At 44.5% G+C, this 56,481-nt stretch carries 65 protein-coding genes and 1 tRNA gene (2 of these 66 running past the window's edge); 47 read left to right on the top strand and 19 right to left on the bottom strand.

What is annotated here, in order from left to right:
- From rseP to rimO, 7 genes are all read right to left on the bottom strand, one after another.
- Positions 1-1,100: the 5' portion of an RIP metalloprotease RseP gene (gene rseP, locus WAZ74_RS04910; RefSeq protein ID WP_422306381.1), read on the bottom strand. 295 nt of this gene lie to the left of the window's left edge; only the first 1,100 of its 1,395 coding nucleotides appear in the window; the start codon lies at positions 1,098-1,100; its stop codon lies off the left edge, out of view.
- Between the two features lie 74 nt (positions 1,101-1,174).
- Positions 1,175-2,392: a 1-deoxy-D-xylulose-5-phosphate reductoisomerase gene (ispC, locus tag WAZ74_RS04905; protein WP_422306379.1), complete on the bottom strand. Its 1,218-nt coding sequence runs from the start codon at positions 2,390-2,392 to the stop codon at positions 1,175-1,177.
- Between the two features lie 193 nt (positions 2,393-2,585).
- Complete coding sequence (locus WAZ74_RS04900) at positions 2,586-3,395, bottom strand: phosphatidate cytidylyltransferase (RefSeq protein WP_422306377.1); 810 nt, start codon at positions 3,393-3,395, stop codon at positions 2,586-2,588.
- A gap of 215 nt (positions 3,396-3,610) precedes the next feature.
- Entirely contained in the window at positions 3,611-4,357 is a 747-nt protein-coding gene (uppS, locus tag WAZ74_RS04895) for a polyprenyl diphosphate synthase (protein WP_422306375.1), read from the bottom strand.
- Between the two features lie 285 nt (positions 4,358-4,642).
- Complete coding sequence (gene frr / locus WAZ74_RS04890) at positions 4,643-5,197, bottom strand: ribosome recycling factor (RefSeq protein ID WP_422306373.1); 555 nt, start codon at positions 5,195-5,197, stop codon at positions 4,643-4,645.
- Positions 5,198-5,346: 149 nt separating this feature from the next.
- Positions 5,347-6,072 (bottom strand): UMP kinase, encoded by a 726-nt coding sequence (gene pyrH, locus WAZ74_RS04885; protein ID WP_079692227.1) that lies wholly within the window; start codon positions 6,070-6,072, stop codon positions 5,347-5,349.
- A gap of 183 nt (positions 6,073-6,255) precedes the next feature.
- Positions 6,256-7,851, bottom strand: a complete 1,596-nt coding sequence (rimO, locus tag WAZ74_RS04880) for a 30S ribosomal protein S12 methylthiotransferase RimO (protein WP_422306370.1) — start codon at positions 7,849-7,851, stop codon at positions 6,256-6,258.
- Between the two features lie 135 nt (positions 7,852-7,986).
- Here rimO and WAZ74_RS04875 point away from each other — a divergent pair, with 135 nt between their 5' ends.
- From WAZ74_RS04875 to WAZ74_RS04865, 3 genes are all read left to right on the top strand, one after another.
- Positions 7,987-9,423, top strand: a complete 1,437-nt coding sequence (locus tag WAZ74_RS04875) for a two-component system sensor histidine kinase NtrB (protein ID WP_422306368.1) — start codon at positions 7,987-7,989, stop codon at positions 9,421-9,423.
- 87 nt (positions 9,424-9,510) lie between these two features.
- Complete coding sequence (locus WAZ74_RS04870; RefSeq protein WP_422306366.1) at positions 9,511-11,295, top strand: sigma 54-interacting transcriptional regulator; 1,785 nt, start codon at positions 9,511-9,513, stop codon at positions 11,293-11,295.
- A 215-nt stretch (positions 11,296-11,510) separates the two neighbouring features.
- Positions 11,511-11,595 (top strand) — tRNA-Leu (locus WAZ74_RS04865).
- A 481-nt stretch (positions 11,596-12,076) separates the two neighbouring features.
- On the opposite strand, the gene WAZ74_RS04860 is transcribed toward WAZ74_RS04865, so the two are convergent.
- Positions 12,077-13,105, bottom strand: a complete 1,029-nt coding sequence (locus WAZ74_RS04860; protein ID WP_422306364.1) for a phage portal protein — start codon at positions 13,103-13,105, stop codon at positions 12,077-12,079.
- A gap of 13 nt (positions 13,106-13,118) precedes the next feature.
- The gene (locus tag WAZ74_RS04855; protein ID WP_422306362.1) at positions 13,119-14,918 is read right to left on the bottom strand and encodes a terminase large subunit domain-containing protein; all 1,800 of its coding nucleotides are present in this window, start codon (positions 14,916-14,918) and stop codon (positions 13,119-13,121) included.
- A 155-nt stretch (positions 14,919-15,073) separates the two neighbouring features.
- Between WAZ74_RS04855 and WAZ74_RS04850 the strand changes: the two genes are divergently transcribed.
- The 30 genes from WAZ74_RS04850 to WAZ74_RS04705 all read left to right on the top strand — a co-directional run bounded on the left by WAZ74_RS04850 (position 15,074) and on the right by WAZ74_RS04705 (position 36,862).
- Positions 15,074-15,862, top strand: coding sequence for a GPO family capsid scaffolding protein (locus WAZ74_RS04850; RefSeq protein WP_422306360.1), 789 nt, complete (start codon positions 15,074-15,076; stop codon positions 15,860-15,862).
- A 72-nt stretch (positions 15,863-15,934) separates the two neighbouring features.
- Positions 15,935-16,951, top strand: a complete 1,017-nt coding sequence (locus tag WAZ74_RS04845) for a phage major capsid protein, P2 family (RefSeq protein WP_422306358.1) — start codon at positions 15,935-15,937, stop codon at positions 16,949-16,951.
- A gap of 57 nt (positions 16,952-17,008) precedes the next feature.
- Complete coding sequence (gene gpM / locus WAZ74_RS04840; RefSeq protein ID WP_422306356.1) at positions 17,009-17,683, top strand: phage terminase small subunit; 675 nt, start codon at positions 17,009-17,011, stop codon at positions 17,681-17,683.
- A gap of 120 nt (positions 17,684-17,803) precedes the next feature.
- Positions 17,804-18,253, top strand: a complete 450-nt coding sequence (locus WAZ74_RS04835) for a head completion/stabilization protein (protein ID WP_422306354.1) — start codon at positions 17,804-17,806, stop codon at positions 18,251-18,253.
- 37 nt (positions 18,254-18,290) lie between these two features.
- Complete coding sequence (locus tag WAZ74_RS04830; RefSeq protein ID WP_422306352.1) at positions 18,291-18,491, top strand: tail protein X; 201 nt, start codon at positions 18,291-18,293, stop codon at positions 18,489-18,491.
- A 2-nt stretch (positions 18,492-18,493) separates the two neighbouring features.
- Positions 18,494-18,862 (top strand): hypothetical protein, encoded by a 369-nt coding sequence (locus WAZ74_RS04825; protein WP_422306350.1) that lies wholly within the window; start codon positions 18,494-18,496, stop codon positions 18,860-18,862.
- Positions 18,862-19,383, top strand: a complete 522-nt coding sequence (locus WAZ74_RS04820) for a lysozyme (protein ID WP_422306348.1) — start codon at positions 18,862-18,864, stop codon at positions 19,381-19,383. The genes WAZ74_RS04825 and WAZ74_RS04820 overlap by 1 nt, the downstream gene beginning before the upstream one ends.
- Entirely contained in the window at positions 19,371-19,730 is a 360-nt protein-coding gene (locus tag WAZ74_RS04815) for a hypothetical protein (protein WP_422306346.1), read from the top strand. Before WAZ74_RS04820 ends, WAZ74_RS04815 begins: the two co-directional genes overlap by 13 nt.
- A complete protein-coding gene (locus tag WAZ74_RS04810) occupies positions 19,714-19,908 on the top strand; it encodes a hypothetical protein (RefSeq protein ID WP_422306344.1) in 195 nt (64 codons plus the stop codon). The genes WAZ74_RS04815 and WAZ74_RS04810 overlap by 17 nt, the downstream gene beginning before the upstream one ends.
- A gap of 12 nt (positions 19,909-19,920) precedes the next feature.
- Complete coding sequence (locus WAZ74_RS04805; protein WP_422306342.1) at positions 19,921-20,370, top strand: phage tail protein; 450 nt, start codon at positions 19,921-19,923, stop codon at positions 20,368-20,370.
- Positions 20,363-20,797: a phage virion morphogenesis protein gene (locus WAZ74_RS04800; protein ID WP_422306340.1), complete on the top strand. Its 435-nt coding sequence runs from the start codon at positions 20,363-20,365 to the stop codon at positions 20,795-20,797. The genes WAZ74_RS04805 and WAZ74_RS04800 overlap by 8 nt, the downstream gene beginning before the upstream one ends.
- Before the next feature lie 16 nt (positions 20,798-20,813).
- Positions 20,814-21,422 (top strand): phage baseplate assembly protein V, encoded by a 609-nt coding sequence (locus WAZ74_RS04795; RefSeq protein ID WP_422306338.1) that lies wholly within the window; start codon positions 20,814-20,816, stop codon positions 21,420-21,422.
- On the top strand, positions 21,422-21,790 hold the full coding sequence (locus WAZ74_RS04790) for a GPW/gp25 family protein (protein WP_422306336.1): 369 nt from the start codon (positions 21,422-21,424) through the stop codon (positions 21,788-21,790). The genes WAZ74_RS04795 and WAZ74_RS04790 overlap by 1 nt, the downstream gene beginning before the upstream one ends.
- A gap of 128 nt (positions 21,791-21,918) precedes the next feature.
- Positions 21,919-22,251 (top strand): hypothetical protein, encoded by a 333-nt coding sequence (locus WAZ74_RS04785; RefSeq protein ID WP_422306334.1) that lies wholly within the window; start codon positions 21,919-21,921, stop codon positions 22,249-22,251.
- Between the two features lie 2 nt (positions 22,252-22,253).
- On the top strand, positions 22,254-23,105 hold the full coding sequence (locus WAZ74_RS04780; protein WP_422306332.1) for a baseplate assembly protein: 852 nt from the start codon (positions 22,254-22,256) through the stop codon (positions 23,103-23,105).
- Positions 23,105-24,010 (top strand): phage tail protein, encoded by a 906-nt coding sequence (locus WAZ74_RS04775; RefSeq protein WP_422306330.1) that lies wholly within the window; start codon positions 23,105-23,107, stop codon positions 24,008-24,010. Before WAZ74_RS04780 ends, WAZ74_RS04775 begins: the two co-directional genes overlap by 1 nt.
- Entirely contained in the window at positions 24,010-24,492 is a 483-nt protein-coding gene (locus WAZ74_RS04770; RefSeq protein WP_422306328.1) for a hypothetical protein, read from the top strand. Before WAZ74_RS04775 ends, WAZ74_RS04770 begins: the two co-directional genes overlap by 1 nt.
- A gap of 9 nt (positions 24,493-24,501) precedes the next feature.
- Positions 24,502-26,427 (top strand): DUF4815 domain-containing protein, encoded by a 1,926-nt coding sequence (locus WAZ74_RS04765; protein WP_422306326.1) that lies wholly within the window; start codon positions 24,502-24,504, stop codon positions 26,425-26,427.
- Positions 26,424-27,611, top strand: coding sequence for a hypothetical protein (locus tag WAZ74_RS04760; protein WP_422306324.1), 1,188 nt, complete (start codon positions 26,424-26,426; stop codon positions 27,609-27,611). The genes WAZ74_RS04765 and WAZ74_RS04760 overlap by 4 nt, the downstream gene beginning before the upstream one ends.
- 10 nt (positions 27,612-27,621) lie before the next feature.
- Positions 27,622-27,891: a hypothetical protein gene (locus WAZ74_RS04755; RefSeq protein ID WP_422306322.1), complete on the top strand. Its 270-nt coding sequence runs from the start codon at positions 27,622-27,624 to the stop codon at positions 27,889-27,891.
- A gap of 8 nt (positions 27,892-27,899) precedes the next feature.
- Positions 27,900-29,045 carry a hypothetical protein gene (locus WAZ74_RS04750; RefSeq protein ID WP_422306320.1) on the top strand — a complete coding sequence of 382 codons (1,146 nt, stop codon included), beginning with the start codon at positions 27,900-27,902 and terminating at the stop codon, positions 29,043-29,045.
- 9 nt (positions 29,046-29,054) lie between these two features.
- Positions 29,055-29,669: a hypothetical protein gene (locus tag WAZ74_RS04745; protein WP_422306318.1), complete on the top strand. Its 615-nt coding sequence runs from the start codon at positions 29,055-29,057 to the stop codon at positions 29,667-29,669.
- A 222-nt stretch (positions 29,670-29,891) separates the two neighbouring features.
- Entirely contained in the window at positions 29,892-31,067 is a 1,176-nt protein-coding gene (locus tag WAZ74_RS04740) for a phage tail sheath protein (protein ID WP_422306316.1), read from the top strand.
- Positions 31,068-31,069: 2 nt separating this feature from the next.
- Positions 31,070-31,579, top strand: a complete 510-nt coding sequence (locus WAZ74_RS04735) for a phage major tail tube protein (RefSeq protein WP_422306314.1) — start codon at positions 31,070-31,072, stop codon at positions 31,577-31,579.
- Positions 31,580-31,684: 105 nt separating this feature from the next.
- Entirely contained in the window at positions 31,685-31,978 is a 294-nt protein-coding gene (locus WAZ74_RS04730; protein ID WP_422306312.1) for a phage tail assembly protein, read from the top strand.
- The gene (locus tag WAZ74_RS04725) at positions 31,978-32,121 is read left to right on the top strand and encodes a GpE family phage tail protein (RefSeq protein ID WP_422306310.1); all 144 of its coding nucleotides are present in this window, start codon (positions 31,978-31,980) and stop codon (positions 32,119-32,121) included. Before WAZ74_RS04730 ends, WAZ74_RS04725 begins: the two co-directional genes overlap by 1 nt.
- Positions 32,122-32,131: 10 nt before the next feature.
- Entirely contained in the window at positions 32,132-34,882 is a 2,751-nt protein-coding gene (locus WAZ74_RS04720) for a phage tail tape measure protein (RefSeq protein ID WP_422306308.1), read from the top strand.
- 9 nt (positions 34,883-34,891) lie between these two features.
- Positions 34,892-35,323 (top strand): phage tail protein, encoded by a 432-nt coding sequence (locus tag WAZ74_RS04715; RefSeq protein WP_422306306.1) that lies wholly within the window; start codon positions 34,892-34,894, stop codon positions 35,321-35,323.
- Complete coding sequence (locus WAZ74_RS04710) at positions 35,323-36,291, top strand: contractile injection system protein, VgrG/Pvc8 family (protein WP_422306304.1); 969 nt, start codon at positions 35,323-35,325, stop codon at positions 36,289-36,291. Before WAZ74_RS04715 ends, WAZ74_RS04710 begins: the two co-directional genes overlap by 1 nt.
- A gap of 118 nt (positions 36,292-36,409) precedes the next feature.
- Positions 36,410-36,862: an ogr/Delta-like zinc finger family protein gene (locus tag WAZ74_RS04705; protein ID WP_422306302.1), complete on the top strand. Its 453-nt coding sequence runs from the start codon at positions 36,410-36,412 to the stop codon at positions 36,860-36,862.
- A 243-nt stretch (positions 36,863-37,105) separates the two neighbouring features.
- Here WAZ74_RS04705 and WAZ74_RS04700 read toward each other — a convergent pair whose 3' ends face one another.
- The 3 genes from WAZ74_RS04700 to WAZ74_RS04690 form a co-directional block, all read right to left on the bottom strand.
- Positions 37,106-37,282 (bottom strand): hypothetical protein, encoded by a 177-nt coding sequence (locus WAZ74_RS04700; RefSeq protein ID WP_422306300.1) that lies wholly within the window; start codon positions 37,280-37,282, stop codon positions 37,106-37,108.
- Between the two features lie 12 nt (positions 37,283-37,294).
- Positions 37,295-38,053 carry a hypothetical protein gene (locus tag WAZ74_RS04695; protein ID WP_422306298.1) on the bottom strand — a complete coding sequence of 253 codons (759 nt, stop codon included), beginning with the start codon at positions 38,051-38,053 and terminating at the stop codon, positions 37,295-37,297.
- A 195-nt stretch (positions 38,054-38,248) separates the two neighbouring features.
- Complete coding sequence (locus WAZ74_RS04690; protein WP_422306296.1) at positions 38,249-38,542, bottom strand: Arc family DNA-binding protein; 294 nt, start codon at positions 38,540-38,542, stop codon at positions 38,249-38,251.
- A gap of 118 nt (positions 38,543-38,660) precedes the next feature.
- Here WAZ74_RS04690 and WAZ74_RS04685 point away from each other — a divergent pair, with 118 nt between their 5' ends.
- From WAZ74_RS04685 to WAZ74_RS04675, 3 genes are all read left to right on the top strand, one after another.
- Positions 38,661-38,825 carry a hypothetical protein gene (locus WAZ74_RS04685; RefSeq protein ID WP_422306294.1) on the top strand — a complete coding sequence of 55 codons (165 nt, stop codon included), beginning with the start codon at positions 38,661-38,663 and terminating at the stop codon, positions 38,823-38,825.
- Positions 38,826-38,992: 167 nt separating this feature from the next.
- Positions 38,993-39,865, top strand: a complete 873-nt coding sequence (locus tag WAZ74_RS04680; RefSeq protein WP_422306292.1) for a Bro-N domain-containing protein — start codon at positions 38,993-38,995, stop codon at positions 39,863-39,865.
- Between the two features lie 2 nt (positions 39,866-39,867).
- Positions 39,868-40,524 carry a hypothetical protein gene (locus WAZ74_RS04675; RefSeq protein WP_422306290.1) on the top strand — a complete coding sequence of 219 codons (657 nt, stop codon included), beginning with the start codon at positions 39,868-39,870 and terminating at the stop codon, positions 40,522-40,524.
- A 66-nt stretch (positions 40,525-40,590) separates the two neighbouring features.
- On the opposite strand, the gene WAZ74_RS04670 is transcribed toward WAZ74_RS04675, so the two are convergent.
- Complete coding sequence (locus WAZ74_RS04670) at positions 40,591-41,031, bottom strand: hypothetical protein (protein ID WP_422306288.1); 441 nt, start codon at positions 41,029-41,031, stop codon at positions 40,591-40,593.
- Between the two features lie 108 nt (positions 41,032-41,139).
- Between WAZ74_RS04670 and WAZ74_RS04665 the strand changes: the two genes are divergently transcribed.
- The 10 genes from WAZ74_RS04665 to WAZ74_RS04620 all read left to right on the top strand — a co-directional run bounded on the left by WAZ74_RS04665 (position 41,140) and on the right by WAZ74_RS04620 (position 48,545).
- Positions 41,140-41,334: a hypothetical protein gene (locus tag WAZ74_RS04665; RefSeq protein WP_422306286.1), complete on the top strand. Its 195-nt coding sequence runs from the start codon at positions 41,140-41,142 to the stop codon at positions 41,332-41,334.
- A 44-nt stretch (positions 41,335-41,378) separates the two neighbouring features.
- A complete protein-coding gene (locus WAZ74_RS04660) occupies positions 41,379-41,666 on the top strand; it encodes a hypothetical protein (protein ID WP_422306284.1) in 288 nt (95 codons plus the stop codon).
- Positions 41,656-41,823, top strand: coding sequence for a hypothetical protein (locus tag WAZ74_RS04655; protein WP_422306282.1), 168 nt, complete (start codon positions 41,656-41,658; stop codon positions 41,821-41,823). Before WAZ74_RS04660 ends, WAZ74_RS04655 begins: the two co-directional genes overlap by 11 nt.
- A 32-nt stretch (positions 41,824-41,855) precedes the next feature.
- Positions 41,856-44,612 carry a toprim domain-containing protein gene (locus WAZ74_RS04650; protein ID WP_422306280.1) on the top strand — a complete coding sequence of 919 codons (2,757 nt, stop codon included), beginning with the start codon at positions 41,856-41,858 and terminating at the stop codon, positions 44,610-44,612.
- Positions 44,613-44,624: 12 nt separating this feature from the next.
- Complete coding sequence (locus WAZ74_RS04645; RefSeq protein WP_422306278.1) at positions 44,625-44,834, top strand: hypothetical protein; 210 nt, start codon at positions 44,625-44,627, stop codon at positions 44,832-44,834.
- Positions 44,835-45,084: 250 nt separating this feature from the next.
- Positions 45,085-45,330: a hypothetical protein gene (locus tag WAZ74_RS04640; RefSeq protein ID WP_422306276.1), complete on the top strand. Its 246-nt coding sequence runs from the start codon at positions 45,085-45,087 to the stop codon at positions 45,328-45,330.
- Positions 45,327-45,527 (top strand): TraR/DksA C4-type zinc finger protein, encoded by a 201-nt coding sequence (locus tag WAZ74_RS04635; RefSeq protein WP_422306274.1) that lies wholly within the window; start codon positions 45,327-45,329, stop codon positions 45,525-45,527. Before WAZ74_RS04640 ends, WAZ74_RS04635 begins: the two co-directional genes overlap by 4 nt.
- A complete protein-coding gene (locus WAZ74_RS04630) occupies positions 45,527-45,784 on the top strand; it encodes a hypothetical protein (RefSeq protein WP_422306272.1) in 258 nt (85 codons plus the stop codon). Before WAZ74_RS04635 ends, WAZ74_RS04630 begins: the two co-directional genes overlap by 1 nt.
- Before the next feature lie 202 nt (positions 45,785-45,986).
- Positions 45,987-47,168 (top strand): Arm DNA-binding domain-containing protein, encoded by a 1,182-nt coding sequence (locus WAZ74_RS04625; RefSeq protein WP_422306270.1) that lies wholly within the window; start codon positions 45,987-45,989, stop codon positions 47,166-47,168.
- 852 nt (positions 47,169-48,020) lie between these two features.
- Positions 48,021-48,545, top strand: a complete 525-nt coding sequence (locus WAZ74_RS04620) for a hypothetical protein (RefSeq protein WP_422306268.1) — start codon at positions 48,021-48,023, stop codon at positions 48,543-48,545.
- A gap of 34 nt (positions 48,546-48,579) precedes the next feature.
- Here WAZ74_RS04620 and WAZ74_RS04615 read toward each other — a convergent pair whose 3' ends face one another.
- Positions 48,580-49,617, bottom strand: coding sequence for a serine/threonine protein kinase (locus WAZ74_RS04615; RefSeq protein ID WP_422306266.1), 1,038 nt, complete (start codon positions 49,615-49,617; stop codon positions 48,580-48,582).
- 68 nt (positions 49,618-49,685) lie between these two features.
- On the opposite strand from WAZ74_RS04615, the gene WAZ74_RS04610 reads away from it, so the two are divergent.
- A complete protein-coding gene (locus WAZ74_RS04610; protein WP_422306264.1) occupies positions 49,686-50,735 on the top strand; it encodes an ATP-binding protein in 1,050 nt (349 codons plus the stop codon).
- Positions 50,736-50,765: 30 nt separating this feature from the next.
- Here WAZ74_RS04610 and WAZ74_RS04605 read toward each other — a convergent pair whose 3' ends face one another.
- From WAZ74_RS04605 to gyrA, 5 genes are all read right to left on the bottom strand, one after another.
- A complete protein-coding gene (locus tag WAZ74_RS04605; RefSeq protein WP_422306262.1) occupies positions 50,766-51,941 on the bottom strand; it encodes a ribonuclease Z in 1,176 nt (391 codons plus the stop codon).
- A 32-nt stretch (positions 51,942-51,973) separates the two neighbouring features.
- Positions 51,974-52,231, bottom strand: a complete 258-nt coding sequence (locus WAZ74_RS04600; RefSeq protein WP_422306260.1) for a hypothetical protein — start codon at positions 52,229-52,231, stop codon at positions 51,974-51,976.
- A 103-nt stretch (positions 52,232-52,334) separates the two neighbouring features.
- Positions 52,335-53,003: a glutathione S-transferase gene (locus tag WAZ74_RS04595; RefSeq protein WP_422306258.1), complete on the bottom strand. Its 669-nt coding sequence runs from the start codon at positions 53,001-53,003 to the stop codon at positions 52,335-52,337.
- Positions 53,004-53,277: 274 nt separating this feature from the next.
- Complete coding sequence (rarD, locus tag WAZ74_RS04590) at positions 53,278-54,357, bottom strand: EamA family transporter RarD (RefSeq protein WP_422306256.1); 1,080 nt, start codon at positions 54,355-54,357, stop codon at positions 53,278-53,280.
- Positions 54,358-54,465: 108 nt separating this feature from the next.
- Positions 54,466-56,481: the 3' portion of a DNA gyrase subunit A gene (gene gyrA / locus WAZ74_RS04585; protein WP_422306254.1), read on the bottom strand. 819 nt of this gene lie beyond the right edge of the window; the window shows 2,016 of its 2,835 coding nt (coding positions 820-2,835); its start codon lies beyond the right edge, outside the window — the gene reads right to left on this strand; its stop codon occupies positions 54,466-54,468.

Genomic DNA, 56,481 nt, shown 5'->3' with positions numbered 1-56,481 from the left:
CCGATCATACCTGATAGCATCTTACCCATTGAGCTGACCGTCATAACCGCTAACTGCTCAGTCTTCTGAAATGATTTGACTAACGACTCGCCAGGACCATAAACAACAGTAGTTTTATACTCATCGGGAATGACAATTTCAGATTGCGCCACCATAGCACCAATCTGCCCATAATCGTTACCTAAATTATCTTTTTTACCTTGTGGCATAATCTGTAACTGCACTGGTTTATCATTACGTAGCACAGTGAAGTTCAGTAAAACTTCGGGACTATCTCGGATAATACGGGTGGCACTAATCCAATCTTCAATTGCTGTACCATTAATCGCAGTGATGCGATCGCCAGCCTTTAAACCTTGACGGCTAGCAGCGCCATCAGGGGTCAAATCACCAACGATCGGTACAATATTCGGTTGCCAAGGTATCATACCAAAGCTCGACAAGGCATCTTTACCTTGCGCTGCGCCCTGCATAAACGCTTTAACGGGTGCCTGATACGTTTTGGTCAAAGCAGTTGAATCAGTCGCATCATTAGCTTTTGTATCCGATTGCAAAGTGACACTGACGTTATCTGTCTCACCCATGCGTCCAGCAAGGCGATAGTTAATGCCTTCCCACGTCTGCACCTCATGCCCATCAATGGCAACGATTTTATCGCCAATGGGTAGCTGAGCCATCGCAGCTGGGGTATCAGGTAATACTTGACCTATTCTGGTGGCCAGTTGCTCAGATGGGGTCATAAACAATACCCAAAATAAAGCAATAGCAATGACAAAGTTCATAATAGGACCAGCGGCAACAATCGCTATTTTCTTTAACGGATGCTGACGATTAAACGCCAAATGCAGCTCTTCCTTTGCCACCTCGCCTTCACGCTCATCGAGCATTTTGACATAACCACCAAGCGGTAATGCTGAAATACGATAATCAATGCCGCTTTTTTTGCTCGTCCAACCAAAGAGTTTAGGGCCGAAACCGATAGAATACGTGAGCACTTTAACGCCGCAGAGTCGCGCCACGATGTAATGACCCCACTCATGCAAAGCAATGAGCGGACCTAAGACAAATATTGCCGCAAGGAGCGTTAATAGAAACGTCATGATCTTTTCTCAGTATTGTTATCAGTATCTTTTATCAATATTTTTTAGAAATTGAATAATGGTACTTGATACGCTTATGCCATTTTTGCCACCAGCTCATTGGTATGACGACGCGCTATGTCATCAATGGCTAAAATCTCATCGATATCGGCAGTCTCATTTAATAGTGGCACCTGTATCTCATTCAATGCTTGCTCATTAATATCAGCAATATCAGTCAGACGAATCTGACCGTTTAAAAAGGCAGCAACGGCTATTTCATTAGCGGCATTCAATATAATTGTTGCTTGTGTCCCTGCTTGCATGGCTTGACGGGCAAGATGCAAGCAAGCAAATTTTTGCAAATCTGGTTTAATAAATTCCAAACCACTTAAAGCAAATAAGTCTAATGGCTGCGAGCCACTATCAATACGATTGGGATAGCTGAGCGCATGAGCAATGGGGGTTTTCATATCGGGACTACCCAGCTGCGCTAAAAAACTGCCGTCGCTATATTCTACCATTGAGTGAATGATACTTTGTGGATGAATCACCACATTTATCTTATTTTCAGGTAGATCAAATAAATGGCAAGCTTCAATCAGCTCAAGCCCCTTATTCATCATCGTTGCAGAGTCGACTGAGATTTTTTGTCCCATCGACCAGTTTGGATGTTTGACCGCTTCTGCGACGCTAGCTTGCTGCATCTGAGCAAACGACTGCTGCAAAAATGGCCCACCAGAGGCGGTTAACCATAGCTTGCGTACGCCATGACGTGGCTGATGAATCTGGGTATTGTCTTGTTGAATAGCAGACGGTAAACATTGGAAGATAGCATTGTGTTCTGAGTCAAGCGGCAATAAGGTAGCATGGTGCGTTTTAACCGCCTTAATCATTACTTGCCCGGCCATCACCAGCGCTTCTTTATTAGCTAACAAAATACGCTTGCCTGCACGTGCTGCAGCTAAAGTAGAAGGCAATCCTGCTGCGCCCACGATAGCCGCGACGACGGTATCGGTTTGCGAGTCGGTAGCAATATCTATTAACCCTCTAGCACCGCCTACCACCTCGATATTTAGACCTGCCGCACTAAGTCGCTGGGCAAAGTCATCGACTGCTGCTGTCGGTACACTGACACGCTTGGGCAAAAACTGCTGGCAGAGCGCAAAAAGTTTATCTAAACGATGGTAGCCTGATAAAGCATAAACGTCGTAATGCTGTGGTTGCGCCGCCAAGATTGCTAACGTGCTATCGCCAATCGAGCCTGTCGCGCCTAGTACGGCGATGCGTTGGATGCGCTGGGTCATAACCATCGGTGCCTATAAATGATACTGTGTAAAATTAAATAAGAAATCAAGAAGGCGCCTGACAAATAAGACGTCAAAGATATCAAGCGTATTAATTATAGATATTAACAAATAAGACTAAGACATTTACTCAGATCAATAGCTCAGCCTAATTGCTATAAGCTGCTATAAAATAAGCATCTGTTATACCTTGCCAGTCCTAAACTACTATCAAACCTAACTGCTGTATCGCCCAAAAACCAAGCGCAAATATCGGTGTGGCAGATAACAGCGAATCGATACGGTCGAGTACACCACCATGACCCGGTAAAATCGTTCCTGAGTCTTTAACATCAGCACGGCGCTTGAGCATCGACTCAAACAAGTCACCCAGTACTGACGCCAAAATCGTCAGCGCAGATAATGCCACAAATGCGATTAACGGCACGCCAGTTAATTGTAATTTAAAGACGCTGATTACAATCACGACTAGCAAACCAGTGATTAAACCGCCCGCCAGCCCTTCCATACTTTTATTGGGTGAGACATTCGGTGCCATTTTGCGGCGACCAAGCTTACGTCCAACAAAGTAAGCGCCGCTATCAGCACACCATACCAATAAAAAGACATAGAGTAACCACCATGCTGATAACTGCCATAAGTAGAACATAGCGGTAATCGATGCGGTCAATATCACTGCCCCCATCAATGCCAATTGCTTACCATACCAATTGGTTTTTGTTGGGAAAACCCTTACCCAAGACAGCGCCATTAACCATATAACAAGAGAGGCAGCCCACCAAAACAGCCAAGTGACTTTAAACATCAGCGACACTAATGTCAGCGCCAGCACCAATAGTACGAATAACGCAGGATGACGCCATTTTGGCATTAATTTAGTCCACTCATGCGCCGCGATAATCACGCCGATAGCCAATAGCGGTGCAAACAAAATAGGACTTTGGCTCGCAAACATTGCAATACCAACGATAATAACGAGAACAATTGCCGTCTTAATTCGTTGCCACATACGTATCGAGCCTTATAGTAATGAAGAGCATTTGATCAAAATTGCATGATAACCGCTCACTATAATAGCGCATTGACAGTGCTTAACGCTAATAATAGTGATTAACGCTAATAATAGTCATTAAAGCTGCTTAATATTCCCAAAACAACAAAAACTGAGTCTTTAATTTGATCTAATAAAACATCGTTAAGATAACTATTATTTTAAAAGCACCGTTATTCTGTCATTATTTGTTCGCTAGTTTTGCCAAAGCGCCGTTGACGCTGGGCGAACTCTTCTATCATGGCTGCAAGCTCGTTTACGGTAAAGTTTGGCCATAGGGTTTGGGTAAAGAAAAGCTCTGCATAGGCTGATTGCCACAATAAGAAATTAGAGAGACGGTATTCGCCGCCAGTACGTATCAACATATCTACCGCCGGCGCATCCGCCAATTGGACGTATTTTCCAAGACTCTCTTTATCAATATCTTCGGCTTTTAGTTCACCTGCCTGCACTTGTAGTACCAGCTGTTTAGCTGCATGAGCAATATCCCACTGTCCGCCATAGCTGATCGCAATGACTAATGTCATGGCTTCAAAATCCGCCGTTTCTGCTTCAGCATCTGCCATCAATACTTGTAAATCATCACTAAGCTGACTACGATCACCGATAAAACGCAAACGAATACGATACTTCACCATACGTGGCATTTGCTCATTGATGGTTAAGCTAAGCAGATGCATCAGTAATGCCACCTCAGTCGGTGGACGTTGCCAGTTTTCACTTGAAAAGGCAAATACCGTTAAAACCTCAATACCAGTACTAACACAATACTCGACAATAGGATCTAGCGCATCTTTACCAGCGACATGCCCTTGACCTTTACCCAAATTATTGACTTTACCATAACGGTTATTACCGTCCATGATGATGGCGATGTGTCTTGGAAGAAGGGCTGGAGCTAAAGTATCTGAAATAGACATAGGCTAACTTGTTTTTTATTGAGGTGAAATAATCATAACGCAGGTTCAAGCATATAAAAAACACACTGCATAAAATTCACATATTTATCATAAACCCGCTATAAAATAAGAAGAAAAAGGCATCTATAGTCATGTTAACGGCAACTATTAAAAATGCTTTCACTTACTTAATAATATCTCTGCCATCTATACGGCAATAAACAGCCAATAACAATGTAGCATTGGCTGTTTATTTAAGAGAGTGACTGCAATCGATTTATCTTAAGGCAAATAGACAAATAGCTGTTACACAGACATTAAATCGGTTTCTTTTTTACTCAAACGGCTATCAATCGTTTCAATATGCTTGTCAGTGATTTTTTGAATATCATCGCTGGCGCGGCGCTCGTCATCTTCTGAGATTTCTTTCTCTTTTGCCAAATCTTTAATATCATTCATCATATCGCGGCGGATATTACGAATAGATACGCGGCTATTCTCTGCTTCTCCGCGCGCAAGCTTTTGCATATCGCGACGTGTGTCTTCTGTCAACGCTGGCATCGGTACACGAATTACATCAGCGGTCATTGGGTTCAGACCCAAATCTGCTTCGCGAATCGCTTTGTCTATCGCTTGCACCATCGTACGTTCAAACGGCTGTACTAATAGCGTACGCGAATCTTCAACGTTAACACTCGCCACTTGATTCAAAGGTGTAGGCGACCCGTAGTAGCTCACCATCACCCCTGACAACATACCTGGATGCGCGCGTCCTGTACGGACTTTACTAAAGGTACTCTCAAGCGCTTCTAACGTTTTTTGCATGCGCGCTTCGCCGTCTTGCTTAATTTCATTAATCATCATGTATCCTTATTTATCGCTACCGATAAATCATTCATTATTGTTAATTATAGAGAACTACTAAGGTATTCATTACCAGATAAACTCATTGCCAGATAGATAGTTATTGATTCTCTACTCATCTTATTATCATGCCAACGACTACTATATTAATGATAAACACGTGTGCCTTCATTTTCGCCCATAATGACATTTAATAAAGCATTAGGCTTGGTCATATCAAATACTTGTAGCGGCACGTTATGCTCACGGCATAAAGCAATAGCGGTTAAATCCATCACGCCGAGTTTCTGCTCTAACACTTCATCAAAGGTTAAACCGTCATATTTAACCGCATCAGCATGTAAGCTTGGGTCTTTGTCATAAACACCATCAACTTTGGTCGCTTTTAAAATCAAGCCTGCTTCGATTTCGATACCACGTAAGCAAGCAGCGGTATCAGTCGTAAAGAAAGGATTGCCCGTACCAGCGACAAAGATACATACTTCGCCATTTTTAAGATAGCGAATGGCATTACGGCTGCTATAACTTTCGGTCACTTCGCCAATTGGCAATGCTGACATTAAGCGGGTTTTAATATTACGGCGCTCAAGGGCGTCACGCATCGCAAGGCCATTCATGACAGTCGCTAGCATACCCATTTGATCGCCAGTAACACGACCGACCAAGCCTTCTTTTTGCAATTGGGCACCGCGATATAAGTTACCACCGCCGACCACGATACCAACTTGTACACCAAGACCACGCAAATGGGCGATAGACAAGCTCATCTTATCGAGCACTTCGCTATCAATGCCCATTTCTTTACCACCGGCTAACGCTTCACCAGAGAGTTTAAGCAAGATACGAGAGTAACGCGGGTTTTTGTCAGACATGAGGTCACCTTGTTAGCATTAAATTATAATTAAAGTTAGCGGTAAAATACAAATAGAGTTTGGCTTTGGGCTTGTCTACAGCACCCGATATCGATGATAGGGGTGTAAAAGACTAAATTGCGCTAATTGTAGCAAAAACTGCCCACTGTTGGGCAATTTTCACGCGCCTATCGTCTTGGATAGTTAACCTTTATAACTGGCAAACAAATCATATTCGCTGGCATCGTCGATAGTCACGGTCAAGAACTGCCCGACTTTCACCGCAGCCGTGATGTCGTCAACATACACATGTCCATCAATTTCTGGTGCATCGGCATAGCTACGGCAAATCGCAACACCCTCTTCACTATCAATCTCATCGACCAATACCATCAAGGTTTTACCAATTTTTTCTTGCAGCTTTTGCGCAGAAATATCTTGCTGTAACGTCATCAAGCGCTCGTAACGTTGTTGTTTAACGTCTTCAGGTACGTGATTGGGTAAGTCATTAGCAACCGCGCCTTCCACTTCTGAATAAGTAAACGCACCAACGCGATCAAGGCGTGCTTCGACTAACCAATCAAGCAGACATTGGAAATCTTCTTCTGTCTCACCAGGGAAGCCAACGACGAACGTTGAGCGAATCACGATATCAGGGCAAATCTCACGCCATGCATGGATACGCGCTAAAGTGTTTTCACTATGTGCTGGGCGTTTCATCGCTTTTAGAATACTGTGGCTAGCATGCTGGAAAGGAATATCCAAATAAGGCAGCAGTTTCTTTTCACCCATTAATTCAACGACTTTATCGACATGCGGATACGGATAGACGTAATGCAGACGTACCCAAATGCCTAAATCGTTCAACGCTTGGCATAAGTCATAAAATTTAGACTTCAGCGGCATACCATTCCAAAAACTGGTCTTATATTTTAAATCTAAACCATAAGCGGAAGTATCTTGCGAGATAATAAGCAGCTCTTTCACGCCAGCATTTTTCAGTGCCATGGCTTCATTCATTACGCTATCAATCGGGCGCGAGACTAAATCACCACGTAAGCTTGGAATAATGCAAAACGTACAACGATGATTACAGCCTTCTGAGATTTTTAGATATGCATAATGGCTAGGCGTTAATTTGATACCCGCCTCATTAATCAAATTTATTTTTGGATCGTAGTTTGCGTCTAAACTGCGGTCAGGCTTAGGTACATGCAGCGCAACGGCTCTAATGACCTCATCATACGCATGCGCGCCAGTAACGGCTAATACAGCAGGATGCATTGCACGGATTTTATCCGCTTCTTTACCAAGACAACCGGTGACAATCACTTTGCCATTTTTACTAATGGCCTCACCAATCGCATCTAGTGACTCTTGGACTGCTGACTCAATAAAGCCGCAAGTATTAACGACAACTAAATCTGCGCCTTCATAATCGCTGGCAACCTGATAACCATCACGGCTAAGTTCGGTGATAATGCGCTCACTATCCACCAAGGCTTTTGGGCAACCTAGCGATACAAAACCAATCTTTGGTGCTGCGTTAACTGGTGCGTTTTCAGTCGATAAAGCACCTAAAGTCGCATCGCTACTTTGGGCAATACTGCGATTTTGATTGTGATTGGCTTTATGATGGTAAGGCTGACTGCTGTCTGACAATCTTTGCTCTGACACCATTGTCGGCTTAGCAGGATTAAAAATGGTGGCAGTGTCTTTTGGCATAGAAGCTGTTGGCGTAGAAACTGACGGTGAGGTAATAATAGTCGTTTTAACGGACTCGGTAGAAGTTTTGGGCATAGCTGACCTTGCTAGAGATAAATTGGCTGTGCGCATTGTACGTTTTTTTTGTGATAATCACCAGTTTTGCCGCCCTATAGTGTTGATTTATGGTTAAATATTATATCGAGTATCTCGCAATCCTAGGCATTACTAATGACCGCTAATTTTGTAAGCGCAAAACCGGCCCCTGACTTATCATTTATATCACAGCATTTGTTTACGGCTATCTTATGGGTCAATGACGAGCTGTCTATTACTTGGCTAAACGCCCAAGCTGAGCAACTACTCGCTATCAGTCGTGGACGATTACTCAATCAATCTATATTAACGCTGCTTGCACCAGCGGAATTAAAGTCAAAAGACAGCCCTATTATTAATAACGGCGATGGCGATGAGCAAATCTACTCTTTAACGGAACGATTTAATCAAGCGCAGCACTATCAACAACCTTTTATCGATCATGATCACCTCATAAGCACACCATTAAATGGTCACTCACCCCTCTCAGTCGACTATAGCGTGACGCCTGTCATTTATGAGCAGCAGAATTATTTTATCATCGAGATGTGGGGCAAAGATCGCCAAAGTCGTATCTCAGAGGAGCAGCGCCAACAGCAGCAATATAGCGTTGCCCGTCATATGCTGCGCTCAGTCGCCCATGAAATCAAAAATCCGCTTGCTGGTATTCGCGGTGCCGCACAATTATTACAGCGGCAATTTATAAAATTCAGTGACGCTTCTATTTTTAACAGCAACTCTTCTACTCTTAATACCAACGATCCTGCTGTTATTAACCATGCAGATTCTATTTTAAACCCCATTTCAAACCCTAACAACCACCTGCAAAAAACCGCTGACAAACTACGTATCTATACCGATATTATTATCTCGGAGACGGATCGCTTAACCCAGCTTATCGGGCAATTCCTTGGCTCCAGTCAACTGCCAAACTGGCAAATTCTTAATATCCATGAACCATTAGAGTATGTTTTAGCTTTGATAGTTCATCAATATCCACAAGTGGCATTACAGCGCGATTATGATTTATCGTTGCCTGAATTATGTGCTGATAAAGATCAGTTGATTCAAGTATTTTTAAACCTGATGAATAACGCTTGTGAATCGATGACCGAATTTGAACAAGCACTTCAGCATAATACATTTACTGAATTGCGCCGCGTACCATCAGATATCACGCCATTGAGTACTAACGGTAACTATAGTAAGTATGGGAACTATCAACCCAAACTAGATATTCAAACACGAGTTGCCTTTCAACATACGATCGGTGGGCAGCAGCACAAACAAGTGCTACAAGTGACTATCACTGATAACGGCTCAGGGATTGATTCAGATATTATCGGGCAAATATTTTTCCCTATGGTGACCAGCCGTGCTGCAGGCACTGGTCTTGGCTTGTCCATTGTGCAAGATATCATCAGCCTTCATCATGGTATGATTGATGTCAGCTCTAACCAATCCCCAAATCCTAACGACAGTCGTGAAAACAGCTATAGCAATTGTCAGAACAATAATCAGACGCGTTTTACACTATACCTGCCTTTTCGTCAGCCCGTAATTGATGCGTAAACCACAGTACTGCACTGCCTAACGCTGCTCACTCGCGAATTGCTGAATCATAAACTGAACCAATCTACTGCTCATTAGGCCTGATACATGACCAAATATAACGACAACCATAAACCTAAAAGCAATAATCAAATGTCAGACGATCAAATAATGACTGACCAAGCTGTTAATAATAAAACAATAAAAGTAACGGTCAATAATGCTCCTGATGATAATCCGGCGACTTTATGGCTGATCGATGACGATGCAGCACTGCGTTTGATATTGGCGGACACTTTTGAAGATGCTGGTCTTAGGGTTATTAGCTTTACCCAAGCGCAGGCAGCATGGACACGTCTCAACGATATATTGCAACAGCGAGAGTCAGCCGCGCAGTTACCAGATGTAATATTGACTGATATTCGTATGCCTCTAATGGATGGCTTGTCCTTTAGTGATTGGGTACATCAGCATTTTTCTAAGCTACCAATCGTGATTATGACGGCGCACTCAGACCTCACTTCTGCCATTAATAGCTATCAAACAGGCGCATTTGAATACCTGCCGAAGCCATTCGACTTAGATGATGCAGTTACTACGATTTATAAAGCGATTAATTATCAACCGAATATGGCAGTAACCAGCCATGCAACCGAGCCTGCTACCAACATAACCACTGCGATAGCATACGATACTCATTCAAAATCTGAGGCCAAAACCAATGCCAAAACCAAGCTTCAAAACCGCTCTAACAAAGAAGCCAAAAATAAACTTGAAGTTAAAACTGACACCAAAGCTAATAACAATCCCAGCGGGATCATTGGTCAATCACAAGCCATGCAGACGGTATTTCGCGCCATTGGCAGATTGGCGCACTCACCTATTACTGTCTTGATTACGGGTGAATCAGGTACCGGTAAAGAATTGGTCGCCAGCGCTTTACATCAACATTCACCGCGGCAGCAGCAGCCTTTTATTGCTCTCAATATGGCGGCTATTCCACATGATTTAATTGAATCTGAGCTTTTTGGTCACGAAAAAGGGGCGTTTACTGGCGCGACGACGATGCGCCAAGGCCGTTTTGAACAGGCGGATGGCGGGACGTTATTTTTGGATGAAATCGGCGACATGCCCTTTAGCACCCAAACACGCTTGCTACGCGTACTGGCCAATGGGGAGTTTTATCGCGTGGGTGGCCAGCAGCCTGTCAAAGTAAATGTACGTATCATCGCCGCTACTCACCAAAATTTAGAAGAGCTGGTCAAACAAGGCAGATTCCGTGAGGATTTATTTTATCGGCTGAATGTCATTCGTTTACCGCTGCCACCACTACGGACGCGGCGCGAAGATATTCCTGCATTAGCTATCTACTTTATGCAGCGCGCTGCTGAGCAAATGAATACAGCACCAAAGCAGCTACACCCTGCGGCGCTACAGATTATGCAGTCTTTTGAATGGCGCGGTAATGTCCGTCAACTTGAGAATGTCTGCCTATGGTTGACAGTGATGGCAACTGGGGATAGGGTCATGGTTGATGACTTACCACCAGAGCTGCTCGAAAATATCTCATCTACTCTCGAGCTGCATCAAGATCAAAGCTTAGCATCACTGGAACTTGCTCAAAACAACCAAATTCATAACCGTCCTAAAGCCCCAAGTTGGCAGCAAGCCTTGGCTGACTGGGCTGAGCAGTCGCTACAAGCTGGCGCAGTCGACATTTTGCAGACGGCAACGCCTGGGTTTGAACGTGTCTTACTTATGGCAGCGCTCAATCATAGTGGCGGTAAAAAGATAGCAGCCGCTAACTTACTTGGTTGGGGACGCAATACCCTGACACGTAAGTTACAGCAATTAGATATCTCTTCATTAGAAGAACAGATGAATAAAAATTAAAGACGCAAAAGCGTCAAATAAAAACTCTAGAAATATCAGCTATTTATAATAATCAGCAAAAATAATGATCAAATAATTCAAAATAATTGTAAATAGGGGTTGCCAAACTGTGCAAACTCTATATAATTGCCAACCACTGAGACGCACTACCGAATCAGTTAACTGTCTAGATAGCATTTGAATTTAATTGCTTTTGATGATAGAGTAACGAAAATGGGGCTGTGGCGGAATTGGTAGACGCACTAGATTTAGGTTCTAGCGCCGCAAGGTGTGAGAGTTCGAGTCTCTCCAGCCCCACCATTTTTCGATAGTGATTAGATTGTCTCAAACCTATACTGAACCTGCCATTGAGCAGGTTTTTTTATGTCTGCAATTTATAACCAATCCCACGCTGGGACGGCCCGTGGGATTGCCCAAACCTGACCTACCACCCGCAAACCTTGATTCTATGCGCGTACAGCACCTAAGTTTGCTTATCCCATATATTTTTGCGTGGGATTGAGCCGCCAATAAGACTGTCAAACCGCCCATTCCCCAGTTTTATCGAATCCTGCGATACGTTGTGATTTCACGTGATTATTTCAGCACCAAAAATGTCATGCACCGCTATATCCTGCCTTGCCCAGCCTCTCCCCAACGTTAACAAAAAAAGCGCGCGTTTTAGTCGCGGGTGGAGCGGGGAGTTGAGCGCGGAGCCTGGGGGCCGAGATGCCAAAAAAAATGATAAGCGATTTGGGTCGCTTATCATTTAGAATTTAATATAAAAAATATTTATATTTTATTATTTTGTTTTGTTTTCCTCATCGTCTGGCTCTACCTTGTATGGTACGAATGCTATGATCTGTTGGCCCAGCCATGAGTTGATGGCGGTGAATCTATTCTGTAGTGGTAGCACTTCGTTGCGAGCAAAGACTTTGGCTGCGTCAATGACGGGACCAAAGCCGCTGGTGTTGGTGGGCACGATGCCTAAGATGTTCGGTGGCACCCGCGCTGCTGCCAGTTGATCATCGCGGCTAACCGACTTGATGTTAAAGAACTCATCCTTTGCTGCGACCTCACTGATGGGTAGCAGCTTCAGGCCGTCCTTCTCCCCGTTCGGTGAGTACAGCATTAGGTTTCTAAAGTTGCCTGGGCCTTTGCTATTCTTCAGTGCTGTCTTTAATTCATCGATGTCATCTTCATTCATTTGCGGATCGGTAATATATAGTATATAACCGGCATGACTACCGTTATTATAGTAGCGTAACCTAAACTTAGTCGCTGCTTCATTGAGCTGGGCCGACTGCACCGCGGGTAGCCATTCAGGTACACCATATATCTCCTGGTTGACATCTGGTTGTAGTAGATGATGAATGCTGTCTTTACCAAAGTTGTGGATGGTTTCGCTTTGATCAAACTGATGCGGCTGCGTAATGAATTTATAATTACCATCTTTATCTGCTCTGGTATATTTAGCAGGGCTATGCTTGAGCTGTAGTAGTTTACCAGTACGTGATAGCACTCGCTCTGTATAAGCATTGCCGAACCAAAGATAATCAATGGCCAACTTTGCAAACTCTTGGCGATCTAGTAACGGATGCGGTATGTAGCAGCTGGTCAAGATGTCGGCCTTGAGCTGTAACGCACTGCGTAAATATAATAAGGTGTAGAAGTATTTTGCATGAGCATTAATAGAATATGGCAGCTCATAAAAGCTACCATTATGCACACATTGAAAGTGAGTTAGTAATTCATAGTAGCTATTAACTGATTCAGCTTCGCCAAACGAGAACGCTTGTGTCTTTGGTTGTGTATCGACCGTGTCTGTCATATTGAGTCCTTGATTAGAATAAAGAGATACTGCCTGATTTTTTGCCATGACCGGCTTCATCAATCATGCCAAGCGGGTCGTTAGATAGTGCGTTCATAATTGCCCACGCTACATCCGCGTGACCTGTGCTATTGGTACGGCTTGCTTTGTACGTTACTGAGCGACCGCTACCCGTTGTGGATTGATGTATGGTTAAAAATGCACTTGCTATTTCGGTGCATTCGCTATCGTACTCGAGGCGTTGATGATGGATAACTTGATAGGCTTTTAATACCATTTCGTTCTTTTCATCGACGTTATAGATGATGGCTCGCGCTCGCTTATAAAACTTAATAACCAAGTCATGCACGGCTTTACCCAGTCCAGTCGCATCGATGCCAATAAATTGGACGTTATACTTTTCGGTATATTCTTTGATTTTCTTGGCTTGGACTTCAAAGTCTAGCCCGTTATAAGATTGCGTCTCTATAATTCTAAACTTGCCACCCTCAACGCGCGGCGGTGCAATCACTGCTATCGATGCATCATCTTGTGTACGACTGGGATCATAACCAATCCAAACTGGGGCATCTCCAAGCGGACGTTTGCGCAATGGCTTCCAATCCTGCCACTCCACTCGTGCATCAATCATGCAGCGTGCTAAGTCTTTTAGCTTAAACAATGAATTCATATCATTGATAAACTGACACATAAACAAGTTGGCAAACTGAGCGGGGTTCGGGAATTTGCGCTCTAGCGTGCTGAGCGTGACACGATCAAAGCCACTGTCGATAGCATCTTTAATCGTGATAACTTGACGCCAATACCCATCATCACAGAGCACACCATCTTTAAGATGAGCGTGAGATAGATTGATTTTGACGTGGTCTTTTTTCGGACGTTCGGCGTTGTAATGTTCGCCATCCCACAGCTTGTATGCTTCGTGACCCATTGTTGAGGGCGTGGAAAAATAAGTAATGCGGCGGTCATCATGTACCGCCATACCAGATGCAACGTGCTGAATTTTATCAAAACGCGGTATCCAGAAATACTCATCAATATACAAATCACCTGAGTATGATTGCGCTGTATTGCTGTTTGTACCCAAAAAGTACAAGGTGGTACCAGCTGCTACACGCAGGTTTTCACCGCGTAAGGTTTTGCCCGTTGCTTGCTCGACAAAATCTATGATATTGGTTCTAAAAACTTTTGCCTGATTTTTTGATGCTGACAAGAATATCTGATTTTTGCCCGTCTCTAACGCTGTCAATAGCGCCTCAACTGCAAAATAGTAAGTAGCCCCGATCTGTCTTGATTTAACAATTTGACGCATGCTATAGCTGCGATTGTCCCACCACTTCATTTGGTGCGGATACATGATCAGTTTAAAATAATCTTTTAGGGATTCAATCTCTTCTTCTGTGAAGACCTCTTTGCCTTTTTGCTCTTCTATCTTTTTGCGTCTGCCCTCACCTCGTTTTTTGAGTTTTGGATTGAGGTCCGTTTCATTACCGCCATTTTTATATTTTTCAATACGCGCCATACGTTCGAGCTGTTTGCCCAACAGCTCAATCTCGTTTTCATCGCGTTCGCTTTTGTCTTCTTTTAATACTAATTGGCAGTATCTGTACTCGATACTCTCCGAACAGCGTTTAACAACACTATCTTCATCCCATTTGTCGTTTTTGTGCCAACTACGCACCGTCGAATCTGCGATATCTAATGTGCGGGCAATTTCTGCACACGTATAGCCGCGCCAATACATATGCTGAGCGTATTTGCGGACGGGAAGGTTTATTCCAGATTCAGGCGAAGTATTGTTGAATAGTGACATGACGCTATTGTGTCTATTGTCATTAGCAACCTAAACGGCACAAAGTCCGTCTGTATAACGGACGGACTGTTAGTTATTGCGACTATCTCTTAAACACGCAAAATACTAGACCTAACAACCTTATTATTACTATTAATCAATACCATGGAGCTCACATGAAGTTTTTTCGAGTCGCAACCGCAGGGGCTACTATTGATGGCCGCAAAATTAGCGTAAATGATTTAAAACAATGCGCGGCTAACTATGACCCTCAGAAATACGCGGCTCGTATTTGGCTTGAGCATTATCGTAGTGTTATGCCTGATGGCCCATTTTGCGCATACGGTGACGTTCTTGAGCTAAAAACAGAAGAGAATGAAGATGGTAATACGGTGCTATTGGCACGTATTGAGCCAACGGATGAGCTAAAAGCTATCAATAAGAAGTCACAAAAACTTTATACCTCTATTGAATTGGAATCCAACTTTGCTGACAGCGGTGAATGCTACTGCATCGGCTTGGCAGTGACTGACAGCCCAGCATCATTGGGTACTGAGCGTTTACTGTTTAGCGCCAAGCAAAAAGAGAAGGACCATGTATTTAGTGATTATTCCGAATCTGATTTGGATGTGACTGCTGAGCCTGATACTCAGACTAAAGAGCCTGAAAGTAAAGGTTTGTTATTCCGCGTTAAGCAGATGCTAGGCAAAAATACCGACGTACAAAATAACGATGCAGCTGCCGCTTTTGCTGCCTTTCATGAAGATGTTAATGCTTCATTTGAGCAGGTTATTAATGATACTTCAGAAAAAGACACTGCTCAGACAGAAGCGCTTACTGAATTACGCAAAGAATTCAATTCGCTAAAACAACAGTTAGACAGTACGCCTGACCCAAAAAACTATAGCCAACGCCCACCGGCGGATGGTACCAGTGACGCCAAGGCGAATGAAACTGACTGCTAACCTCTGAATGTTTACTAACTTTGATATAAATAGACTACTAAATTACTGATTGATTGCTACTGGAGCATCCTAATGCATAACCAAACACGACAACATTTTAACGGATTTTTAGCGCGTATCGCTGAGCTAAACGGCGTTGATAATGCCACTGAGCGTTTTAGCGTAACACCTAACGCTGAGCAAAAGCTGGTTGAGAAAATTCAAGATACACACCCGTTCTTAAAAGCTATTAACCATGAGATGGTCGATCACCTGGAAGGTGAAAAGATTTATGTTGGTACCAATACGACTATCGCTGGTCGTACTGATACAACAGGTACAGCTGAACGTGAGCCAAACGCGGTGCACTCTTTATCTAACGATAAATATCGCTGCGAACAGACTAACCAAGATACTTATATCCGTTACGCAACACTTGACGCTTGGCGTCATGACCCTGCTTTTCAGCAGCATTTGCGTAATGCGACCAGTAAACAAATTGGTCGTGATCATTTGATGATTGCATTTAACGGTACTAGCGCCGCGGCCAACACTAACCGTGTTGCTAATCCATTATTACAGGATGTCAATATTGGTCTGCTCGAGCGACTTCGTCGTGGTAAAGCTTCAGCCGTTATTAGTGCGATGAAGATTGGTGACCATGCTGGTGCTGACTATCGCAATCCAGATGCAGCCGTATTTGATGCTGTCAATGAGCTGATTGAGCCGTGGAATCGTGGTGATGATTTAGTGGTTCTCTGTGGTCGTAAAGTCGTCGCTGATAAATATTTTACTATGCTAAATGGTAATGATGTGCCATCTGAGCGATCAGCACTAGAGGGCATGTTGCTGAAAAAAGCATTGGGTACTTTGCCCACTATCACCGTGCCATTTTTCCCTGAAAACGCGTTTATGATTACGCCGCTGAAGAACTTGTCTAAATACACGCAGCGCGGTACCACTCGTTTAAATTATTTGGATAATCCAAAACGTGACCGTATCGAAGAATATCGCAGCGTAAACGAATGTTTTGTCATTGAAGATTATGATGCCTGCTGCATGTTCGAAGGTATTTTGCAGTATAACGAAGTCACCTCTACCTGGGAGTAATCCTAGGTTATTGAGGGCTTGAACTAAAAGAATAATTACTGATACGCGGAGTAAATAATGGCCAGTCCAGCACGGCAACATAAGCAAAAAATATTAGCAGCGCAAGCCGCTATGTCAATGTCTAGTGATGATGAGGTAGTACGTGGTAGCGCCTATGAGCTAATGCTAGAGCAAATGGGTCAGCAAAAACGCGACCTCAAGTCTATCAAGTCGATGGTCGCAAAGAATGAAGCCAAAGCCGCTATGCTGCCAGAATGGACAGGATATATTGATGGTGTTTTGACCGCCGATACAGGCGCATCAGATAGTATCATTGGTCAACTGCTCATTTGGTCGATTGATGTCGCTGAGTATGATCAAGCTATCAGCATTGGCGCTTATATGCTCAAACATGATATTGCCTTGCCTGAGCAGTTTGAACGCGACACCGTAGATGCGTTTGCTGAAGAGCTAGCGGACGCTTGGATTAAAAACGATGAGCCAAGTATTAAATTGGTTCATCTAAAACAAGCACATGAATTAGTCATTGATTATGAGCTGTTTGACGAAGTACGCGCCAAATTATTACGCGCGTTGGGTGAGGCGAGCTACGAAGCAGGCGCTAAATATGAGACCTCAATCAATTATTTAGATGCAGCGGTAACGCTTAATCCGCGCGTTGGCTGCAAGCCATTACTCACTAAATTGCAAAAATTACAGCTAGAAGCTGCAGACAATCAAGACAATGGCTAACGATTAGCTATTAAACATCTCAACCGCCAGCACGGGGGCAGCGATGACAACAAGGTTTTCCTTATTAATTTTGTTGTTATTTATCCCGTGCACCTAATTTGATAATCACCAGAGGTTTGTATGTCGCGCTCATCAACACTTATACCGCATGTGCAGCCTGATCCTATCGCTATCGATGATCTTATTGTTAATTACGATGCTTTCTATCCTGATATATCCATCGCTAAATATCGCCGCGAATATCGCAATGACGATACTGTCACTGATGAGCGCTTAAAAGAGAATATCGAAACGGCGTTAATCTTTATTAATGATGCGCTCAAAAAATGGCGAAAAGACAATCCTGAATTATTAGCATTGAGTGATATACAGCAGCAGTTATATGGCCGCGCGGTCTATCACCGAACCAAGCAGTACGTTATTAAGCAATACCCAGATATCGATACCACCGGTGACGGTGCTGATAAAGCTGAATCAATGCACTTGCGTATTAGAGATGAGCAACAAGGAGAGCGCGAAACCATTCGGTTGTTGACTGGACGTGCGCGAACTACCGTCACTCTAATATGAAAATATAAAGTATTTATCGAGTATAAAAATGACTTATATGACAGTTACAACTCAGCAAAACGATACTCTCGATGCGGTATGCTATCGAACGCTGGGCCGTACTGACATTATTGAAGACGTTATAAACGCAAACTCTCATGCTCTTGACAGTCCAGTACTGCCATCTGGATTAGAGATAAGAATACCTGATTTACCCAAGGTAAAACCAATTAAGACTACCATTAAATTATGGGATTGACTATGGCAGAACCTACATCCAGCACCGTCATAACCGGCGCTATAATTTATAAGATACTCGTTTACTTTTTTGGGCCATTGCTCGCTAGTATCGTTGTATTGATCATGACGCCACCGCCCAGCCGCAAAGAAGCCGTTGTTGGCATTATCAGCACCTTAATCTGCTCTATTGCCGGTGGCGCTTATATCGTCACTCGCATATTTGGCATACATGATATCGATAGCGAGCTGACCGCTATGTTTGTTGGCGGCATCTTTTTTGTCAGTGGCTTGCCAGGCTGGTTTGCTGTTCGCGCTATGTTTTACGCGATGGAGCAAAACCAAAACAGATCTATTGTAGATATCGTAAACGAGATAAGAGGACGAAGATAATGACTTGTAATTGTACTTGTAATTGCAATAAGCCAGACAGTAGTGCCAGTAGTGCTATGACGGTCTCGAAAAATGGCGTGCAATTTATCACTGAGCGTGAAGGCAGCCGCTCAAAAATGTATCTGGATAGCGCAGGGTTGCCTACCATCGGTGTTGGCCATCTACTGACCCAGTCAGAAAACAACAGTGGCAAAATTAACATTGCTGGCATTAATGTGATTTGGCGTAATGGCTTAAGTGCTAATCAGATCGCACAGCTGCTCGATCAAGATTTAGACAGGTTCGAGAACGCAGTAAATAAAAATGTACTAGTGCCCTTAACTCAAAATCAATTCGATGCTTTAGTGTCGTTTGCATTTAATGTCGGTGTTGGCGCGTTTAGCACCTCAACATTGTTAAAGCGTTTGAATGCAGGTAAATATGATGATGTGCCTAGTCAGTTAGAGCGCTGGAAGTTCTCGGCTGGTAAACCTGTACTTGTTAATCGTCGAGCTTTTGAGGTGGCACTATGGGCATCGTAATTAGCCGCATTAAACTCATTTTAATCATACTTTTGATAGCCGTGTGGCTATTATCGTGTGGTTTGTCTTATCGCTACGCCAAGCAGCAAGTCGAGCTGACTGCCTTGCGAGATTTTCAGACCGAAGTCGCTGAGGCTAGTATCAAACGTCGGCAAATGATTGCAGAGTTTGACGAGTTATCAAAAAAATACGCACTTGAACAAGAGCAGCGGATGCAAAGCACTGCGCAAATGGAGCATTACATTTATGAATATCTTGAAACTGCTGATGGCGGCTGTGATATTGACGACCGTGGGGTGCAGCTCATTAACAACCTCATCCAAGGAGCCAGTGTATCAACCCGTTGATAGCTCTGCCCTTATTAGCTGTCAGCCGCTACCACTACTAAAAAAGGGTGACCTTGAAACCTTGATTCCATGGGTTAAGCAAATTGGTGACACTTACAATGATTGTAGTATTAAGCAAGCCTACTTAGCGGACTGGGTGCAGATTGCCCGTAAAAACAACGTAGTCATAGATAAGTAAGCGGGGTCTGTTATGCACAGCTTACATAGTTTACGAGATACAGTACTTAAACAGCTACAGCTAGAGCCAGAGAACGTCTCTAGCTTTACCGAAGACGGTACTTTGCGTAGTCATTATGAGCGTAAGAATAGTGGTAGTAATAGTCATTTTCGGCTTGAATACACTGCAACTCTGTTATTGATCAACTGCACCAAACCAATTGAGCATGTGATGCACATTGTTGGACAATGGCTACACGATAATCAGCCCAGCCACGACCCAAAAGCGATCAGCTTTGAAGCTGAGATATTAGATAATAATAGTGCTGACTTAAAAATAAGTATCGAAGGTATCACTGACACTTATAAACCCAGTGTCACTGCTGATGGCACACTCATTATCGGCTGTAGCAATCAACCAGCTGACCCTATCATCAGAGCTGGTGGCTTGATGGTTATAGAAGGACATCCTGTACATGGCTAGTAGTGTCGATATGGGTGGATTTGATGCTTATTTTGAGCATGCTATTGCTCAGATGTCACCCTCTGGGCGTCGTAAGATGCAAAACGCTATCGGTAAGTATCTACGCACTGCTAACCGCAAGCGCATGACCGCGCAAACGGATCCCGATGGTGGCTCATGGGAAAAGCGTAAAGGTACTGGCGGCTCAAGCGGTAGAATGTTTAAAAAGTTACGGACCAATGGGCATTTGAAGCTACGTCATCAATCAAATGGCTTAAAAATAGGTTGGTTCGGTCGTGTTGGCTCTATCGCTCGCATCCATCATTTTGGTCTGAGCGAACGCCTACAATATGGTACGGCAAAGTATGCTGCACGTGAACTAATCGGTATCACCGCTGCAGACACTGAAGCTATCCGCTCAATCATCATCGAACATTTGGCATTGTAACTATTTGAGCAGAATTATGGATAATCAAAGTGAATTTAATAATTTAGAAGATAGGCGTCGCTTGCATAACAGCGTTTTGATTGCAACGGTTGAAAAACTTGATTGGGATAAGCGCAAGTTCCGCGCTAAACGTGGTGAGATACTCACTAACTGGCTGCCAATGCCTGCCTTTATGACTAATAATCTTAAATATTGGTATCCACTGCGCAAGGGCTGCCAAATTGTGATGAATGCAGTTAGCGGAGATCTCAATACCGCTAGTGTCGTTGGCATGCTGTGGAGTGATGACCATAAGGCGCCTGAAGTCCCTATCAGTGACCGCCCTACTACTGAGCTATTAGAGTTTGACGATGGCAGCGAGATACGCTATGACGCAAAAAAGCAAATCATGCTCATTGATACGCCCTGTGACGTGACTATTATAGCCAAAAATATAAACCTAGACGCTGATAACATCAGTATGGCGGCGGATAATATTAAAATGACTGCCAATAATATCAATATGAATGCTAGAAATATCGCTTTTAAATCATCCAGCCTAACCCACAACGGCGTTAATATAGGCTCTACGCATAAACATCCTGGTGTACTACCGGGCGGCTCATCGACTGCAGGACCAGTTTAATGATTACTAATAGTGCAAATCCTGCGCTCGCAAAAATGGGCATGGACAGGCATACCGGTCACACTCGCAGTCCACAGCTCGCACATATCCACCAGTCACTCACTGATATATTTACCACCCCGATCGGCTCTCGCATCCAGCGCCGCGATTATGGCAGTCATTTATTTGCGTTAATCGATAGTCCAATGAATGCAGCTGGGAGACTACGCCTTGCAGCTGCTCTTGTCGATGCCGCTTATCGATGGGAGCCGCGCGTGATCATTACTTACGCAAATATTGACGTTGGTATCAATGGCAAGATTACCCTTGACTATCAAGCTCGTACGCTAGATGGCGAAGAACTTCGCAATCACATCATCATTCGTTAATTCTACTTCCAAACCCTACTTAATTTTTAGTACATTCCGCTCGTTATTCGAGCGGACACCTTGTGCTGTTGTTTTTATTTAACATTGCGACAATAGCGACATAACTATATCAATGTCGCAGGTCTTTTATGAGTAAGCTTAAGTTGGTCGCTATTGCCGCGGCATTGACACTCGGTATATCCTCTTGTGTCCCTGCCAATGCAGGATTAAATGTTTTTACTGAGCATCAAGTAGTGCACATGGTTAGCCATGGTGTCAATAAATACGATGATGTTAGGTTTCCAAGCGGTAATTACCCTTACCTTGGACAAATCGGCATTGAGTATGAGCGCAAAAATATTAGCTATAGCATCAGCTATCTGCATCGCTCTAATGTCGATATCACACACGGTGATGAGTATAACTATAACGGTATTGCGCTAGGCATCAAACTAAAGCGCTGTATTTTTGCGTGTCGTTAATCATGACAAGCGATGTCAGCACTACTCTCACACCTAATATCATCGAAACCATTGATTTTGAACAAGCATTAACACATGCTAAATCAAAATTCGTTTCTCTGTATCCAATCGATGAGCAACAAGCATGGCGCGATGTTTTAGCGCTTGAGTCAGAGCCTGTCACCAAGCTGCTAGAGACTGCAACCTATCTTGAATTGCTTTTACGCGCACGTATTAACGATGCAGCTCGAGCAAACCTACTTATTTATGCAAAAGACAAAGACCTTGATCGCTTGGCAGATTTCTATGGCTTGGTACGATTGACTGCAGAAAAAGATGCGGCATTCCGTGAGCGTATCGTATTGCGTATCCGTGCCTCATCAACAGCTGGGCCTGCAGTACATTATCGTTATCACGCGCTGTCAGCATCTCAAGATGTGGCAGATGTTTTTGTCGATAGTCCACGTGCTGGACTGATAACTATTGCCGTGATTGGGAAAGATAGTGTTGCATCACCTGCGCTCATTGATACGGTCACTGACTATATCAATCGTCCGGATATCAAGGTGTTAACTGATACTGTCCAAGTAAAAGCAGCTACTATCAAAAATGTCACCGTAGACGCCACTATCTATATGTTGCCTGATGCTAGTACCGCAGTATTTGATGGCCTAGCGGCGCACTTACAGTCCGCTGTTGGTAGTCAGTTAGGACTGGGTCGAGATCTGACCCAGTCATGGCTTATACATACTTTGCATGTTAAGGGCGTTCAGCGCATCGTACTAAACAGCCCTAATACAGACATCATTATCAGCAATGATCAGGCTGCGCGTATTAATACGGTTAATTTAACCATGGGTGGTCGAGATTACTGATGACTCAATTAGCCAATTATTTATTACCACCTAACAGCACCTTACTTGAGCGTCAGCTTTTACAAACGATTGCGCACGGTATTGATTTGGATACTAACGCTATAACAGGCGTTAAGTTCGATGCACCTGATGATTGGCTCGATGCATTAATATTTGAGTATGGTCTAGCAGAGCTTAGCCCTTACCTACATGACAAGCGGCAACTAATAAAAGACGGCATCGCTTGGCAACGAATACGCGGTACGCCTCAGTCACTGCATAACGCACTGAGTTGGATCGATGTAACCGCCGATATAAAAGAACCTCCCCCATCGAATGAGTTTAATGCAGACCTAGCGGCTATTGACTACATACCTCATAAGCACTTTGCTGAGTATGATCTGCACCCTCATCAGCTGCCAAGTAACGCCCAAATTTGCCAGATAGTAGAACTTGCATCGCTTGCACAACCTAAACGCTCGCGGCTGTGGCGATTGATGTTTGACTACGACCGTAGTGTATTGCGACTCGATGAAGGCACTCTCGATGATGAGCTGCTCGATGACGACAGTGGTATTCGCCCTACTCGTACTCAGTTGCCATGTCTGCCAAGCTTAGATGTGCTTGATGTTATCCCAAAATTATCATTTAAGTTGCAATATGGCAGTCATATTATCCGTGATACCGCTGCTATTGATGCTGCAATCACTATTAATCATGCCACACAAACAAATTCGTGGACGGCTCACATGCCGTACCTTGATGATTTGCCGGACCCGTTTGAAGTATTGAGTATCTCGACCAGCTCTGCATCATCACAAGCAGCTGCTATCTATTACGGTCAGATTTGGGCAGATCAGCCGTGGTCATCTACTGATACTACGTGGAATAAAACCAATGTAATCGTCACAGGGAGTCATAACTAATGGCCATTTTAGCCACCAGCGGCCGCGCTGCAATTGCGACCGCTATTAAAAACAACGCACTATATCTGGCATGGGGAAAAGGGCTTGAGAGTTGGGATGATATTACAGTCCCTGAGTCAAGGTATTCAACAGCCTTAACCACTGAGATTGGCCGCCGCGCCATCACTGTCGCTGAATACTGCTTGCCCTCACCTGATGGCAACATTATCACTTTAGGGGGTCGCTTTAAAGCCAGCCCTACACCAACGGCTAACTTACATTTGCAAGCAGCATTTGATTTTGATGACGGACTTGGCGAGACCATTAGAGAGCTTGGCGTGTTTATTGGCACGGAAACTAAGCCAGGTTTGCCTGCCGGACAAATGTATTTTAAGCCTACCGATATTATTAACAAGGGCACATTACTGACTATTGACCATATCACAGGTATCGAACGAGGCGTCGGTTCGCGTATTTCCTTTGATGTTGTCGTTACTTTTTAGAGGTCTTTTATGACGATTAATTTATCAAATCATTACAACCGATTCAATCCTGCTGATGGTGATGAGTCAATCTTATTTCGTGCGGGTCGCGGCCTTCAGTCACCTGAACTTAATGAGATGCAGTCTATCCGTGAGCATCAGCTCAAACGCATCGCCGATCAATTTATGGTCGATGGTGGTATCCAGTCAGGCGGCGCCATCGTTATCGATCAAGAGACAGGTGCTACGACTTGCGCTACCGCAGAGATATATTTGCGTGGTCGCATTCGTGATGTTGCCGAGCGTCAAATGGTTATTCCTATTCTAGGCGATGTTCAAATAGGTGTCTGGCTAACTGAATCTGTAGTCACTGAGCTTGAAGACCCTACCCTACGCGACCCAGCCGAAGGAGCACGCAATTACGATGAACCTGGTGCCGCGCGTTTACGCATCTATGCAGAATGGGGCTTATCTACTGACGATCATACAGGCAACTTTTACCGCGTCTACGATATTGAAAATGCAGTATTAAAAATCAAGTCCGCACCGCCTGATATGACTGGCTTTAATAATGCCCTAGCTCGCTACGATCGTGACAATAACGGTGGCCACTACATCATTCACGGCTTGGACGTTATCTATAACAGCCATGATGACATCAATGAGACATACTCAATACGTGAGGGCAAGGCGCATGTATTCGGTTATGAAATTGAGCTGCCAACGTCGCTACGTTTGCGTTTTCCATTCGATCCTGATCTGCAGACTATTTTATCTGAGCCACATCAGTTTAACAATGCAGATGGCACAAAGCAGCGCGTCAATATTGACCGTACGCCCGTGCATGATATTCGCAAAGTCGATATCACTAAGCAGACCACGCAGACTATCATTCATGGTAGCTACTCTGGCGTTGCTGATGCGCTACCAGATGATGCGGTCATTGAAATCGTAAAGGTTCAGCAGTCAGCGAATACTTATAGCAAAAACACTGATTATATATTCAGCGGCGGCATGATTGACTGGTCGCCATCCGGTAATGAGCCTGCGCCTGGTAGTAGTTACGACGTCACTTATAAATACATCACGCAAGTCGTTCCTACTGACGTAGATGAACGCGGCTTTAGTGTAGAAGGCGCTGTCGAAGGCTCATTGATTTTAGTCGATTATCAATGGCGCTTGCCACGTACAGATACGATTACCATTGACCGTGAAGGTCGTATCACCCGTATCAAAGGTATGCCGCGCCGATTCAACCCAAAGCCTACACCTGCACCGACGGGACAGTTGGAGCTTGCACAGCTTTGGCATACATGGTTTGACGACGCGCCAACGAACGTCAATAACACAGCTATTGCAGCCGTAGCAATGGGAACGCTACAAGATATGCGCTCTGATATCTTTGATTTATACGACTTGGTCGCTATTGAGCGCTTGCGCTCTGAGGCGATTGCAACCGCACCTACAGCGACGCGTGGCGTATTCGTTGATCCATTTCAAAATGACAGTATGCGTGATCTTGGTCAATCCCAAACCGCCGCTATCGTCGATGGTGAGCTGATGTTACCTATCCATGCCGATGTGCACTCGCTTGATTCTGGAGACCTGACTAACCGCCCTGTCACCTTGCCTTATCGTGATGTGATGATTATTGAGCAGCTTGCGCGCACTGGGATTATGAAAATCAACCCTTACGCGGCGTTTGATCCAATCCCTGCGTCGGTGACTTTGATGCCACCGGTTGATATCTGGACTGAGACAGAAACAGTGAACGGTGCTGATATTACTCGTAGTTTTGGTAGTAGCGGTATTGAGCGGCGCACAATTGGTATAAAGCCTGCTGAACACCTACGTCCTATTACTATTAGGTTTAATATCGAAGGGTTTTTGGCTGATGAGCCATTACGCAATGTCATTTTTGACGGAATAGAATTAGCAGTGGAGGCGCAATCATGATTTCAGCCAATCATAGCGGCTTAGTAAATGGTCAATTTACTATTCCGTCTAATATCCCAGCAGGTGTTAAGAATGTTGAGTTTATCGGCGACCGTGGCACACGTGCAGTTACTCAGTTTATTGGACGCGGCGAAATTCGCATTGAGGAGCGTCGCCGCGTGCGAGTCGTTCAGCGTTATGACCCATTAGCACAGACATTTACTCTACTCAACGAGGGCCGTCACATCTCATCAATCGGCCTTTGGTTTGAAGATGTTGGTGTTAAGCCCATCACAATACAAATTCGTGAGACCTCAACGGGCATACCAACAGGTATTGTACTCACCGAAGCGCGTATCACTATTGATGATATCGCCGCACCCGGTGAAGAAACCATCATCTCGTTTGCTACGCCATTGTACTTAGATGCATTGACTGAATTTGCAATTGTGATACTGACAGATGACAACACACACAGCTTAGCTATCGCTGAAGTTGGTCAATACGATAAACGCGCGAAGACTTACGTTACTGAGCAGGGCTATACCGTTGGTGTATTGCTGTCGTCATCTAATGCGAGCACTTGGACCCCGCACAATAATGCTGATCTTGCATTTCGTATTTATGCCGCTGAATTTACCGCCACAACACATACGGTACCGCTTAAAACTATTACCGCCAACAATGCCAGTGACGCTTATATCATGGCTGATGTCGAGCGTACAGGCGTAGAGACTGATGCCTTTTTTACTTTGACAGATGCCGATTCAAGGCAGTATCGATTGCAAGATGGTCAAGCGACACGGCTTGATGTGCGTACTACGGGAGATATCACAACCAGCGCTACGCTGATGGGTAGTGCCAAACGCTCACCCGTACTCTATCCCGGTGTATTAGCGGCGATGGGTGATTTGCAAACCTCTGCAAACTACATTAGCCGTTATGTCACCGCAGGAGCAATCGATGCCATCGTTGTATTGGAGACTAACATTTCATCCGGTGCGTCTATCAAAGTTGAGATTGAGATCGATAGTGTTTGGCACGTTTGCAGTCCAGAGAACGGAGAGCCTATCGGTGATGGCTGGGTACGTAACGAGTATAAGAAGCCCATTACGGGTGGCGATGGTGTGCGTTGCCGTATAACCCTTACCGGCAGTATTAATGCCCGTCCTCGCGCGCGTCAACTGCGCATGATTACGACATAAGGAACCGATGATGATAGATGACCGCACGCCCAATTTTAATTTGCCGCTACCAAATTCCCAAAATCTACTGACAGATGATGTTGCACGGATTAGCGCAGGCATCACTGCTATAGATGCTGAGCTACACGCTCAAACAGTAGCAGCGTCGGATCTTAGCAATGCTGTCTCTAATCAATTAGAACAAGCAGCTACAGATACTGCTGAAGCTATCGGTAACGCAAATCAACAAACTACTGATGCGCTTAATAAAATCAAAATCCTAGCGCTTGCAGGGCTATAAGGAAAATTATGACTATTACACCGACCCAAATGACTGCAATATCCTCACAGCTGGCTGTAGATTTGAGCAGTCAATCAACGGACCGTCTGATTGAGCTGTGCTTATTACATCGCGCTGCGCCTGATGCTCTACCTTCGTTCGTTGTTGCATTAGAGACAGAGATTCAGCGCCGCTTTACCTCTGCTGAAATCGCCTCAAACGATGTAATGTTTTCTGTACTACAAAACTTTTTAAACCAATTTGCATCGCCGGTCCCGTATTTTCAGTTGAAAATGATACAAATGGCGGCAACGGTCAATCGCGATATTTGGTTTCAAAACAACGCTGACTTGTTTGCTACATCTATTAATGATGTCGATGTCATGACATGGCTGATTACACAGCCTGATATTTTAGATAAATGTTTAAACAACTCATTTGGCCTCACGATGCTAGCTCAGTCAACGACCGCCAGTACTGCGATATTGACACATGACCCTGCTGTGACGCTGTGGAAACAAGCGACTAACCTTTGGTCTATATGGCCAAACCATACAGCAGGTATGACAGTACTGGCAAAATCTAGCGAGCTAATGAGCTATGTAGCAGCATCAAGCACAGCGATGACAGCCGTTATAGCATCAAGCACAGCGATGACAGCCGTTATAGCATCAAGCACAGCGATGACAGCGGTAGCAGCATCAAGCACAGCGATGACAGCGGTAGCAGCATCAAGCACAGCGATGATAGCGGTAGCAGCATCAAGCACAGCTCTATCAAAAATTGTTGTCTCTACACCAGCACGTAATGCACTTATGACTAATAACGCAATATTGCAATCAGTAAGGCAGCAGATAAGATCTACTATAACTACCAACTGGGTAATGCAAAGAAGTGTATCAGGAGTAATGGATGTTAATACCCCAGCTTCAGCAGTAAATCCATCTGTAGCTAATCCGCCAGGATTTGTTTTAGCGTCACTAGGATTTTTTGCTGGTGCGTCAAACGGAAAGACAGAGGCAGCACATCCTAACGGCATTATTGCTGCGACAGGAGGTACAAGCCCATCACCCAATAACCTATCACAATTTGATGTCATTTCTTTTAACGGAGTAATTTTTACTGCACGGTCTAATCATGGCGCCGTATATGCGCAACTCTGGTCACCAAATTAGGGGTCAATTATGAAATTTAATATTGTAGATAAAGATAATAATCATATCGGGTGGACTCTCAGTAAATATGACGATGCAAATGTCACGTTTATCGACGACAGCAAGCCACTACCAGCTACCGATGTGGCGGCGCTTAAAATTAACAAAATCAGCGCCATCAAACTTGATGCGGCGCAGATGATTACCGATACCGATTGGCGCTTGCAGCGAGCAACGGAGCGCGAGCAAATTGGTGTAGCAATTAAAAACATTGAGACCGTCGCTGATGTATTGAGCGAGCGCGAGGCTATAAGAGCAGCGAGCAATCGAGCCGAAATGGAAATCAATAGATTACGGTCTGCCAAATCCATCAACAACTTTACATGGCAAGTCGAACCAAGCGACTACCCACCCACGGCGGCGCTTACTCATTTACAGTTCTTGCGCCGATTTACAAGTGACGAGCGTGCTGCTATCAATACAGCGGCAAAAGAAAATGCCAGCGTCAACGACTATATGTCAATGCTGCAGATGGCAAAGTTTATCAGCACCAAAGACGCTGATGTGATCTTAGGCGTCAACATGCTTGAGCAAAATAAAATCATTGGCAAAGGCCGCGCAGGCCAAATACTGGTAGGACTGTGAAAAACATCAAACCGATGCTGCAAAAATCCGTAGTCGCTTTGAGCGGACACGCGGCGCTAGGTACGATTATTGGGGCGTGTTTAGATTCTTATTACCGCGATGTATTCGCCAAGACCCTCAAAAATGGTTTTGTTCTGAGCTATGCGCGATGCTGCTAGATATACCCAAGCCCCACCAATACACCCCACAAGGTTTATACAACACACTGAAAGGATAGTTCACATGGCTGATTTTTTACACGGTGTCCGCGTCATCGAAGAGACGACAGGCGTACGCCCTATTCGCACGATTGCTACAGCGGTTATCGGTATTGTTGCCACTGCTGATGATGCTGATGCGACCCTGTTTCCGCTCGATGAGCCCGTATTGCTGACCAGCATTGTTGATGCGATTGGTAAAGCAGGCACTACAGGCACATTAGCCCGCTCACTGTACGCGATATCACGTCAAGCCAATGCCATGACTGTCGTTGTACGCGTTGCGGAAGATGTCGATGCTGTTGTACAGACTGCAAACGTCATCGGCAAGTACGAAAACGGCAAATACACCGGTACTAAGGCCCTACTGACTGCACAAACTAAATTACGCGTCACACCGCGTATCTTAGGCGTGCCAGAGCTTGATAGCCAAGAAGTTACCACTGAGATGGTTAGCATTGCACAAAAGCTACGCGGCTTTTTATATGCGCACACAGTCGGCGATACCAAAGAAGCCGCCGCGCTTTATGAGACTTCTTTCGCCGCGCGTGAAATCATGCTGATGTATGGTGATTGGGTTGGTTTTGACGAAGTGTCTGGCACGACAACTACTATTGACAGTGTCGCTACGGCATTAGGTCTACGCGCCAAGATTGATAATGATATCGGTTGGCATAAAACCTTATCAAACGTCGCGGTAAATGGCGTCATCGGTACTACTCACGACGTCAGCTTCAATCTATCTGACCCATCAAATGATGCCAACTATCTGAATGGCAATAATGTCACAGCATTGATTCACTCAGACGGCTATCGCTACTGGGGCAACCGCACGGCCAGTGATGAGCCTAAATTCATGTTTGAAAACTATACCCGTACTGCACAAGTACTGGCTGACACTATCGAGCGCGCGCATCAGTGGGCAATTGACAAGCCATTAAGCCCGGGCCTTGCAAGTGATATCGTCGATGGCGTAGATGTTAAGTTACGTGAGTTGACCACCTCAGGCTACTTGCTAGGCGGTGCCTCATGGTTTGATGCAAGTCTAAATACCAAAGAGACACTGTACAGCGGCAAGATGGTTGTGCCTTATGACTATACCCCAGTACCGCCGCTTGAGCAGTTAGAGTTTATTCAAAAAATCACCGACACTTATTTAATTGACTTCGCGCGTCGCGTTGAAGCCTCGCAAGGAGCGTAATCATGTTACCCAAAATTATTAAAGATGCCATTCTTTCAGTCGATGGCATTGGCTATGCCGGTCGTGTCGAAAACATCGACTGGCCAAAGCTTGCACGCAAAATGGAAGAGTATCGCGCAGGCGGTATGCATGGCCCAGTAGAAATTGATATGGGTGGCGAAAAGCTTGAGATGAGCTTTGAAACCCTAGAGCAAGATGCTGACCTCATCAGCCAGTACGGTGTGTGTAGTGTCAATGGTGTGCGCTTTCGTATCAACGCCAGTGCTGAGAGTGATAACCCCGACTGCGACAGCGATGGCATTGAGGTTATTTGTACAGGGCGTTTTAATGAGATTGAACTTGGCAGCTACAAAGGCGGTGATCCGCAAAAAACCAAGTACGCAGTGGCATTGGCTACGTTTAAGTATTCACGCAATGGCGAACCACTGCTTGATATTGACTATGCCAATAATATCTTTGTTGTTAATAAAGTCGACTTGCTTGAGAAGCGCCGCGAAAATCTACGCATGTAATTGTGCTTAAAATATTTATGCTGGTACCCTCATTCGTGAGGGTACCAGAAAACAAAACCAAACGTCTTACCCTTAATTATTACTACCTCGTAAACAGGAACAATCATGGAAAACCCAAACAGCGCAACAATTACTCTAAACGTGCCAATCAAGACCAGTGACAAACCTATTGGCAGCTTTACTATGCGAAAACCGAGCGCTGGTGAGCTTCGGGGGGTCAAGCTATTTGACATGATGCAAGGCGACACGGCGGCATATATCGAAGTATTACCACGCGTCACCAATCCAGCGTTGACTAAAGGTCAAGCCGCAAGCTTAGATCTCTCTGATATTTTGCAGGTCATGGAAAAGGTGGGAGATTGGTTCGCGGGAAAGAGCGAGAGTACCCCAGCTGCGTAATGTCGGCGTGGGTCGATATCAACATTGTCTTTGGCGGTGGCTGGCCCCCTAGCGAGATGGACAGCATGCCGATTGATGACTTAGCACAGTGGTGGCAATTAGCCCATCAGCAAAATCAGCGAGAGCAAGACGCTAACAGGTGAGTAAATAATAATGGCAAACTTAGATCTTAGCGTACAGCTCAAAGCGTTTGATAGCGTCAGCAAAAAGTTTGAGGCTATCAATCGAGCGGGCAAAAAGCTCGCTGAAGGCTTTGATAAAAACGTCAAAGCATTAGCCAAGCTCGATGGCCAGATGAAAAACATACGCTCTTACGAAAAGCTAAAGAAAGCCATGGACGATAATGGCCGTGCGATGACGGCTGCCCGTGAAAAAGCACGTGCGCTGCAGCAACAGCTACAAAACAGCGGTGCAGACAGAACCGCCGCACAGATGCGAGCGTTACGCGCTCAATACAATCAAGCGACAGCGGATGTGGGACGCTTAGAGAGCCGGCAAAACCGCTACCGGCAAAGCTTAGGACAGACCCGAAATGCCTTACGTGATGCGGGTATCAATACTCGCTCACTATCGACAGAGCAAGCAAGACTACAAGATCATGCAGCCAACCTCAATCGAACACTCACTGAACAGTCACAACGGCTAGAGCGGCTATCGCAAGCACAGCAGCAACAGCAAGCGGCGACTGGACAATACCAAAAAACAATGGGTATGCGCAATCAGGCCATTGGTTTGGCTATGGGGGGTGCAGCGGCAACGTATGCAGGCGCTAGATTTCTAAAACCTGGTTTAGAGTTTGAAAAAGAGATGTCACGGCTGCAGGCATTAACACGATTAGATAAGACTAGTGCGCAGCTCGAAGCTCTAAAGACACAAGCCAAAATGCTAGGCGCGACCACCTCATTTACTCAAGCCGACGCTGCACGCGGTCAGGCATTTTTAGCAATGGCTGGTTTTACTCCTGAGTCCATTAAAGCCGCTATGCCAGGTATGTTAGATTTAGCATTAGCTGGCAATATGGAGCTGCCACAGGTTGCAGATATTGCCAGCAATATTCTAACTGGTATGAAACTTGACCCAACCAAGATGACTAAAGTGGCGGACGTACTATCAGCTGCCTTTACCCGTGCCAATCTGGACGTGGGAATGTTGGGCGAAACCATGAAGTATGCCGCGCCTGGCGCTGCTGGATTGGGCGTATCGTTAGAAGAAGTCGCAGCAATGGCTGGTAAGTTAGGCGACGCAGGTATTCAGGGCGCGATGGGTGGTACGGCTTTACGCTCTATTATGTCACGACTAGCAGCGCCACCAAAAATGGCCGCCAAGGCTATGGATGAGCTGAACCTAAAAACAACAGATGCAAATGGTAATTTGCGCAAGATGCCTGACATCTTGAACGAATTAAACGAAAAAACCAAAAACATGGGGAATGCTGAACGTGCTGGATTCCTAAAAGCGATCGGCGGTGAAGAGGCTATGAACGCCCTAGCTGTATTAGTAGATCAAGCAGGTAATGGTGGGCTACAAAAACTAACGGCTACATTAAGCGGTGCTAATGGCGAAGCCTCTAAGCTTGCTAAAACCATGGCAGATAACACTATGGGTGACTGGACTACGATGATGAGTGGTTTTGACGCCCTGCGTAGCACCATTTATGAAGCTAATAGCGGTGCTATCAGAGAGTTTATGCAGAATCTAACAGCTATGGCAGAAAGAATGACGACGTGGGCAAAGGCCAATCCAGAGCTGGTCGCTACGATGGGTAAGGTTTTGGGAGTACTGGCCATTGGTGCTATCGTCATCGGCTCAATCGGTGCAATATTATTGACAATATTAGGCCCCATGGCACTGGTAAAAGCATCATTTGCTACTCTTGGTGGCGTGGCAGGTATCTTTGGTAGCATCATGGCACCACTTAAGATGCTGTGGTCATTTTTTGGCTTGATAGGTCAATCAGTGGTCTCTGCTGTAGCACTTATCGGTAAGTCGCTGATGTTCTTAGTTAATATTATCAGAGTCGTAGGCGCGGCAATGATGGCCAACCCTATCTTAATAGCAATAACATTAATCGCAGTGGCTGCTTATTTGATTTGGCAAAACTGGGGGCCGATTAAAGAGTTCTTCATTGGACTATGGGCGTCGATATCTGCAGGAGCTCAGTCATTATGGGCGTCTATCACAGCTATTTGGCAGAGTATTGTGGCGACAGTCACTGCATTATCACAAAACTTTTGGGCGACAGTCACTGCATTGTTTAGCGCAGGCGTACAGGCGCTCATATCAGTCATTATGAACTTCACCCCAGTTGGCTTATTTATCCAAGCGTTTGCGGCTGTCTGGACGTATCTATCAGGTCTGGGTGCGACGTTTTTCAGTTATGGTGCAAACATACTCGAAGGCCTCAAAAACGGAATTATGAGCCGCGCCGCTGCAGTGGTTGAGGGTATAAAAAGCGTAGCAAGCCAAGCAAAGTCAGCATTTACAGGGCTGCTGGGCATCCGCTCCCCTAGCCGTGTCTTCATGGGCTACGGTGGCTTTATGATGCAGGGCTTATCAGGTGGCATCTTATCTAATGCTGACCGTGCGATTAAGGCGACTCAATGGGTCAGCGACAAGATTAAGCAGCACGCGCCAGACAGCTTTGGCGCTCGTGTTATTGACACGGTACAGAGTGCCACGACGCGTATTCGCGACCGTGACCCTATCCGATTTGGCAGTTATCCGCCTTTAGTCGGTGCCAGTAGCAGCATGGGCGGCGCTGGTATGAGCCAAGCACCGAGCAGTATCACGATTCAGATTAATGGCGCAGCCGACCCGCACGCGGTAGCGATGGAGGTCAAGCGCGTATTGGCAGACCAGCAGCGCAATCAGCAAGCACGCAACCGTCGTCGCCTTACTGATTAAGGAGTCATTATGTTATTAACATTAGGATTGTTTGTATTTGGCGTACAGTCCGCGCCATTTGACACTATCAGCCGTAGCAACGGGTGGCGGTGGCCAAGCAATGACAGGACAGGCGCGGATCAGGTCTATCAGTACACGGGGCGTGATGAGGAAACCATCGCATTAGCAGGCACACTGATGCCAGAGTTCAGCGGCGGCCCTGTCAATATCGATATATTACGTACGATGGCAGATGCGGGTGAGCCGTATCTCATGATGTCAGGTGCGGGTCAGATTTACGGCTACTACATCATTACTGATTTGACGGAAAACGGCTCTTATCTCATGGCCGATGGCACCCCGCAAAAGATAGAATTTAGTATGACGCTCAAGCGCTATGCGTCAAATGTTGCGAGTAGCAACCGCTCACCGCTCATGCCGTTATCGAATAGGTGGTTTTAATGCGTCCATTTTACACCTTAGCGATAGATGGCAATGCTATCGAACTACATAACCGCTCAATTAATATGCAAGTTATTGATAAGAACGGTATGGAAGCAGATGAATTATCCTTAGATATTGATGACCATGATGGCGCGGTTGCCATGCCCACCAAGGGCCAACTCATTGAGATCAGCTTTGGTTATGACAACAGCGCAACGTATGTCGGCTCCTTTGTTGTCGATGAGATGAGCCATAAAGGGCCGCCCGATGTGATTACGATTAGGGCCAGTAGCGCAGATTTTCGCCAGTCGCTATTGCAAGAGCGCGAAGAGAGCCACCACGACACCACCGTAGGCGGTATCTTATCGACTATCGCAGGCAGACAAGGGCTAGAGACCGCATTTGACGGCGGATTAGCAGGTATTGCCGTTGAGCATCTGGACCAGACCAACGAATGTGACGCCAACCTTATCACCAGGCTCGCTCAAGAGTATGACGCGCTAGGCACGATTAAGGACGGCAAGCTGATATTTGTCCCCCGTGCCACAGGCAATACCGCAAGCGGTCGCGCGCTTAGCAGTATCACCATTGAGCGTAGCGAGGGCGACACTCACGACTATAACGACGCTGACCGTGACGATCAAGTGACGGGCGTAGCAGGATACTATCAAGACAAAGACGAAGGCAAGCGCAAAAAGGCCACTGTAGGCGGCGGTGCCAATACGCATCACCTCAAGCGCACCTATAACACAGAAGCAGAAGCGACCAACGCGGCCGCTGGAAAGATGAAAAAGATAAAGACCGCCGCGCGGAAGCTGACACTGAACCTCGCAATGGGCCGACCAGAGATATATTCAGAGATGCCTATCACGGTTAGAGGGTTCAAAGACGTTATCGATGCGGTCAGTTGGATTGCTACCGAAGTCACGCATACACTAAACAATAGCGGCTTATCTACTGCAGTCAATTGTGAAGAAAAAGCCTAAAAAAGTAACTTAAATACAGTCATATGACTACATTCTGTAACGCAAAGTGATAGAATGCATTCAAACGATTGTCTGCTATCGCTGAGTCAATGACCTTCTCACCTGAACAGGATACGATATGTATATAAAACGCTTTTATTGTCCCACTTGTGGTAGCTTGACAACGACCAATGGCAGTCGTGAGCTTCACAAGCTATTGCGTCGCTCTTATGCTCAGTGCAGCAACCATTTGTGCTCTGCATCGTGGCAGCTATCGATAGAGGTCACTGCGAGTATGTCACCGACATCCTCGTTATATGCAGCAGATGCTCCAGTGCTACCTGATGCTGTGACGAGTGATGATATCGCTCATGAGTTGGCGCTACAGTTTTTGCATAGTCATGATGCGGATGATATCGATAGCATACTGGGTCAGTGCCCCATTTTTTTACAGTCGCATACGGATATAGATGCAGCGATGGCTGATGTAATCACGCGTCAAGTGCTGGTTAGTCGTGATAGCAGCGGCTATAGTTCGTGGTTGGCATTAGGTAGTATGGGCAGTTCGATAGCGCCCGTGGTGGTAGAATGATGTTTGTCACGATTAATACAGAGACGATCAATCTGGCACACGTCAAGCGATTTAAGCAGATGGGATCTCATATTCTAGTTTGGTTCAGTGATGGCAAAGACTTAACAAATTATAAGCTGTCAAGCCAAGTAGCAGCTGAGCAAATGGAGACTAAGATTATAGAGGGTTTAAGAGAACGACATCTAATGATATAAAAGGCCCCGCATCATGCGGGGTTTTTATCGTCTACGTATAAATATACCACTACCCACTACAGACCTTTTTAGACTGACTGATTTTACCGTTTTTGCAGACAAACTTGCCGTCTTTGCAATGAGAGACACCGCCCATTTTCCCAGAGCATGGCGTGTTTTGGGCGTTGGCTTGTATTACTGGAGCAAACATCAAGACAGAGATAAAAAAAGCTGACCAATATTTCATGTTAGTAATCCTTTAACTCTTTAAGTCTATATGAATAAAGCAAGCACCTTCGTTACACTGCCCTGTAGTAGGATAACCACCTACAGGTTTGCTACGATATATACCACCGTTAGATAAATACATAACAGCATCATAGCCTTCCATTCCTGCCATAGCCCTAGCCAACTTATAAGCGTCTTTTAAACTCTGCTGGCTAATCTCAAGAGTTTCAGGTTCGTCCGAGTATTGATACCAGTTCAAGGAGATGCTATTTGGACTATGAGAAAACCAAGCAGATATAGGTGTATCGTCATTAATAATATAGAGTTTTTTAGGTTCACCCATGTGGTCAGCCGACTCTTCTGTCTCGTCTGGATCTAACCCAGCACTATTTAAAATATCTTCCCCATTCAGCATACCTACATTTTCAACAGGTTCACTTAGGTCGTCTTGATACCATAATATATTACCTTCAGTCTTTATAGACTCATCAGGAGCCTTAATCTCAATCGCCCCATTATCATGCACTTCATAGTTATCTGTAGTCAGCCCAGCATCAGCTGCAACCTCAGCAACATCTATCGTGGTACTTTGCTCAGGGGTGATAGCTACGCCTATAGCTATTGCGGCAATCCACGCTGCTAGAACTCCAAGTGAAAACTTGCCTCTCGACCACTTTCCATTTGGATTCTTTTTAGTGCGAATATGTAATTTGGTAGGCCTAACCAATGAATAAACTAACAAAGCTGGCAGCAATAGAAATGCTACTAGACCAATGATGACTGCGCCCATACCACATTCCTTACAATTGTGTAATGTAGTAGCAATCTATCAAACCGTATCGACAATCACAATCACTATTTAACTTTCGTCAGTCCCAATCCAGCGCTTCACGATATATGCACCAGCCGTGTGGTAAAGTTTCAACTGGCACAGCATGCTTAAAGAAATGCTCAAGCCATACAATCATATAATCCTTAGACACAATTATTTACTCCCTTTGTCGCCTGATAATCCATTTAGCATAGATAGACGCACGTAGTGTGCAAACTCATCTGCTGTCAGTCCAGTCTTTTCAAACCACTCAGAATCGAGCTCTAAGCGAATGCCATTATCGTAGCCCGGTATATAGCCAGGTGGATAAATATGATCTTTAGCAAAACTCTGCTCAAGTCTATATGCAGCCTCAGCATTTATTGAACGACCGCTGATTTGCGCAGCTTCATTTACTTGCTTTTTAAGCTCTTCAGGTACTCTTAGATTGAACTGGACAACAGCCATAAAACACCTACCTATAACAATAATAGCATTATGCTAGTATTTAGCGTTGCTTTCAATGTTAGCAAAATGCTATGATAGCAAAATGCTAACAAGGCATAACCATTAACAAGGAATCCGTATGGCAGATAAAAAAAGACAATTCAACGTAAGGATTGATGGTGAATTAGTTGAATGGCTTAAAAATTATTCAAAAGACAGTCACCGCAAAGTTCCAGATCAATTAACTTATATTTTAGAACAGGAGAAAGCCCGTGCTGAAGCAGAACAGAACCCAACAGATTAATAGTTACTTACGCAGCCAACAGCTATTAAATCGTCAACTGCAATTATTGCAGCGCATAAAAAAGGCAAACTGCATCCGCCAAGATAACCAGTCTGCCTTTAACAACCAAGCAATCAACCTAACTAAAGTTGATCACAATAACCAATTAACTCAGGGAGTTAATCAGTATGCAACAGTATAACACAGCAAGTAATCAGGGTAATAATACAGTGATGGCATTATGTTTTGAAAACAAACGACTAGATACTAAAGTTATCGATGACGAATTATGGATAGCTGCCACCAACCTAGCACAAATATTAGGCTTCGCTAATCCTCGCCAAGCTATAGCAACTCATGTCGAAGTATGTGACGTCCAGAAATTGGACGTCACATCATCAGACCTCCAGAATGTGGAGGTCACATCAAAAGCACGTAAAACACAGAAGCTTAATTTCGTCAATGAAAGTGGCATGTACGCCCTAATATTTGGTAGCACCAAACCCGAAGCGAAAAGGTTCAAACATTGGGTAACATCGCAAGTACTACCTCGACTCCGAAAAACGGGAAGTTACAAGGCTGCACCTATCGCCAAACAATACAGCGATAACGATATTCAGCGCTTAAAAGACAGCCTGACCCTGCCAGAGCTAGCCAAGCTATTGCAGACTAGCGAAACCGAAGCCGCCGCGCGTCTAGCGGATAGCTTCCCCAACACGCGCAAACGCTATCAGCGCACAAAACCCGTACTCACCCCAGAGCTACAGTACGCCCTTGACCAGTTTTGGGGTTTTGTCGCAACTCAAGACATCAAAGCGCTCAATCACAGTCAAAAATCTCACGAGCTGGCCATCAGCATCCCAGAAGTTTATGCCCTAGCAGATAAAGGACAGCTGCCAGATACCAGCCTGATATATAAAGCGCTACGCCTCAGCGACACGCCGGACTTTCATCGTGCCAATACCGTCATAGCGAGCGCCATTTATCACAAGTCGCGCCGCGTTTGGGTATTTATCAAATCATTTAACCAACCTGCTATCACCAATCAAGCCGGAGCGTAATCATGACAACAAAAATCAAAAACCTACGTGAGTACACGATGAAAGGCGACATCAGTGAGCATCATGAACGCATCATTAGGGACCTATTTAACGCATTGTTTGTCACGGTTCAATCTGGGCTGCAAGTAGATCATACGCCCAATATCATCGATATTATGACGCTCGATATCTGTCAAGTTCAGCACTTGATGATACAACGCCGAGAGGGCGATTATGATCAGTATGACATTGTTAGTGCATTGCGTAACTTAGAGTATCCAAAAATTATCATTGAGCGTGATATTGGAATCACTTATATCTATTCAGGCTTTAACGGCAAACAGATTGCGGCTATACGCTTAGACTATGGCCCGCCACCTTCATTTAAGGCAGCGCCCACAGAAGACATTGCAGCAGAGCTGGCTCAAGTCGACCTTGTAGAAGCACCAGTAGATGAAATTGACAAATGCGACGCCAGTCGCCGCTGGATAGATTATGCGATGACGCTCGAACAGCAGTATGCCGTAGATCAGAAAACCATCGCAAACCTACGCGCGGTTATCACAGAGCTATCAAGTGTGCTATATGAAGTAGACGCTGATGCACGTATCAGTATAACCAGTATCGAGCTATTGGATCTGATCCAAAGCAATCGTGATATCGCTGACACACCTTTTTAATTATTTTTAATCAGCTATAAGAACCAGTCCTAGTGGCTGGTTTTTTTATATCCAGCTTTTATACATTCATTTGACAATATCCAGAAGACCCAAACCCAATGAGGCAAGCGTTTTATAATCATAGTCTTCATTGGCAGTTGCCCCTGCTTGTACCATCGACTCCTCAGCATGATACATCGCTGCCAGCAGCTTATCAGATGGATTGCTGATATCCATAATCTCTGGCAGGTGGATTAAGCGCTGATGATAGCTTGGCACGCCGCCACGAGCTTGTACATCGACGGCAATATCTTCAAGCCTTTGCCCTGTTAGCACATACATCACATCAAACCCCATATCCCACAGCTTAATAAGTAAGGATGACGGGATATCACGCTTGCCACTCTCATAGTTTTTATACGTTGTCTGCGCGATTTTGACCGTCTTATCCTCATAAACTTCGACTGCCATCAAGCCAAGTCGCTGACGCTCAGCCTCTAGTCGCGTGCCCACCTCAGTTAAATCCATAAAATTCCCCAATAATTTCATTTGAATGGTTGTAAATAAGTTCATTTGACTGTATTATAAAACCGTACCACATCAACACGCTTTTAATTAGCTATAGGATACCACCAAATGACAAAAACCACAGTAGAAGCCGCAACACCAAAGGGTGAGCTGCCTCACCTCAAAGGCAGTAAGCGTAAGCCGGTGCAAATCAGACTGACTCCAAGCGAGCATAAAGAACTAATCCAAACGGCCAGAAAAGAACAGCGCTCAATGAGCTTTGTCGCATTGCGGCGTTACCGATTGGGCAAAGTCGCAGAATAAAACCAAACCCTGATACAAACCAAACCAGAAAGGAAACCAAACCAATGAAACCTAATACCAAAAAGCTACGTGACAACCCAATCAAGATTAGCGTTGATTATTACGATCATCAGATCCTATTGGCTCATGCCGAAAAATCAGGTGTCGAACTTGCCACGCTGGTTAGACAGCTTGCCATGGCGCAATTGCATCACCTAATGTTCGATGAACAACCTATCGCCATGTTACTGCCATCGACCAATACAGTCGAGTTACCCATGACGCACTTCCTAGGGATGTTCCAAGGACTGCAAAGTACCTCAATGGCAAAGGGAGGGATTCATGCCGCATAAAATCGACATTGAGATGACACCCTCTACCGCTGAAGCTCATCTGCTGACTCAAAAAGCAGCAGAGCGCGGTATGGATGTCGACACGTTTACGACTTGGCTTATTGAGCAGTCGTTAGCGCGTACGAATGCTGACATCAGCCACATTATCAAGCAGTGATTCAAACCACCAAACCAAACTACGAGTCCATTATGTCAACCCAAACCATGAGTAACGAGACGCGCGATGAACTTATCCCGCGCCTCATCCAAGATTACGCCCTAAAATTATCTAGCGACCGTCAGTTTTTACGTTATGGTCGCTGCCCATCATGCGGCAAAAAAGAGCTATTCACTGGTGCCGACAGCCCGTGGACGATTCAGTGTGGTCGCGCCAATAAGTGCAGTTACCAAGCATCGACCCGTGATATATACCCTGATATCTTTGCCAACTGGACTGAGCGAAATCCGCCCACACCTACCAACCCCAACGCCACCGCTGACGCTTACCTTCAGGCAGGTCGCGGCTTCGATATCGTCAAATGGCAAGGCAGTTATAGCCAAGAGGTCTATAAAGACTATCAGTCAAACTTCACCTGTCCCACGGTCCGCTTTAATATCACCAGCGATGGCCAAACCATTGGCCACTGGGAACGCCTTATCGAACCAGCACAAGGCATTGCCAAAGCCAAAGTACAGACAGGCTTTAAGTTTAAGGGTCATGCATGGCTACCGCCAAAGCTGCATTTGCAGCACGGCGTTTGGTCGTATGTTAAAGAGCTTTGGATAGTAGAGGGTATCTTTGACGCGATGGCACTGACCGAAAACGGCCTGCATGCCATTAGTAACATCACCGCTGGTAACTTTCCAGCGCACACCTTAGTGCAAATACGCACACGTATGACTGAACTTGGCAAGCCGCTACCAAAGCTGGTTATTGCACTAGATAGTGATAACGCGGGGCGTAAAGCCACAGATAAGCTAGTCGCCACGGCTCGACAAAACGGCTGGGAAGTCGCTGCTGCTCAGTCAAGCGAATACAGCGACGGCGCGGATTGGAACGACTTACACAAGGCGGGCAAACTCACCAAGACAGACATTGAACGCTATCGTTTCTATGGCGAACTGCTGATTGCTGATACCGCCAAAGACAAGGCACTACTGACTTATAACCAGTACGGCTCGACCAGCTTTTATATGTTTTTTAATCACTGCACCTATTGGGTCAAAGTTGATACAGAGAGCTTTGACAAAGCCAAGCAAATGGACGCTGACAGCGAACCGACCGAGGATTTATTTAACACTGAAGAGGAGCTAAAAGAAGCGCTACAGCTGTGGCATGACGATCTAATGCAGTCCTGCATGAGCGTCACGCAGATTATGAACTGTCAGCCGCAAGCGCTGTATTATCAGTCTAATTTAGTGACAGACGAAAGCTGGTACTTTTTTCGGATCCGTACCCCGCAAGGCGATACCAAAAACACCTTTACTGGCAGTCAGTTATCCGCCGCTGGTGAGTTCAAAAAGCGTCTGCTATCGGTTGCGCCTGGCGTCATCTATCAGGGCAACTCCAAGCAATTAGATATCATGCTAGGCCGTATGATTAACGGCATCAAAACCGTTGAGACCATTGATTTTATAGGCTACAGCAAAGACCATCAAACCTATATTTTCAATGATACCGCCGTCCGCCATGGCGTGGCTTATGCACTCAATAAAGATGACTATTTTGACCTGCCAAATAATAAGAGCCTCAAAACGCTGGCGGCAAGTCCAAGCATCAACATTGGCAGCCGCCCCAGTCAGCCGGTCAATTGGATAGCAGACATCATCAGCGGTTGGGGAGTACAAGGCGTTATTAGTCTAGTGGGCTTTATGGGCAGCTTATTTGCCCAGCAGATCCGTGATCGTCAAAAGTCTTTCCCATTTTTAGAGATTGTTGGTGAGCCTGGTACTGGTAAATCAACGCTATTAAGCTTTTTTTGGCGCTTGATAGGCCGTGACAGCTACGAGGGTATAGACCCCAACAAAACCACCAAGGCAGGGCGCTTGCGGTCACTCTCGCAAACCTCAAACATGCCCAGCGTCTTTATCGAGTCCGACCGTGATGGCGCTGGTACCGGTCGCAACTCTCAATTCAACTGGGACGAGTTAAAAAACCTCTACGACGGCGGCACTATCGGCACACGCGGCGTCAAATCAGCGGGCAATGAAGTTTACGAGCCGCCGTTCCGCGGCACGATTGTCATCAGCCAGAATCTGCCCGTTGTTGCCTCCAAAGCCGTGCTCAGCCGTATCTGCCATCTGTTTTTTACCGTTGAGCGTCAGACCCGTGATTCAGAAGCAGCAGCGCGACGTATAGAGGGGCTACAGACTGAAGACATCAGCCACTTTTTAGTCGATGTACTCAAGCTTGAAGACAAGTTTTTGCAGACTTTTTTTGATACCAAGATGCAGCATGAGAACTGGCTAAAAGACAGCGGAATTAAAGCGTTTCGCGTTGCGCACTGTCACGCGCAGTTGCTTGCCTTATTTGATGCCATGAAATTGATATTGCCCGATTTGCAGCGTTTGGACGGCGCATTCAAGCAAGAAGTGTTCAACATGGCCACCGAACGCGATCAGACGCTTGATACTGAGCATCCGCTAAATATCCAATTCTTTGATGTGCTTGAGCGCTTAAATGCGCCAGCCAATGAGACCGCTGAAAAAAGCAATCATCATATCCGCCGCAATCACATCAACCACAGCAAAGACCCACGGCTCTTGGCCATCAGCATGTCAGAGGTTTATCAGTTAGCGAACGAGTACCGCTATGACCTACCCCCGCAGGCCGATATGCACAACGCATTACGCCAGTCTAAGCAGTTTAAGTTTGTCGCCGCCAACAAGGTTGTGGCATCCAAAATCACAGGACGCTCAATACGCTGCTGGGTGTTTGAGCAATCTAACAATCAAGATTTAACGTAAGGAGCCAGCATCATGAGCGGCCCAGTAGACAATATGTTTTGTGTTATGCGCGTCATCAATGCCAGCAATGAGCCGATGACACCGAGGCAAATTGCAGACAAGACTTTTTTAAATGTCCGTACCGTCCAGCGCCACGCGATACGACTGGCATCAGAAGGGTTGATTGAGTTTAAGCATAGAAAGAATGGTTTTTTATTTATGAGAAGAGGATTAAGAGTATGACTTGCAAATGTTTAGCAGAATTGCCAGAAAAGATTGTAGCTCACTGCAACCTACTACAAGTACCTAAGCAACCGCCGGTGCTAAGAGCAAGATTTAAGGACGTGGTTTTTCCAATGCATAACGGCGAGATAACTACGGCATTAAAAGCAGATGTTCTTTTAGCGGTTGAAGGCCGTAAAACTCCAAAGAAAACAACTATGACGTTCGTTTACTGCCCTTTCTGTGGTGTGAAGTATAGAGAGGACAATCCATGAAACTAATCCGCGCCCTATTCCCCTACAACCGCGAAAGCCCCTTGCATTGGCTGACTTTTGATACTGATAGCGGTCAGATGGTTGACTGCTCAATGCACCCAACCCACAAGCAGCGCGAACTGTACCAAGGTAAGCATTATGAAATCAAAGGCGACAAAATCAGCATGCGCTGTGAGCATGAAGTCTATCAAGAACGTAAGTTTGAATCATTAACTGAAATCAAAATAGGGGCAATACAATGAGCGACATTATCGATCGCGCCAATGACCAGGCGCAAGAAGAGTTAGAACGTAACTTGGCCAAGGCTGCACGTTTTGACACCCCTTCACTGACAGAATGTATCGAATGTGGAGAAGATATCCCAGAGCGACGGCAGCGACTGGGCGGCGTCACACGCTGCATTGACTGCCAATCTCACTTAGAAAATCGGAGGCACTAATGAAGTTTGGCCTATATCGCTGTCGAAACAATGTACTTCTGGCCACAGATGCAACCATAGTCAGCGAACACATCAACCGTGGCTACACGCGCAAAGCGCCAGTTAACAAGATGCCAGAGGGTAGTGTTATATTAATACATAATAAGCCCTACAATGTCGATGAGCTGCTAACCATCAGTAAGCAAAAGACAAAGGGGCAAAAGCTAGATTACAACAAACCCTTATCTATCATGGTAGACCAGCTAATCCCCCAATAAAAAACAGCCCTCATCATCATGAGGGCTGTTTGTATAAACGAATGACCAAATTAACGAGTCAGAAGCCCCAAACCAAGAACTTATTAGTGACTCATAGGTTACCAAACCAGAACTTTATTATAGCGTGATAATGCTGTAAAAGCTAGGTAAATCAGGTGTTTAAGCCTAGTTCATAGACATTAGCGCAAGGATTGACAACATAATGGCAAGTATTGAACCTCTCAAAACCAGCATACGCATTATCTGGTACATCGATGGCAAAAAAGACAGCGAAACCCTCGCTGATACACCGCCCACCCCCGCGAACAAAGCCCACGCTCAGCGCATCGCTGACATGGTGGAGCAGCAAATCAGTATGGGGATATTCAACCGTGATCAAACGTTTCCTGAATCTCTCAAACGCCAAGCCGCATTTTTTGGTCATTATATCCCAGTTTGGCAGACTGCTGAGCAAACCACGGTATCACCCAGCACATGGAAGACTTATACCAGCAAGGTAGCTAACCATATAACGCCTTACTGGGAGCACAAGCAGATAAGCAAGATCAGCGCTGAAGACATTGAGCATTGGGTTTATCAAGTCCTCAAAACCAAACTATCACCTAAAACCATCATCGACGTGCTTAATCTATGGCGTAGCATTTGGCGCTACTGGGCACGGCACCAAAAGCATCCAAACGACCCAAGCCAGTATATTAAACTGACCACTAAAGACCCCGAAGATATCAACCCATTCACCCGCGATGAGATAAACACTATCATCAACAGCGAGACCGACCTCACGCTTCGCAACCTCTGGACTGTCATGCTCTGGTCTGGACTATCTAGCCATGAGCTGATGCCACTAGCAGTCGAAGACATCGATACCGCAAACGCTATCGCCCATATCAAACGTGGCTTTGTTAAAGGTCAGCACCGCGTCACCAAAAACCGTCGCAGAAACAGACAGATAGAATTATTGCCCATCGTTACTGAATCATTGGCCAAGCAATCCATGCTAATAGCCAACAATTCAGTTCAAACGATAAACATACTTGACCGAGACAACCATACTTATCAGACTCATAATCTAACTTGGCTTTGGTACAATCCGCGCACCGACATGCACTACACCTATCCGCAACTCGAAAAACGCTGGAAGCGACATCTAAAACTATGCAACATTGACTATCGCCCGCTCAATAATGGCCGCCACACCTACGCCAGCCAAGTCCTATCGACAGGCGCAGTCAGCGCCGAATGGTTGGCCAATCAGTTAGGTCATGCAAATACCGACATGATCCACAAACATTATGGCAAGTTTATACCCAATGATTCCCGTCATATCATCCAAAACTTAGCAATCGCCCTTAATAATTCAACATTGTCAAGCAAAGACAGCTAATAGCCACAATAAACCATCAAAAAGGGCAAATATGCAGATATTTAGCCCTTTTCCGCCTCAAAACGACCAAAATAAAAATAAAAATCAGGTAGGGGTGTGATAAATAAGTAATATCAGTAATTGTTAAGATTACAAGACCTAACCCATTGATTTATATACCATTATCAATTACATAGATATAGTAATAAAAAGTAATTATAATTACATATTATAGCTAAGTATATGATACATATACCTTTTATGGTTTCTTATTTATTACAAATACGATTGTAACCAATTACCTAATAATTACCTATTTATTACTAAAAAAAGTCAATTAAATCAATATGATTACCTATATTACCTAGTTTGCATACCCCCCCCTAATATTTTAAAACTCTAAAAATAAGGCCCCCACCACCACGCATCTGATCATCTGTCTATATTAGCGTGGGATTAGCATGGGACGCTGATTATCAGCCATGCAGCCTTCTGACTAAACTAAAAACCTTGTATAACAAAACCTTAGCACTTGAACAGCTGCAGCGATTAACCCTAGTAGTGAATTCGAGTCTCTCCAGCCCCACCATTTTCGGATAGTACATCTTAGATCAAATATCAAAGCCTGCTTTTTAGCAGGTTTTTTTGTGTCTGGGGTTTAAGTGTCAGTCAACACCATAAGGCAATTAAGCAAATATATTATTAAGAATAAATTGTGCCATACTAATCACATTCTCAAAAATTAGAATAGCAAAGAAAACGAATGTAAGTACGACGTCTTGTAGGCTTAGCAAGTTTGACATCGCTAGGCCTATTTTTGGGTTTTGATATAATAGCTATCTATTAGAGGCATAAAATGACTGGTTTAAAACGATGAATAAAGGATTTTGGCTAACGGTAGGTCTACTGGTGCTATTAGCAGGCAGTCTCTTTGGGCTTCGCAGCCTATATAAACCCTCTATTTCAGCTGGCATTTCATCTGGTATAGATACAGACTCAAATACCAAGATTATGATGAGCTTAGATAAGTTTAGCGGCTTTCACCATGATGCAGAGATACTTTTAGAAAAGTTAACCGTTTTAAAAGCGGGGATGGAAAGCGCGATTGCTACCCAAGACAGCAAACTATTAGCAAGCACTATCAGCAACACCTATAGAATCATAGACAATGTGAATGTCAATCGTCTGCCAACGATTGCACCTTTTGAAGTTTGCGATGAGGCGTTAAACACATTAAGCCGCTATGCTATTAGCGCTAAGACTTATTACTCTAATACTGAAAAAATAAATATAGATCAGGTTAATGAATTGAGAGATACATTCAATACTCAGTTTGCTCAGTGTCAAAGCATCGTTAATGACAAGTCTGTTGAGGCACTCTATCAGGACTATCAGTAGTACGTTTTACCTACAGCAGCACGATTTGCCTATTTTACAACAATGTTAAATCGCTCAAAACCTCTTCCATACTTTGATAGCGCTTCGCCGTCCGCTTCGCCAATGCCTTTTCAACGATACATTGATAACGACTATATGCTAACGGCAATTTTGGCACAGGCTGTTGGCAATGTTGAATCGCCCAATCCATCATTGGATCGCTACTTTCAATATTTACCTTAAAGGGTTTCTTACCTATTAATATCTCAACCATCATTATTCCAAACGCATAGATATCGCTTTGCACCGTTGCACTCTGCCCTTGCCAGCGCTCAGGGGCAAGATAGGCAGGCGTACCGGCAGGATTTGATTTGTTAAATGTACCAACACTCTCCGCTAAAGCAAAATCAATTAATAATAACTTAGTTGTTACGCTGCTACTATTAGCATCATTCGTCAAGAAACTATCTAGTAAAATATTACTCGGTTTAATATCATTATGTAGCCAGCCAGCTTTATGCAGATTGGCTATCAGATATGCGCTCTGCACGATGAAATGATGTTTTTGTTTATCGGTCAATATTAAATACTTTTGAGCGCTAAGCTGATTCACCAAGCTACCATGTGGATAATCAGGCATGATAACCATAGTTAGCTGCTGCGACTGCTCTAATATTTGAACTGTTAAGCTTTCATAGGCTAGTATTGGCGGTACGATAGCAGTAGGGTTATTTTGATTTTGTGATAAAGTATTTATAGATGTTAAAACATCGGCCTCGTGAGCTAAATGAGATGGGGCTTGACTGTCATCATCAGCACTCAACTGCCACTTAATCATCACACAACCAAGCTGCGGATGCTGAGCGCGCGTTAAACCCTGATAAACGATTGATATATCAGCGTCAATTTGGCGTTTTTTATTACTATCTTGCTGAGCAATACGCTGATGCGTTATTCCACGATACTGCAATGCTGACAACGCCTGAGTAATGGTTGGCAATAGCAGCTGCGATTGCGCCTGCAATGCTTTTATCATAGACGGATTACTGCTGTTGTTTTTCATGGTGCCGTTTTTAATGGTACTATTTTTCATGATACAGTGAAGAACTTATTAAACGGCTATCGCCCAACTTAAACACAACCTTAACTGCTAGAGTCATTATGTCGCAACCATCTAATTCATCAAATTTATCTGAGCCACCTGCTAACTATGCACTACCCGCGCCCTTATTGGAGTTGCTCAGTCAATATTTGCAAGAGCAAGTCACACCCAAGATTGAGATTGACCCTGCACAGCTCGCTTATCGCTGGGTCGGTGGTCACAATGGACATTTGGAGCCACTGGCGGTCAACTTGTTTTTAAGTTTAGATGACTTGCATGGTATCGATATCCAAAAGTCAAAACTAATACAAAATACACGCCAATTTCTAAAAGGCTATCCAGCCAATCACGTCCTAATGACAGGAACACGTGGCGCTGGTAAATCATCACTGATCCGAGCCTTACTACAAGCCTATCATAGTGAGGGTTTACGCATTATTGAAATTGCGCGTGATGATCTAAAAGTGCTTGATAAGATACGTGCAGCGATAAAGGCGCTACCAGCTGATTGTGATTGCCGTTACGTGGTGTATTGTGACGATTTGGCATTTAATGGTCAAGATGAAAGCTACCGTACGCTAAAAAGTGTCTTGGATGGTGCCCTTGATTCAGAGCAAGACAAGCTATTGGTCTATGCCACTAGTAACCGCCGCCACTTATTGCCACAGTTGATGAAAGACAATGTCAATATTTATAATGGTCAGACCGATGAGGTTAACCCTTACGAAACCATCGATGAGACGGTGTCGCTATCTGATCGCTTTGGTTTATGGCTATCATTTCATCCAATGGATCAAACGACTTATTTACAAATCGTGCAGCATTATTTATTTATTGCTCATAAACACACTAAAGATGCCGTGAATAACAATGCGAATGATAGTAGCAATTTTGAAGCACAAGACTTTGGGAAAAATGGCATTGAAATAAATGATATTGAAACAAATGGCATTGAAGTAACTCATAAAGCATTACCTGATAACATTAGATCAGCAGCACTACGCTGGGCAGCAGAGCGTGGTGGTCGCTCTGGTCGAGTGGCTTATCAGTTCAGCCGTTACTGGATAGGACAATCAAAGCTCGCTGCTGAAGACAGTCTTAACGTTTAATTACTTCTCATTCAACTATTTCTTATTCAATTATTTATCGTCGCGTGCAGAGCCTAAATACTGCACCCGGTTATTGTCTTTATCGTCTATCAAGTCAGCGGTACCATCAACCATATATTGCGCAAAATCTGCCGCTAGCCATAAATTACCTTGATAAGCACTTTCAGCATCTAACCGAATATCCGCCATGTTTGGTGTGCGACTGTTTGGATTGTCAAAGCTCTGATAACGAGCGCTAAAATGGGTCAGGATCAAATTTTTCAGTCCGATATTCTGAGCGAATTTCCCAACCAATTGTGCACTACTATGCATAGGATCAAAGTCTGGATTTTTAGCTTGAATCTTAATTAGTATTTCATGAGTATAAGTAGCTTCATGTATTAATAAATCAGCACATTTGACAGCGTCGGATAGTAAATTTGGACGGTCATTATCTCCAGCGACAACGATTCTAGTACGCTGCTGCTCATTCTGAACATAATCTACTGAAAGCAATTGCTGCCCATCTTCTGTACAGACATCTTCGCCTTGTTGCAGTCTGCCCCATAATGCACTCGCTGGAATACCTTCTGATTTTAGCTTATCAGTATTCAAAATACGGTGACTAATCTTTTGAGTCACGCCAAACGCATGTGATGCAACGCGATGCGATAACGGCGTGATATCAATATCAAGTTGATGCTGCTTGTTCAGACAGATAGTAATCTTGCCATCTTGCTCAGATAATAAATCTTCTATCACCATAAAATTAATAGCAAAAGGCAAGTATAGTTCGGTAGTCAAGGTAAACGCTTCAAGTAGCGTCTCAATTGCTTTTGGCGCAATGAGTGTCAGCGGCTCTTGGCGTCCCGACATCGCTGCACTTGCCAGTAGTCCTGGCAGACCATAGCAATGGTCGCCATGTACATGAGTAATGCAAATCACCGCTAATTGATGTAAAGATAGCTTGGTATGTAATAGCTGATGCTGGGTGCCTTCACCGCAATCAATCAATAACCAAGGACGCGACTTTTTATTTTGGCTTTTATGTTGATTGATATATTGATTGATATGTTGATTGTTATTTTGATTAGTATGTTGATTGCTATCCTGCTGCCGACTCGAGCCCATCAAATAAGGATTAAGGCACTCAATCGCTAACGCCGTCACGTTGCGCTGCTTAGTTGGCATACCGGCAGAGGTACCTAAAAAGGTTAATTTTAGCATCAACTATCTTCCTTACTTATTAACCGCACCCTTTATGACAATTGACATAGCATCGTTCTCTGTCCTTCAATCATCTGCCCGCCATTCGCAGTACAGTCATTGATCATATTAGACTCATAAGATTTCCAACCGCCATAAAAGCTGGCAAGACATAGCAAAACCACGAGTAATTTTTGTGACCATGCTTTCACCGATACCTGCTGGCTATTCGCCTGTACCGTATCAATTTGTTGTTCATCAGCATTATTTGTATGGGTGTTTTTGGGATTAGATTTATTCAGGTCTGTCATTACTTTATCCTAAAAAAGGTTTTGCTTATGAATAAACAAAACCTTTTATTTTAATAGTAAACTCAGTATTTATCACTGATATCATTAATTAAATGCGTATTATTTAAAACTTTAGACGACCACCTTTGTCTTCTGCTCGTTTAAAGGCATCACGCTCTTCACAACGTTTAAGCCAAGTTAATATGTTGTTATATTTACTGCTATCTAAGCCTGGTCCTGCATTGGCGCCAACGACTGCAAGATGCATCTGGATATCAGCCGCGCTAAATTCCGCACCCGCAAACCAATGATTTTCTTGTAGATGCTGCTCCATCATCGTCAATATAGCATCCAAGCTATTGCTTATCATGCTTTTTTCGACTTGCTTACGAATGCTTTTACTCACAGGCTTAATCAGCATAGGCGACTGCTCAACCACTTTCGTAAAGACCAAACGCATGACTAATGGCGGCATTACTGACGCTTCAGAGAAGTGTAGCCAAAAAGTATAAGCTTCCCACGCGGCCTCATTATCATCAGCTGGCTTAAACTGCTTTTCTGTATCATAGTGCTTTAATAAATATTCGATGATAAACCCTGACTCAATGAGCACACGGTCATCTACTTCTAACATCGGCGCATGACCGAGCGGATGGATTTGCTTCAAGCTATCAGGGGCACGATAGGCCTTATTGCGCTCATAGCAGGTCAATTGGTAATCGACATTAAGCTCTTCTAACAGCCATAAGATACGAAATGAGCGTGAGTTTGCTAAATGATGAAGATGTAACATAGACGATCCTTGTAATAAGTTTTTGTAGTTCGCTACCATCATTTATAGATAGCTTATTAAATAAAATAGCCCGATTTAAGTCAATTATAACAGTGATTGATAATAATGTACTCAATACCTGTTTTATAGACTTGCCATGTAGCCATATAACCTGATTATTAAAAGACTAGTCATAAAAAGCAATAAAAAATGGTAATGAAAACTGATTAAAATAACGTATCTAAAGTGCAGTTTAAATACTGATACTGCCAACACTTAACAATTATATCGATACTTATTTTGAATCTAAACTTTCAATTTTACGAGCGATTTTATCTATTTTCTGCTGATACTTTCTAATTTTACGGAAACGATGCGCCTTTAACACACCTTCTATACGATAGTCCTTTAAACGACGACGTGGTGGAAATCCACCCACTTGCGGCTCTCGATAGCCCTGTAAATGATTGTCACGGCGACGCATAAGATAGCCCTTCATGCTATCAATAATCATAATACATAATGCCAGCGTAATCATGCCATACATAAATAAAGAGCCACCTTCATCCAAGCTTTGATTTAAAATGGTGATGGAAAAGACAAACAACAGCATGGGCTCTACGTAGCTTAACGCTCCAAATAATGAAATGGGTAGCTTACTACTAGCAATCATAGTCAATGACATCGCAAGCGCGCTAAAAGCACCAAGCAGTGGCAATAAATACCAGAATTTAACATCCGCTATCGCTACAGTAAAGCCGCTACTCACATAAAGCATGATAAGTACCACAGGTGTGAGCAAGGTTAAATCTGATAACAAGCCTGTAATAGGCGGTACGGCAAGCTTACGCCGCAGCAGATAATAAGGTGGATAACCCAAACACACAAACAACGTTACCCAAGATACCGTGCCGTATTGGAATATATCATAACCAATACCCATTGCCGCAAATAGCGCTGCCAGCCACTGTAACGCACTCATAGGCTCATGATAAAAAAAACGTCCAACCACTATCATTACTAGCGGCAATAAAAAATAGCCCAAGGTTATATCAAGACCAAAACCATTCACCGGTGCCCACATAAATAGCCAAATTTGCCCACCTAAAATCGGTGTTGGCAATATAAAGATAAGCCACTCTTTTGGTGTTTTTAGGGTTTTTAAATAATCAAAGACATGCTGCCACTGTTTGGTAAAGCTGACCAATATTACCAAGCTCAGTAGCATCATTAATATGCGCCATGAAGCCACCTGCGTACCCGACAACGGCAGCATAAACAGCCCAAACAGGAACATCAATGCGAATAAAAAACTCGATGATACCGAAGCTAAAGCGCCTTGAAAGGTTTGATTGGTCCTGAAAATAACAGACATAACAACAGCCCTAATAAATAAAAAAAATAAAAGCCTCCAACGATAACGTCAGAGGCTTTTCTAGAACAGTGATGCCAGACTAGACTAAAAAGCTAACCCATTAAATAGTTATTCGTCATCTAGGGTATGGTCATTTGCGATATCGATAGAATCATTGATGTCTGCTGCTACATTGTCAGTGACTGCATCAATATCTATCTGCTCTTGACCTTCTACATCAAAGGTACCGTCTTCTCTCATCGCATCGATTAACTCATTGTCGCCTTCTTCGTGTTCAACACACGCCATAGCGACCAGCTTCTCATCTTTAGATAAACGAATTAAGGTAACGCCTTGGGTATTACGACCAGAACTGGCGACATGCTCAACGGGCGTACGAACTAGGGTACCTTTGTCTGAGATTAAGATAATATCATCTTCAGAATTAACCTTAGTCGCACGAACTAATGCACCGTTACGCGCGCTCGTTTTGATAGCGATAACACCGCCACCGCCACGTCCTTGCTTATTAAACTCTTCAACAAAGGTACGTTTGCCAAAACCGTTTTCACAAGCAATCAGAATCTCGTGTACGTCATCTTCGATAACCACCAATGACTTAATAAACTCATCTTTAGCCAGGCGCATACCGCGAACGCCTTTTGCCGTACGACCCATCGCACGCGCATCGTTTTCATCAAAACGAATCGCTTTACCGCTTGAAGCAAATAACATCACTTCTTGGTTACCGTCGGTGATACGAGCACTTACCAGTTTATCGCCTTCTTCTAGACCAACGGCAATCAGACCGTTAGAGCGAATGTTAGCAAACTGCTTAAGCTCGACACGCTTAACGGTACCATTGGCGGTCGCAAAGAACACAAAAGGCGGCTGTGCTTCATTGATTATTTCTAATGAATCCTCATCGCTATCGATATCGATATCAATACCGATATCGCTACCTGTGCGATCGGTAACATCTATTAGCGCCATTCCGTCTTTTGCAGAAAGCTCTTCCACTATTTTTGGAATTGGCAATATCGTTGTCACTGTCTCATCAGCACTCAAGCCAATAAGGTTGACCAATGGACGACCGCGGGCGCCGCGACTGGCAATGGGCACTTCAAAACCGCGTAAGCTAAACACGCGGCCCGTATCGGTGAAGCACAATACAGTCGAGTGAGTAGACGTTACCACTAAATGATCAATCACATCATCTTCTTTCATCGCCGTTGCAGACTTGCCTTTACCACCACGTTTTTGCGCGACATAATCGTCAATCGGCTGAGTTTTAGCATAGCCCGTACGCGAAACCGTCATCACAACCGTTTGTTCAGGAATCAAATCTTCACGACTAAAGTCAGTACGTGAATCAACAATATCCGTACGGCGTTCATCACCGAAGTTGTCACGAATTTCAATCATCTCGTTAGAAATAATCGTCATTAACTTATCAAAATCACCAAGAATAGACTCTAAATTCGCGATTTCACGTAATAGATCCTGATACTCTTCGGTCAGCTTATCTTGCTCAAGACCCGTTAAGCGATGTAATTGCATATCTAAAATCGCATTGACCTGCTCAAGTGATAAGCGATAGCGCTCCTCACCTTCAACAAGACCAAACGGTGCTTTTGGATCTTCACCTTCAATATAGTCAGGTCGTACTGACTGGCTACCAGCAGCTTCTAGCATGGCGACTACACTACCTGAGCCCCACGTATTATCGAGTAAGTTTTCACGGGCCATAGCGCGACTAGCAGAGGCTTTAATAGCTGTAATAATCTCGTCGATATTGGCCAATGCAACGGTCAAGCCTTCAAGTAAATGACCACGAACGCGCGCTTTATTTAACTCATATATAGTACGGCGCGTGACGACTTCTTGGCGATGACGTACAAAGGCAGCGATTAGCTGACGTAAAGTTAATAGCTTAGGCTGACCATTATCGAGCGCCACCATATTGATACTAAAGCTAGACTCAAGTGGCGTTTGTAGGAACAAATTATTAACGATAACTTCAGCCGTTTCACCGCGACGCAGGTCAATAGCGATGCGCATACCGTCTTTATCAGACTCGTCACGTATCTCACTAATGCCTTCAATCTTTTTATCACGGACGAGTTCTGCGATACGCTCAATCAT

This window comes from Psychrobacter sp. (assembly GCF_049295055.1).
Lineage (GTDB): Bacteria > Pseudomonadota > Gammaproteobacteria > Pseudomonadales > Moraxellaceae > Psychrobacter.
Note: the sequence above shows the minus strand (reverse complement) of the source record. Positions and strands in the feature narration are given on the sequence as shown.

Excerpts from the sequence above, each read along its gene's own strand:
- WAZ74_RS04830 (WP_422306352.1), top strand. The coding sequence starts at position 18,291 with ATGACAGTTACAACTCAGCAAAACGATACTCTCGATGCGGTATGCTAT.
- WAZ74_RS04720 (WP_422306308.1), top strand. The coding sequence starts at position 32,132 with ATGGCAAACTTAGATCTTAGCGTACAGCTCAAAGCGTTTGATAGCGTC.
- frr (WP_422306373.1), bottom strand. The coding sequence starts at position 5,197 with ATGATTAATGAAATTAAGCAAGACGGCGAAGCGCGCATGCAAAAAACG.
- WAZ74_RS04605 (WP_422306262.1), bottom strand. The coding sequence starts at position 51,941 with ATGCTAAAATTAACCTTTTTAGGTACCTCTGCCGGTATGCCAACTAAG.
- WAZ74_RS04595 (WP_422306258.1), bottom strand. The coding sequence starts at position 53,003 with ATGTTACATCTTCATCATTTAGCAAACTCACGCTCATTTCGTATCTTA.
- pyrH (WP_079692227.1), bottom strand. The coding sequence starts at position 6,072 with ATGTCTGACAAAAACCCGCGTTACTCTCGTATCTTGCTTAAACTCTCT.
- WAZ74_RS04655 (WP_422306282.1), top strand. The coding sequence starts at position 41,656 with ATGCCGCATAAAATCGACATTGAGATGACACCCTCTACCGCTGAAGCT.
- WAZ74_RS04695 (WP_422306298.1), bottom strand. The coding sequence starts at position 38,053 with ATGGGCGCAGTCATCATTGGTCTAGTAGCATTTCTATTGCTGCCAGCT.
- WAZ74_RS04610 (WP_422306264.1), top strand. The coding sequence starts at position 49,686 with ATGTCGCAACCATCTAATTCATCAAATTTATCTGAGCCACCTGCTAAC.
- WAZ74_RS04660 (WP_422306284.1), top strand. The coding sequence starts at position 41,379 with ATGAAACCTAATACCAAAAAGCTACGTGACAACCCAATCAAGATTAGC.
- WAZ74_RS04685 (WP_422306294.1), top strand. The coding sequence starts at position 38,661 with ATGGCAGATAAAAAAAGACAATTCAACGTAAGGATTGATGGTGAATTA.
- WAZ74_RS04645 (WP_422306278.1), top strand. The coding sequence starts at position 44,625 with ATGAGCGGCCCAGTAGACAATATGTTTTGTGTTATGCGCGTCATCAAT.
- WAZ74_RS04675 (WP_422306290.1), top strand. The coding sequence starts at position 39,868 with ATGACAACAAAAATCAAAAACCTACGTGAGTACACGATGAAAGGCGAC.
- WAZ74_RS04765 (WP_422306326.1), top strand. The coding sequence starts at position 24,502 with ATGACGATTAATTTATCAAATCATTACAACCGATTCAATCCTGCTGAT.
- WAZ74_RS04745 (WP_422306318.1), top strand. The coding sequence starts at position 29,055 with ATGAAATTTAATATTGTAGATAAAGATAATAATCATATCGGGTGGACT.
- WAZ74_RS04815 (WP_422306346.1), top strand. The coding sequence starts at position 19,371 with ATGGGCATCGTAATTAGCCGCATTAAACTCATTTTAATCATACTTTTG.
- WAZ74_RS04870 (WP_422306366.1), top strand. The coding sequence starts at position 9,511 with ATGACCAAATATAACGACAACCATAAACCTAAAAGCAATAATCAAATG.
- WAZ74_RS04705 (WP_422306302.1), top strand. The coding sequence starts at position 36,410 with ATGTATATAAAACGCTTTTATTGTCCCACTTGTGGTAGCTTGACAACG.
- WAZ74_RS04775 (WP_422306330.1), top strand. The coding sequence starts at position 23,105 with ATGACTCAATTAGCCAATTATTTATTACCACCTAACAGCACCTTACTT.
- gpM (WP_422306356.1), top strand. The coding sequence starts at position 17,009 with ATGGCCAGTCCAGCACGGCAACATAAGCAAAAAATATTAGCAGCGCAA.
- WAZ74_RS04715 (WP_422306306.1), top strand. The coding sequence starts at position 34,892 with ATGTTATTAACATTAGGATTGTTTGTATTTGGCGTACAGTCCGCGCCA.
- WAZ74_RS04710 (WP_422306304.1), top strand. The coding sequence starts at position 35,323 with ATGCGTCCATTTTACACCTTAGCGATAGATGGCAATGCTATCGAACTA.
- WAZ74_RS04700 (WP_422306300.1), bottom strand. The coding sequence starts at position 37,282 with ATGAAATATTGGTCAGCTTTTTTTATCTCTGTCTTGATGTTTGCTCCA.
- WAZ74_RS04795 (WP_422306338.1), top strand. The coding sequence starts at position 20,814 with ATGGATAATCAAAGTGAATTTAATAATTTAGAAGATAGGCGTCGCTTG.
- WAZ74_RS04730 (WP_422306312.1), top strand. The coding sequence starts at position 31,685 with ATGGAAAACCCAAACAGCGCAACAATTACTCTAAACGTGCCAATCAAG.
- WAZ74_RS04805 (WP_422306342.1), top strand. The coding sequence starts at position 19,921 with ATGCACAGCTTACATAGTTTACGAGATACAGTACTTAAACAGCTACAG.
- WAZ74_RS04640 (WP_422306276.1), top strand. The coding sequence starts at position 45,085 with ATGAAACTAATCCGCGCCCTATTCCCCTACAACCGCGAAAGCCCCTTG.
- WAZ74_RS04785 (WP_422306334.1), top strand. The coding sequence starts at position 21,919 with ATGAGTAAGCTTAAGTTGGTCGCTATTGCCGCGGCATTGACACTCGGT.
- WAZ74_RS04875 (WP_422306368.1), top strand. The coding sequence starts at position 7,987 with ATGACCGCTAATTTTGTAAGCGCAAAACCGGCCCCTGACTTATCATTT.
- WAZ74_RS04820 (WP_422306348.1), top strand. The coding sequence starts at position 18,862 with ATGACTTGTAATTGTACTTGTAATTGCAATAAGCCAGACAGTAGTGCC.
- WAZ74_RS04755 (WP_422306322.1), top strand. The coding sequence starts at position 27,622 with ATGATAGATGACCGCACGCCCAATTTTAATTTGCCGCTACCAAATTCC.
- WAZ74_RS04845 (WP_422306358.1), top strand. The coding sequence starts at position 15,935 with ATGCATAACCAAACACGACAACATTTTAACGGATTTTTAGCGCGTATC.
- WAZ74_RS04750 (WP_422306320.1), top strand. The coding sequence starts at position 27,900 with ATGACTATTACACCGACCCAAATGACTGCAATATCCTCACAGCTGGCT.
- WAZ74_RS04860 (WP_422306364.1), bottom strand. The coding sequence starts at position 13,105 with ATGACAGACACGGTCGATACACAACCAAAGACACAAGCGTTCTCGTTT.
- WAZ74_RS04760 (WP_422306324.1), top strand. The coding sequence starts at position 26,424 with ATGATTTCAGCCAATCATAGCGGCTTAGTAAATGGTCAATTTACTATT.
- WAZ74_RS04850 (WP_422306360.1), top strand. The coding sequence starts at position 15,074 with ATGAAGTTTTTTCGAGTCGCAACCGCAGGGGCTACTATTGATGGCCGC.
- rarD (WP_422306256.1), bottom strand. The coding sequence starts at position 54,357 with ATGTCTGTTATTTTCAGGACCAATCAAACCTTTCAAGGCGCTTTAGCT.
- WAZ74_RS04900 (WP_422306377.1), bottom strand. The coding sequence starts at position 3,395 with ATGTGGCAACGAATTAAGACGGCAATTGTTCTCGTTATTATCGTTGGT.
- WAZ74_RS04615 (WP_422306266.1), bottom strand. The coding sequence starts at position 49,617 with ATGAAAAATAGTACCATTAAAAACGGCACCATGAAAAACAACAGCAGT.
- WAZ74_RS04855 (WP_422306362.1), bottom strand. The coding sequence starts at position 14,918 with ATGTCACTATTCAACAATACTTCGCCTGAATCTGGAATAAACCTTCCC.
- WAZ74_RS04680 (WP_422306292.1), top strand. The coding sequence starts at position 38,993 with ATGCAACAGTATAACACAGCAAGTAATCAGGGTAATAATACAGTGATG.
- WAZ74_RS04735 (WP_422306314.1), top strand. The coding sequence starts at position 31,070 with ATGTTACCCAAAATTATTAAAGATGCCATTCTTTCAGTCGATGGCATT.
- WAZ74_RS04740 (WP_422306316.1), top strand. The coding sequence starts at position 29,892 with ATGGCTGATTTTTTACACGGTGTCCGCGTCATCGAAGAGACGACAGGC.
- rimO (WP_422306370.1), bottom strand. The coding sequence starts at position 7,851 with ATGCCCAAAACTTCTACCGAGTCCGTTAAAACGACTATTATTACCTCA.
- WAZ74_RS04670 (WP_422306288.1), bottom strand. The coding sequence starts at position 41,031 with ATGGATTTAACTGAGGTGGGCACGCGACTAGAGGCTGAGCGTCAGCGA.
- WAZ74_RS04635 (WP_422306274.1), top strand. The coding sequence starts at position 45,327 with ATGAGCGACATTATCGATCGCGCCAATGACCAGGCGCAAGAAGAGTTA.
- WAZ74_RS04800 (WP_422306340.1), top strand. The coding sequence starts at position 20,363 with ATGGCTAGTAGTGTCGATATGGGTGGATTTGATGCTTATTTTGAGCAT.
- WAZ74_RS04620 (WP_422306268.1), top strand. The coding sequence starts at position 48,021 with ATGAATAAAGGATTTTGGCTAACGGTAGGTCTACTGGTGCTATTAGCA.
- WAZ74_RS04780 (WP_422306332.1), top strand. The coding sequence starts at position 22,254 with ATGACAAGCGATGTCAGCACTACTCTCACACCTAATATCATCGAAACC.
- WAZ74_RS04725 (WP_422306310.1), top strand. The coding sequence starts at position 31,978 with ATGTCGGCGTGGGTCGATATCAACATTGTCTTTGGCGGTGGCTGGCCC.
- WAZ74_RS04600 (WP_422306260.1), bottom strand. The coding sequence starts at position 52,231 with ATGACAGACCTGAATAAATCTAATCCCAAAAACACCCATACAAATAAT.
- uppS (WP_422306375.1), bottom strand. The coding sequence starts at position 4,357 with ATGTCTATTTCAGATACTTTAGCTCCAGCCCTTCTTCCAAGACACATC.
- WAZ74_RS04630 (WP_422306272.1), top strand. The coding sequence starts at position 45,527 with ATGAAGTTTGGCCTATATCGCTGTCGAAACAATGTACTTCTGGCCACA.
- WAZ74_RS04770 (WP_422306328.1), top strand. The coding sequence starts at position 24,010 with ATGGCCATTTTAGCCACCAGCGGCCGCGCTGCAATTGCGACCGCTATT.
- WAZ74_RS04665 (WP_422306286.1), top strand. The coding sequence starts at position 41,140 with ATGACAAAAACCACAGTAGAAGCCGCAACACCAAAGGGTGAGCTGCCT.
- WAZ74_RS04625 (WP_422306270.1), top strand. The coding sequence starts at position 45,987 with ATGGCAAGTATTGAACCTCTCAAAACCAGCATACGCATTATCTGGTAC.
- WAZ74_RS04690 (WP_422306296.1), bottom strand. The coding sequence starts at position 38,542 with ATGGCTGTTGTCCAGTTCAATCTAAGAGTACCTGAAGAGCTTAAAAAG.
- ispC (WP_422306379.1), bottom strand. The coding sequence starts at position 2,392 with ATGGTTATGACCCAGCGCATCCAACGCATCGCCGTACTAGGCGCGACA.
- WAZ74_RS04835 (WP_422306354.1), top strand. The coding sequence starts at position 17,804 with ATGTCGCGCTCATCAACACTTATACCGCATGTGCAGCCTGATCCTATC.
- WAZ74_RS04650 (WP_422306280.1), top strand. The coding sequence starts at position 41,856 with ATGTCAACCCAAACCATGAGTAACGAGACGCGCGATGAACTTATCCCG.
- WAZ74_RS04825 (WP_422306350.1), top strand. The coding sequence starts at position 18,494 with ATGGCAGAACCTACATCCAGCACCGTCATAACCGGCGCTATAATTTAT.
- WAZ74_RS04790 (WP_422306336.1), top strand. The coding sequence starts at position 21,422 with ATGATTACTAATAGTGCAAATCCTGCGCTCGCAAAAATGGGCATGGAC.